63 protein-coding genes and 4 pseudogenes (1 of these 67 only partly in view) are annotated in these 54,948 nt (G+C 66.3%); 28 read left to right on the forward strand and 39 right to left on the reverse strand.

The genetic code is table 11. The annotated features are described in order from the left end of the window. Positions 1-232: pseudogene (locus tag ACSNOD_RS00440) on the forward strand (hypothetical protein); the annotation flags it as partial. A gap of 104 nt (positions 233-336) precedes the next feature. Beyond that, positions 337-1,101, forward strand: coding sequence for a DUF4239 domain-containing protein (locus ACSNOD_RS00445; RefSeq protein ID WP_436764649.1), 765 nt, complete (start codon positions 337-339; stop codon positions 1,099-1,101). Positions 1,102-1,449: 348 nt separating this feature from the next. Here ACSNOD_RS00445 and ACSNOD_RS00450 read toward each other — a convergent pair. Then, positions 1,450-1,989, reverse strand: a pseudogene (locus ACSNOD_RS00450) (lysophospholipid acyltransferase family protein); the annotation flags it as partial. After that, a complete protein-coding gene (locus tag ACSNOD_RS00455) occupies positions 1,986-2,861 on the reverse strand; it encodes a GNAT family N-acetyltransferase (protein WP_436764650.1) in 876 nt (291 codons plus the stop codon). The pseudogene ACSNOD_RS00450 and the gene ACSNOD_RS00455, both read right to left, overlap by 4 nt. Before the next feature lie 295 nt (positions 2,862-3,156). On the opposite strand from ACSNOD_RS00455, the gene ACSNOD_RS00460 reads away from it, so the two are divergent. The 3 genes from ACSNOD_RS00460 to ACSNOD_RS00470 all read left to right on the forward strand — a co-directional run bounded on the left by ACSNOD_RS00460 (position 3,157) and on the right by ACSNOD_RS00470 (position 4,818). Beyond that, the gene (locus tag ACSNOD_RS00460; RefSeq protein ID WP_436764651.1) at positions 3,157-3,372 is read left to right on the forward strand and encodes a dodecin; all 216 of its coding nucleotides are present in this window, start codon (positions 3,157-3,159) and stop codon (positions 3,370-3,372) included. Between the two features lie 144 nt (positions 3,373-3,516). Further along, positions 3,517-3,792: a hypothetical protein gene (locus tag ACSNOD_RS00465; protein ID WP_436764652.1), complete on the forward strand. Its 276-nt coding sequence runs from the start codon at positions 3,517-3,519 to the stop codon at positions 3,790-3,792. Between the two features lie 318 nt (positions 3,793-4,110). Next, complete coding sequence (locus ACSNOD_RS00470; RefSeq protein WP_436764653.1) at positions 4,111-4,818, forward strand: DUF4232 domain-containing protein; 708 nt, start codon at positions 4,111-4,113, stop codon at positions 4,816-4,818. A gap of 53 nt (positions 4,819-4,871) precedes the next feature. Here the strand turns inward: ACSNOD_RS00470 and ACSNOD_RS00475 are convergent, their stop codons facing one another. Together ACSNOD_RS00475 and ACSNOD_RS00480 are read right to left on the reverse strand one after the other, a co-directional pair. Beyond that, entirely contained in the window at positions 4,872-5,423 is a 552-nt protein-coding gene (locus ACSNOD_RS00475; RefSeq protein WP_436764654.1) for a hypothetical protein, read from the reverse strand. 222 nt (positions 5,424-5,645) lie between these two features. After that, complete coding sequence (locus ACSNOD_RS00480) at positions 5,646-6,962, reverse strand: NAD(P)/FAD-dependent oxidoreductase (protein ID WP_436764655.1); 1,317 nt, start codon at positions 6,960-6,962, stop codon at positions 5,646-5,648. Positions 6,963-7,190: 228 nt separating this feature from the next. On the opposite strand from ACSNOD_RS00480, the gene ACSNOD_RS00485 reads away from it, so the two are divergent. Next, positions 7,191-7,652, forward strand: a complete 462-nt coding sequence (locus ACSNOD_RS00485) for a universal stress protein (protein WP_436764656.1) — start codon at positions 7,191-7,193, stop codon at positions 7,650-7,652. Here the strand turns inward: ACSNOD_RS00485 and ACSNOD_RS00490 are convergent. The 5 genes from ACSNOD_RS00490 to ACSNOD_RS00510 form a co-directional block, all read right to left on the reverse strand. Next, positions 7,636-8,532 (reverse strand): (2Fe-2S)-binding protein, encoded by an 897-nt coding sequence (locus ACSNOD_RS00490; protein ID WP_436764657.1) that lies wholly within the window; start codon positions 8,530-8,532, stop codon positions 7,636-7,638. The two genes, ACSNOD_RS00485 and ACSNOD_RS00490, sit on opposite strands and share 17 nt — an antisense overlap. A 7-nt stretch (positions 8,533-8,539) precedes the next feature. Then, positions 8,540-9,526 carry a methylmalonyl Co-A mutase-associated GTPase MeaB gene (gene meaB, locus ACSNOD_RS00495; protein WP_436764658.1) on the reverse strand — a complete coding sequence of 329 codons (987 nt, stop codon included), beginning with the start codon at positions 9,524-9,526 and terminating at the stop codon, positions 8,540-8,542. A 13-nt stretch (positions 9,527-9,539) separates the two neighbouring features. Further along, a complete protein-coding gene (gene scpA, locus ACSNOD_RS00500) occupies positions 9,540-11,777 on the reverse strand; it encodes a methylmalonyl-CoA mutase (protein WP_436764659.1) in 2,238 nt (745 codons plus the stop codon). Next, positions 11,777-13,756, reverse strand: coding sequence for a methylmalonyl-CoA mutase family protein (locus ACSNOD_RS00505; RefSeq protein WP_436764660.1), 1,980 nt, complete (start codon positions 13,754-13,756; stop codon positions 11,777-11,779). Before ACSNOD_RS00505 ends, scpA begins: the two co-directional genes overlap by 1 nt. A gap of 146 nt (positions 13,757-13,902) precedes the next feature. Beyond that, complete coding sequence (locus ACSNOD_RS00510) at positions 13,903-14,790, reverse strand: Fpg/Nei family DNA glycosylase (protein ID WP_436764661.1); 888 nt, start codon at positions 14,788-14,790, stop codon at positions 13,903-13,905. A gap of 203 nt (positions 14,791-14,993) precedes the next feature. Here ACSNOD_RS00510 and ACSNOD_RS00515 point away from each other — a divergent pair, with 203 nt between their 5' ends. From ACSNOD_RS00515 to ACSNOD_RS00525, 3 genes and pseudogenes are all read left to right on the forward strand, one after another. Then, a complete protein-coding gene (locus ACSNOD_RS00515) occupies positions 14,994-16,334 on the forward strand; it encodes a CapA family protein (RefSeq protein WP_436764662.1) in 1,341 nt (446 codons plus the stop codon). A 97-nt stretch (positions 16,335-16,431) separates the two neighbouring features. Beyond that, positions 16,432-17,166: pseudogene (locus tag ACSNOD_RS00520) on the forward strand (amino acid permease); the annotation flags it as partial. Between the two features lie 22 nt (positions 17,167-17,188). Then, positions 17,189-18,853: a recombinase family protein gene (locus ACSNOD_RS00525; protein ID WP_436764663.1), complete on the forward strand. Its 1,665-nt coding sequence runs from the start codon at positions 17,189-17,191 to the stop codon at positions 18,851-18,853. 327 nt (positions 18,854-19,180) lie between these two features. On the opposite strand, the gene ACSNOD_RS00530 is transcribed toward ACSNOD_RS00525, so the two are convergent. The 6 genes from ACSNOD_RS00530 to ACSNOD_RS00555 all read right to left on the reverse strand — a co-directional run bounded on the left by ACSNOD_RS00530 (position 19,181) and on the right by ACSNOD_RS00555 (position 22,853). Then, positions 19,181-20,332, reverse strand: a complete 1,152-nt coding sequence (locus tag ACSNOD_RS00530) for a methyltransferase domain-containing protein (RefSeq protein ID WP_436764664.1) — start codon at positions 20,330-20,332, stop codon at positions 19,181-19,183. Beyond that, entirely contained in the window at positions 20,329-21,279 is a 951-nt protein-coding gene (tgmB, locus tag ACSNOD_RS00535; RefSeq protein ID WP_436764665.1) for an ATP-grasp ribosomal peptide maturase, read from the reverse strand. Before tgmB ends, ACSNOD_RS00530 begins: the two co-directional genes overlap by 4 nt. A gap of 1 nt (position 21,280) precedes the next feature. Further along, positions 21,281-21,514 carry a hypothetical protein gene (locus tag ACSNOD_RS00540; protein ID WP_436764666.1) on the reverse strand — a complete coding sequence of 78 codons (234 nt, stop codon included), beginning with the start codon at positions 21,512-21,514 and terminating at the stop codon, positions 21,281-21,283. A 331-nt stretch (positions 21,515-21,845) separates the two neighbouring features. Next, positions 21,846-22,013, reverse strand: a complete 168-nt coding sequence (locus ACSNOD_RS00545) for a hypothetical protein (protein ID WP_436764667.1) — start codon at positions 22,011-22,013, stop codon at positions 21,846-21,848. Continuing rightward, complete coding sequence (locus tag ACSNOD_RS00550; RefSeq protein ID WP_436764668.1) at positions 21,998-22,309, reverse strand: DUF7848 domain-containing protein; 312 nt, start codon at positions 22,307-22,309, stop codon at positions 21,998-22,000. The genes ACSNOD_RS00545 and ACSNOD_RS00550 overlap by 16 nt, the downstream gene beginning before the upstream one ends. 217 nt (positions 22,310-22,526) lie before the next feature. Continuing rightward, positions 22,527-22,853, reverse strand: coding sequence for a hypothetical protein (locus ACSNOD_RS00555; RefSeq protein WP_436764669.1), 327 nt, complete (start codon positions 22,851-22,853; stop codon positions 22,527-22,529). Positions 22,854-22,959: 106 nt separating this feature from the next. On the opposite strand from ACSNOD_RS00555, the gene ACSNOD_RS00560 reads away from it, so the two are divergent. Both ACSNOD_RS00560 and ACSNOD_RS00565 read left to right on the forward strand, forming a co-directional pair. Further along, positions 22,960-23,796 carry a helix-turn-helix domain-containing protein gene (locus ACSNOD_RS00560; RefSeq protein WP_436764670.1) on the forward strand — a complete coding sequence of 279 codons (837 nt, stop codon included), beginning with the start codon at positions 22,960-22,962 and terminating at the stop codon, positions 23,794-23,796. Then, a complete protein-coding gene (locus tag ACSNOD_RS00565) occupies positions 23,793-24,002 on the forward strand; it encodes a DUF397 domain-containing protein (RefSeq protein WP_436764671.1) in 210 nt (69 codons plus the stop codon). The genes ACSNOD_RS00560 and ACSNOD_RS00565 overlap by 4 nt, the downstream gene beginning before the upstream one ends. 135 nt (positions 24,003-24,137) lie before the next feature. Here the strand turns inward: ACSNOD_RS00565 and ACSNOD_RS00570 are convergent, their stop codons facing one another. The 22 genes and pseudogenes from ACSNOD_RS00570 to ACSNOD_RS00675 all read right to left on the reverse strand — a co-directional run bounded on the left by ACSNOD_RS00570 (position 24,138) and on the right by ACSNOD_RS00675 (position 37,318). Then, positions 24,138-24,569: a hypothetical protein gene (locus tag ACSNOD_RS00570; RefSeq protein ID WP_436764672.1), complete on the reverse strand. Its 432-nt coding sequence runs from the start codon at positions 24,567-24,569 to the stop codon at positions 24,138-24,140. 58 nt (positions 24,570-24,627) lie between these two features. Further along, a complete protein-coding gene (locus ACSNOD_RS00575; protein WP_436764673.1) occupies positions 24,628-25,053 on the reverse strand; it encodes a deoxycytidylate deaminase in 426 nt (141 codons plus the stop codon). Between the two features lie 112 nt (positions 25,054-25,165). After that, positions 25,166-25,348 (reverse strand): hypothetical protein, encoded by a 183-nt coding sequence (locus ACSNOD_RS00580; RefSeq protein ID WP_436764674.1) that lies wholly within the window; start codon positions 25,346-25,348, stop codon positions 25,166-25,168. After that, complete coding sequence (locus tag ACSNOD_RS00585) at positions 25,345-25,581, reverse strand: hypothetical protein (protein ID WP_436764675.1); 237 nt, start codon at positions 25,579-25,581, stop codon at positions 25,345-25,347. Before ACSNOD_RS00585 ends, ACSNOD_RS00580 begins: the two co-directional genes overlap by 4 nt. After that, positions 25,578-27,410, reverse strand: a complete 1,833-nt coding sequence (locus tag ACSNOD_RS00590; RefSeq protein WP_436764676.1) for a DNA polymerase — start codon at positions 27,408-27,410, stop codon at positions 25,578-25,580. The genes ACSNOD_RS00585 and ACSNOD_RS00590 overlap by 4 nt, the downstream gene beginning before the upstream one ends. 37 nt (positions 27,411-27,447) lie before the next feature. Next, a complete protein-coding gene (locus ACSNOD_RS00595) occupies positions 27,448-27,624 on the reverse strand; it encodes a hypothetical protein (RefSeq protein WP_436764677.1) in 177 nt (58 codons plus the stop codon). Between the two features lie 50 nt (positions 27,625-27,674). Next, on the reverse strand, positions 27,675-27,866 hold the full coding sequence (locus tag ACSNOD_RS00600) for a DUF7167 family protein (RefSeq protein ID WP_436764678.1): 192 nt from the start codon (positions 27,864-27,866) through the stop codon (positions 27,675-27,677). Between the two features lie 117 nt (positions 27,867-27,983). Beyond that, on the reverse strand, positions 27,984-28,421 hold the full coding sequence (locus ACSNOD_RS00605) for a hypothetical protein (RefSeq protein ID WP_436764679.1): 438 nt from the start codon (positions 28,419-28,421) through the stop codon (positions 27,984-27,986). A 133-nt stretch (positions 28,422-28,554) separates the two neighbouring features. Continuing rightward, positions 28,555-29,238, reverse strand: a complete 684-nt coding sequence (gene thyX / locus ACSNOD_RS00610) for an FAD-dependent thymidylate synthase (RefSeq protein WP_436764736.1) — start codon at positions 29,236-29,238, stop codon at positions 28,555-28,557. A gap of 101 nt (positions 29,239-29,339) precedes the next feature. Then, the gene (locus ACSNOD_RS00615) at positions 29,340-29,861 is read right to left on the reverse strand and encodes a hypothetical protein (RefSeq protein ID WP_436764680.1); all 522 of its coding nucleotides are present in this window, start codon (positions 29,859-29,861) and stop codon (positions 29,340-29,342) included. Positions 29,862-29,919: 58 nt separating this feature from the next. Continuing rightward, the gene (nrdJ, locus tag ACSNOD_RS00620; protein WP_436764681.1) at positions 29,920-31,923 is read right to left on the reverse strand and encodes a ribonucleoside-triphosphate reductase, adenosylcobalamin-dependent; all 2,004 of its coding nucleotides are present in this window, start codon (positions 31,921-31,923) and stop codon (positions 29,920-29,922) included. A gap of 9 nt (positions 31,924-31,932) precedes the next feature. Beyond that, a complete protein-coding gene (locus ACSNOD_RS00625) occupies positions 31,933-32,127 on the reverse strand; it encodes a hypothetical protein (protein ID WP_436764682.1) in 195 nt (64 codons plus the stop codon). Then, positions 32,124-32,690, reverse strand: coding sequence for a hypothetical protein (locus tag ACSNOD_RS00630; protein WP_436764683.1), 567 nt, complete (start codon positions 32,688-32,690; stop codon positions 32,124-32,126). Before ACSNOD_RS00630 ends, ACSNOD_RS00625 begins: the two co-directional genes overlap by 4 nt. Positions 32,691-32,697: 7 nt before the next feature. After that, positions 32,698-33,441, reverse strand: a complete 744-nt coding sequence (locus ACSNOD_RS00635) for a ribonuclease H-like domain-containing protein (protein WP_436764684.1) — start codon at positions 33,439-33,441, stop codon at positions 32,698-32,700. Further along, positions 33,438-33,677, reverse strand: a complete 240-nt coding sequence (locus ACSNOD_RS00640) for a DUF3310 domain-containing protein (protein ID WP_436764685.1) — start codon at positions 33,675-33,677, stop codon at positions 33,438-33,440. Before ACSNOD_RS00640 ends, ACSNOD_RS00635 begins: the two co-directional genes overlap by 4 nt. After that, entirely contained in the window at positions 33,674-34,360 is a 687-nt protein-coding gene (locus ACSNOD_RS00645) for a toprim domain-containing protein (RefSeq protein WP_436764740.1), read from the reverse strand. The genes ACSNOD_RS00640 and ACSNOD_RS00645 overlap by 4 nt, the downstream gene beginning before the upstream one ends. A gap of 31 nt (positions 34,361-34,391) precedes the next feature. After that, positions 34,392-34,577 (reverse strand): annotated as a pseudogene (locus tag ACSNOD_RS00650) (CHC2 zinc finger domain-containing protein); the annotation flags it as partial. Between the two features lies 1 nt (position 34,578). Continuing rightward, positions 34,579-34,827: a hypothetical protein gene (locus ACSNOD_RS00655; RefSeq protein ID WP_436764686.1), complete on the reverse strand. Its 249-nt coding sequence runs from the start codon at positions 34,825-34,827 to the stop codon at positions 34,579-34,581. Further along, positions 34,824-35,255 (reverse strand): endonuclease domain-containing protein, encoded by a 432-nt coding sequence (locus ACSNOD_RS00660; protein ID WP_436764687.1) that lies wholly within the window; start codon positions 35,253-35,255, stop codon positions 34,824-34,826. The genes ACSNOD_RS00655 and ACSNOD_RS00660 overlap by 4 nt, the downstream gene beginning before the upstream one ends. Before the next feature lie 66 nt (positions 35,256-35,321). Further along, on the reverse strand, positions 35,322-36,146 hold the full coding sequence (locus ACSNOD_RS00665) for an AAA family ATPase (protein WP_436764688.1): 825 nt from the start codon (positions 36,144-36,146) through the stop codon (positions 35,322-35,324). A 30-nt stretch (positions 36,147-36,176) separates the two neighbouring features. Beyond that, positions 36,177-36,983 carry a RecB family exonuclease gene (locus ACSNOD_RS00670; RefSeq protein WP_436764689.1) on the reverse strand — a complete coding sequence of 269 codons (807 nt, stop codon included), beginning with the start codon at positions 36,981-36,983 and terminating at the stop codon, positions 36,177-36,179. Continuing rightward, positions 36,980-37,318, reverse strand: a complete 339-nt coding sequence (locus tag ACSNOD_RS00675; RefSeq protein WP_436764690.1) for a hypothetical protein — start codon at positions 37,316-37,318, stop codon at positions 36,980-36,982. Before ACSNOD_RS00675 ends, ACSNOD_RS00670 begins: the two co-directional genes overlap by 4 nt. A gap of 350 nt (positions 37,319-37,668) precedes the next feature. On the opposite strand from ACSNOD_RS00675, the gene ACSNOD_RS00680 reads away from it, so the two are divergent. After that, positions 37,669-38,481 (forward strand): helix-turn-helix transcriptional regulator, encoded by an 813-nt coding sequence (locus tag ACSNOD_RS00680; RefSeq protein ID WP_436764691.1) that lies wholly within the window; start codon positions 37,669-37,671, stop codon positions 38,479-38,481. Further along, a complete protein-coding gene (locus tag ACSNOD_RS00685) occupies positions 38,481-38,885 on the forward strand; it encodes an acyl-CoA thioesterase (RefSeq protein ID WP_436764692.1) in 405 nt (134 codons plus the stop codon). The genes ACSNOD_RS00680 and ACSNOD_RS00685 overlap by 1 nt, the downstream gene beginning before the upstream one ends. Positions 38,886-39,007: 122 nt before the next feature. Here the strand turns inward: ACSNOD_RS00685 and ACSNOD_RS00690 are convergent, their stop codons facing one another. Beyond that, the gene (locus ACSNOD_RS00690) at positions 39,008-39,493 is read right to left on the reverse strand and encodes a hypothetical protein (protein WP_436764693.1); all 486 of its coding nucleotides are present in this window, start codon (positions 39,491-39,493) and stop codon (positions 39,008-39,010) included. A gap of 654 nt (positions 39,494-40,147) precedes the next feature. Here ACSNOD_RS00690 and ACSNOD_RS00695 point away from each other — a divergent pair. From ACSNOD_RS00695 to ACSNOD_RS00745, 11 genes are all read left to right on the forward strand, one after another. Beyond that, entirely contained in the window at positions 40,148-40,435 is a 288-nt protein-coding gene (locus tag ACSNOD_RS00695) for an HNH endonuclease (protein ID WP_436764737.1), read from the forward strand. Between the two features lie 199 nt (positions 40,436-40,634). Continuing rightward, entirely contained in the window at positions 40,635-40,817 is a 183-nt protein-coding gene (locus ACSNOD_RS00700; protein ID WP_436764694.1) for a hypothetical protein, read from the forward strand. Next, positions 40,817-41,257: a hypothetical protein gene (locus tag ACSNOD_RS00705; RefSeq protein WP_436764695.1), complete on the forward strand. Its 441-nt coding sequence runs from the start codon at positions 40,817-40,819 to the stop codon at positions 41,255-41,257. The genes ACSNOD_RS00700 and ACSNOD_RS00705 overlap by 1 nt, the downstream gene beginning before the upstream one ends. A gap of 12 nt (positions 41,258-41,269) precedes the next feature. Continuing rightward, a complete protein-coding gene (locus tag ACSNOD_RS00710) occupies positions 41,270-42,832 on the forward strand; it encodes a hypothetical protein (protein WP_436764696.1) in 1,563 nt (520 codons plus the stop codon). A 22-nt stretch (positions 42,833-42,854) separates the two neighbouring features. Then, positions 42,855-44,348 carry a phage portal protein gene (locus ACSNOD_RS00715; RefSeq protein ID WP_436764697.1) on the forward strand — a complete coding sequence of 498 codons (1,494 nt, stop codon included), beginning with the start codon at positions 42,855-42,857 and terminating at the stop codon, positions 44,346-44,348. A gap of 42 nt (positions 44,349-44,390) precedes the next feature. Further along, on the forward strand, positions 44,391-44,990 hold the full coding sequence (locus tag ACSNOD_RS00720; protein WP_436764698.1) for a hypothetical protein: 600 nt from the start codon (positions 44,391-44,393) through the stop codon (positions 44,988-44,990). Between the two features lie 323 nt (positions 44,991-45,313). Then, positions 45,314-46,183 (forward strand): hypothetical protein, encoded by an 870-nt coding sequence (locus ACSNOD_RS00725; protein ID WP_436764699.1) that lies wholly within the window; start codon positions 45,314-45,316, stop codon positions 46,181-46,183. A gap of 38 nt (positions 46,184-46,221) precedes the next feature. Then, on the forward strand, positions 46,222-46,596 hold the full coding sequence (locus tag ACSNOD_RS00730) for a hypothetical protein (RefSeq protein ID WP_436764700.1): 375 nt from the start codon (positions 46,222-46,224) through the stop codon (positions 46,594-46,596). Further along, a complete protein-coding gene (locus ACSNOD_RS00735) occupies positions 46,593-46,925 on the forward strand; it encodes a hypothetical protein (RefSeq protein ID WP_436764701.1) in 333 nt (110 codons plus the stop codon). The genes ACSNOD_RS00730 and ACSNOD_RS00735 overlap by 4 nt, the downstream gene beginning before the upstream one ends. Then, positions 46,925-47,254 carry a hypothetical protein gene (locus ACSNOD_RS00740; protein ID WP_436764702.1) on the forward strand — a complete coding sequence of 110 codons (330 nt, stop codon included), beginning with the start codon at positions 46,925-46,927 and terminating at the stop codon, positions 47,252-47,254. Before ACSNOD_RS00735 ends, ACSNOD_RS00740 begins: the two co-directional genes overlap by 1 nt. Continuing rightward, positions 47,251-47,634 (forward strand): hypothetical protein, encoded by a 384-nt coding sequence (locus tag ACSNOD_RS00745; RefSeq protein ID WP_436764703.1) that lies wholly within the window; start codon positions 47,251-47,253, stop codon positions 47,632-47,634. The genes ACSNOD_RS00740 and ACSNOD_RS00745 overlap by 4 nt, the downstream gene beginning before the upstream one ends. Here the strand turns inward: ACSNOD_RS00745 and ACSNOD_RS00750 are convergent. Next, entirely contained in the window at positions 47,621-47,932 is a 312-nt protein-coding gene (locus ACSNOD_RS00750) for a GNAT family N-acetyltransferase (RefSeq protein ID WP_436764738.1), read from the reverse strand. The two genes, ACSNOD_RS00745 and ACSNOD_RS00750, sit on opposite strands and share 14 nt — an antisense overlap. Before the next feature lie 79 nt (positions 47,933-48,011). Here ACSNOD_RS00750 and ACSNOD_RS00755 point away from each other — a divergent pair, with 79 nt between their 5' ends. From ACSNOD_RS00755 to ACSNOD_RS00770, 4 genes are all read left to right on the forward strand, one after another. Next, positions 48,012-48,938, forward strand: a complete 927-nt coding sequence (locus ACSNOD_RS00755) for a hypothetical protein (protein ID WP_436764704.1) — start codon at positions 48,012-48,014, stop codon at positions 48,936-48,938. Between the two features lie 75 nt (positions 48,939-49,013). Next, positions 49,014-49,298 carry a hypothetical protein gene (locus tag ACSNOD_RS00760; RefSeq protein WP_436764705.1) on the forward strand — a complete coding sequence of 95 codons (285 nt, stop codon included), beginning with the start codon at positions 49,014-49,016 and terminating at the stop codon, positions 49,296-49,298. 113 nt (positions 49,299-49,411) lie between these two features. Continuing rightward, positions 49,412-49,705: a hypothetical protein gene (locus ACSNOD_RS00765; protein ID WP_436764706.1), complete on the forward strand. Its 294-nt coding sequence runs from the start codon at positions 49,412-49,414 to the stop codon at positions 49,703-49,705. Between the two features lie 8 nt (positions 49,706-49,713). Then, on the forward strand, positions 49,714-54,948 hold the 5' portion of the coding sequence (locus ACSNOD_RS00770) for a transglycosylase SLT domain-containing protein (protein ID WP_436764707.1). Its footprint extends 570 nt past the window's final position; only the first 5,235 of its 5,805 coding nucleotides appear in the window; its start codon is at positions 49,714-49,716; the stop codon falls past the right edge of the window.

The following is a 54,948-nucleotide window of genomic DNA, read 5'->3' on the forward strand; positions in this document are numbered from 1 at the left end:
CGCCGCGCCCCGGCCGACACCCGTACCGCCCGTACCGCCATCGGCCACTCCCCCGGCAGACCCGCCGTCGCCCGGCCCGAAGCCCACGCGGACCGGCCTGTCGGTCCGCGCGTACCGCGGGCCCGAGGGACGCGAACGCCCCGACGGCCCCTCGCTCGTCATGCTCACCCTGCTGATCACCGCGCCGGCGGTGCTGGCCGCCGCCGCGCTCCGCCCCCGTTCGCGCCGCTGATCACACCGCGCGCGCCCCCGCGCCGCGGTTCACCGCCGCACCGCCCGAACGGGCCTGGAACCGCCCGGGAACCGCCACCCGAACCTCCTCCGGAAGGACCCGCCATGCCGCAGTGGTTGGTGCTGGCCATCGCGATGGCCTCCGCCTGCGCCGTCGTCCTCGCCGTCGTCCTGCTCAACCACCGCCGGGTCCCCGAGGACGACGACCCCTCCCAGACCCCCGATGTGCTCGAGTACATGACGATGATGATCGGCGTGGTGTACGCCATCGTCCTGGGCCTCGCGATCGCCGGTGTCTGGGAGGTCCGGGGCGGGGCGCAGGACGACGTCCGCCGCGAGGCCCAGGCACTGCACGAGGTGGCCGAGCGGGCCCAGGTCTACCCGGCGGAGGCCCGCGACCGCATCCGCCGGGACATCGACTCCTATGTGCGCCATGTGGTGACCGAGGAGTGGCCGCACATGAGCGACCACGGCGAACTCACCGACGAGGGGACGAAGCTGCTCGACCGGGTGCGCCGCGATGTGATGGGGCATGTGCCGCGCGACGACCACGAGGGGCAGTCGTACCAGCCGATGGTGGACCAGGTGGCGATCGCCGACGAGGCACGGCACGCCCGGGAGGGCAACGCCGGGTCCACGATGCCGGGGGTGGTGTGGTTCGGACTGGTCACCGGGGCCGTGGTGACCGTCGGGCTGATCCTCACGCTCCAGATCCGCAGAACGGCACGGGAGTTGCTGCTGGCCGGGCTGTTCAGCGCGCTGATCGCGTTTCTGCTCTTTCTCATCTGGGAGTTCGACACGCCGCTGGGCCACAGTACGGACGACGCGACGGCCCCGTTCCGGGCGCTCTTCCCCGACGCCCTCCGCTGACGCCTGTTCCGCTGTTCCGCCGGCGTCCTCTGCCCCCGGACCGTCCGCGCCCCGGCGTCGGCCGGGGGCAGGGTCGGGGGCAGGTCCCAGGACGGGTTCGAGCGCTCGCTCGGCGGCGCGGGCGAGTGACGCGCGATCGGGGTACGCGCCCGGCGGGACGGCCGGCAGCAGGGTGACGTCCGCGACGAGGCCGCGCGCGGCCACCACCCGGCGCAGCGAGGCGAGCAGCGTGTCCTCGCCGACGAAGGCCGGCACGGCGGTGGGGGCGCGGTCGGCGAACCGGTAGCGGATCGCGATCGGCTGGACGGGCACCCGCGCGTCCAGCGCCGCCTGGAAGACGGCGTTGCGGAAGCGGCCCCGGCCCCGGCCGCACCAGGTGGTGCCCTCGGGGAAGGCGACCACGGCCGATCCCCCGCGCAGCGCCTCCGCGACGGCGGCGACGGCCCCGGGCAGGGCTCGCGGCCGGTCGCGGTCGATGAAGAGGGTGCGGGCGCGGGCGGCGAGCCGGCCGAGCACGGGCCAGTCGGCGATCTCGCGCTTGGCGAGCATCCGCCCCGGCCGTACGGCGGCGATCAGCGGTATGTCCAGCCAGGAGACGTGGTTGGCGACCACGAGCACGCCGCCGCGTGGGCGCGCGCCGCCGGTGGTGTCGTGGACACGTATCCGCACCCCGAGGGCCCTGGTGAGCGCCGTGGCCCAGCGCGTGATCAGCCTCTCCCGCAGATCCGGGGCGCAGCGCCGCGCGGGCGGCGCCAGCGCGGCTCCGGCGGCCGCCGTGGCCAGGCCGGCGGCGAGCCGGGCCCACCGCAGCGGCGGGGCCACCCCGGGCACCGCGGCGGGCAGACAGCGGTGGGGCGTGCAGGGCGCGGCGGGCTGCCAGCCCGTCATCGGGCGGTGGGGGCGAGGGAGAGGAAGTGCCGCAGATAGCGCGGGTCGACGCGGTGCAGTGAGAGCAGCACATAGAGGTCGGCCACGCCGAACGCGGGGTCGTACGCGGGCTCCCCGCACACCCAGGCGCCCAGCCGCAGATAGCCGCGCAGCAGCGGGGGCAGGGCGTTGGCCGGTACGGGCGCGGCGTCGCCGCCGGTGCCGGGCGGGGGGCGCCAGGGCAGGCGCGGGGTGACCCGGTACTCCTCCGGGGCGAGGTGTTTGGCGGACACCGTGCGCCAGACGCCGGCGGCGAGCTCGCCGCCGTCCGCCAGGGGCACCGAGCAGCAGCCGGCCACCCAGGTGTGACCGCCGCGGACGAGGTAGCGGGCCAGCCCGGCCCACATCAGGGCTATGACGCCGCCGTCGCGGTGCTCGGGGTGGACGCAGGACCGGCCGACCTCCACGAGGTCGAGCCGGAGGGGCGTGTGCCGGCCGAGGTCGAACTCGTCGTCGGCGTAGCGCCGGCCGAGGGCGGCGGCGCGCTCGGGAGGCAGCAGCCGATAGGTGCCGACCACAGCCCCGCCGGCCCGCTCCCGGACCAGCAGGTGGTCGCAGTGGGCGTCGAAGGCGTCGATGTCGTGCCCCGGCTCCGGGGTGTCGAGCCGGGCGCCCAGCTCCGCGGCGAAGACGTCGTGCCGGAGCCGCTGGGCGGCGCGGATGTCGTCGCGGCCGCGGGCGAGGGAGACGGTGTAGCGGGGCGTCGGGGAGTCGCGGGGCTCGCGTGCGCCGGGGCCGGTACGGGTGCCGGCGGACGGGGTCGCGGCGGACGGGGTCGCGGTGGGTCGGACGACGGGAGGGACTGCGGCGGGAGGGCTGACGAACGCGGTCATGGCGAGGCTCCTGTGCTGACACCGGGCCGGCCGGGGCCGGCGACCGGTGGAGGGGTGGGCCGATCCGGCCGTTCCCCTCCTTCTTCGCGGAGCGGGCTGGACACCGTGTGACCGGTCCGGGGAGCGCGGGTGTGCGGCGGTTGAATGATCGGGGCGCGCGGTGTGGGCGCGTGCCCGGGGCCCGGGGCGCGGGGGCCCCGGGGGCACGCCAACGGCGGCGCTCGCCTCGCGGGCAGCGGCACGGTGAACCAGGGTGGTGCCGTCAGGGCCATCGCCGAGCCGCAGGAGGAGCCCCATGACGAACCACACCTACCGCGTGACCGAGATCGTCGGCTCCTCGCCGAACAGCGTGGACGAAGCCGTCCGCAACGGGATCGCGCGCGCCTCCCGAACTCTGCGGAACCTCGATTGGTTCGAGGTCGTGCAGATCAGGGGGCACCTCGTCGACGGCGAGATCGGCCACTACCAGGTAGGGCTGAAGATCGGTTTCCGGCTGGACGACGCCGACTGAGGGCCGGTCCCCGGTCGTGGCTCTGTTGCACCGCGGTCGCTCACACGGTGCGGGATTCGGCACGCTCGGACCAATACCACTCAATCTGATGGTTTGCCGATCAGCAAAGAGCAGGAGCAACGAGAGGTCCGCACGCTATGGCGTATGAAGCCCTCATTCAGGAACGGCGTTCGCGGCCGGGCGTTCCAGTGCGCTGCCGCTGTCACCCTTGCCGCCGCGGCGCTCTTGGCTCTCGGTGGTCCGGCAACGGCGGCACCCATCACGGGGCCGTCGGTCGAAGCCACCCATCCGCTCTTCGGGGAGACCACCATCAAGCTGCCTGACGTGGACGTCTCCCCGGCCAGCATTCTTCAGCCCACCGGCCCTGGTGGCCTTGTCTCCACCATGCTCACGACGTTCGACATCACCTTCGAGCGGTGATTCCTCGCACCGGCGGGTGAGGTGCGCATGCCCCCGGTGGTGGTCAAGTTCCGCCGGGTCACGGGGTTGTCCCAGTCGTTGGGCCGTGGCCCGCCGCGGACGACGGCAGGCGGAGGCGGCGAAAGGGACTGGTGCGGGCGGGGTTCGCCCTGTGGCGGTGGGGGTCACGCGCGGCTGTGCGTGTAACAGGAATGTATGAGGGGGCGGTCCGAGCGGGACGGTTCGCCAGGCCGGGTGCATCCTGGTGATCGGAAACGCCCGCTCATGCCGACTCGTACCGAGTGGCCGACGCCCCCAACCGACATCGAGGCAGAAACGATGCGCCTTCACCAGCTCACCTTCGCCGCCCTGGCCATCGCCGCGGGTCTCACGCTCACGGCCTGTCAGAGCGGCGACGACGGCAAGGGACACAGCGCTCCGTCGTCCGCGTCCTCCGCGCCTTCCTCGGGCGGTGGTCCGGGCTCCGACGGCTCGGACGCGGGCGGTTCGGATCGGAGCGGCGCGAAGGACTCCGCCGGGAAGACCCCCGCGGGAAAGGGCTCGGCGGGGAAGAGCTCCGACGGGCAGGGCGCGGCCGCCGGGACGGATTCCAAGGACAGCGGCAAGACCGCCAAGTGCCGCACGGACGAGCTGCGGATCACGGCGAAGAACGGCACCATCGACGGTGACCCCGAGGGCACCGTCGTGGTGGAGCTGACCAACCGGGGCGGCCGCGGCTGCGCGATCTCCGGGTACGCGGGCGTCGATCTGAAGACCAACGAGGGGTCGCTGTCCGCGAAGCGCACGGGTGAGCAGGCCCCCTCGACCGTCCTCAAGGCCGGGCAGTCGACAGCCTTCGGCATCACCTACCCGTTGAACGAGTCGGGTGGCTCCGGCGTCCGCGTCACGGGTCTTCTGGTGACCCCGCCGAACGAGACGAAGACGGTCTCCCTCCCCTGGCCGGGAGCCGCCACGTTGCCCGTCACGGACGGCTCCGGCTCCCCGGTGAAGGTCGGCCCGATCGGAAGCGCCGGTCAGGGCGGCTGATCCGTGGGCTCACGCGGTGCGACCGCCACCCGGTGCTTCAGGCGGTCACGTGCTCACACGCCGCAATTCGCGCCTTCGTTCTCCCAACTCTCGAACTGGCCGGGGTCCCAATTCTCGAACTGGCCGGGGTCCGCCTCGACGCTGGTGCTCGAGTCCCACCAGGTCATCGTGAAGGACGTGGTGCAGGTACTGGAGGCGGTCTGCCCGACGATCCATGTGCCGGCCCGCAGGGAGTCGTTCGGGCCGACCGATCCGCTGCCGGACGGTGCGCAGACCACCTCCTCGGCCGACACTTGGCACGTGCCGACCCGCGCACCGTCGCTGTTCCTCACGAAGTCCAGGGTGCCGGTCTGATTGAGGACGCGTGCGCCGTTTTCCGCGTCCAATCGCAAGCGCAGTGAGTTGTCGTACGCGCAGGGGCTGCTCTGCGCACACGTCATTCGCATCGATAGTTGAACCCTGGTACCCGGCGGGACGGAACCGGCGTTCGGCAGTTGCCAACCAGTGGCCGCGAATGCGGTTCCTTGGGACAGCGCCAGCAGGGCGGCGCCGGCCATGGCCACCACCGCCGACCCGCGTCCCGTCCCCCTCATGGAGCCACGCACGACATCCCCCTCCTCCGGGCGAACTCCCGCATCCGGGAGCATTACCAGCAAACCGCCATTCAGCACCTCGGAACAGATGCTGAGCCCACAATCCACCCGCACGAGTCAATGTGCGCAGATCGCCCCGTGCGCTCGACACCGGCGAGGGTGGGCGCCCATGCCCCCAGCGGGGACAGGGCGGCTTGCTCATGGCCCACGCCGCACTGCGGCGGGACCCCCCGTTCAGTCGTCCTTGGGGACGCGGGCGGACTCCGGGGACTGCGTGTCCAGGGGGACCGACCAGGACCTCACCAGGCCCAGTTGGACTCCCTGGCGGGGCAGGGCCGCCTCCAGGAGCCAGTCCGCGGCGACGCGGACGCGATTGCCGGGCATGGCCATGAGGTGGTAGCCGCGGGTGACCGCGCCCGCGGCGGGGCCGGCGAGCGGGAGGCCCAGGGGGTTCGCCGCGGCCTGGACGCCGCCGAGGTCCACCGTGAAGCCGAGGTCGCGGTGGCGGTAGGCGCGGCGGGAGCCGCGGCCGAACGACGCGGCCACATTGTGGGCGGCCGTCCTGCCCTGGCGCTGCGCGTGCTGGGCGGTCATCGGCGTCAGCTCGCCCGGCCGCTCCAGGTCGGGCACCGCCGCGGCGTCGCCGCAGGCGAAGATCTCGGGGTGGCCGGGGACGTTCAGATACTCGTCCACCACCAGCCGGCCGCGCTCGGTGGGCAGGCCGAGGGACGACACCAGCGGGTCGGGGCGCACCCCCACGCACCAGATCAGCGATCGCGTGGCCACGAAGTCGCCGTTGTCGAGCAGCACTCCGTCCCGGGTCGCCTCCTTGACGGAGGTCTCGGTGAGGATCTCCACCCCGCGGCCGCGCAGGACGCGGTCGGCCGTGTCGGAGAGGCGCCGGTCGAGCTCGGGCAGGACGCGCGGGGCGATGTCGACCAGCAGCCAGCGGGGTCGTACGCCCGCCTCGCGCAGATTGGCGCTCCGCCGGATCAGCGCGTCGGTGAGCAGCTTTCCGTGGGCGGCCACCTCGGTGCCGGTGTAGCCGGCGCCGACCACGACGAAGGTGCAGCGGGCGGCGCGCTCCTCGGGGTCGTGAGCCGTGTCGGCCAGTTCCATCTGACGAATGACGTGATCGCGGTGGTAGAGCGCTTCCGGCATGCCGCGGAAGCCATGGGCGTTCTCGGCGACGCCGGGTATCGGCAGCAGCTTGTTGACGCTGCCGACGGCCAGGACGAGGCGGTCGTAGCCGAGTTCGCCGCGGTTGCCCTCGGGGTCGGTGTACGAGAGCCGGCGGGCCGTGGGGTCGACGGTCTCGACGTCGCCGAGCACCAGGCGCACCCGGGGCAGGGTGCCGGTGAGGGAGACGGTGACCCGCCGCGGTTCGAGCACCCCGGCGGCCACTTCCGGCAGCAGGGGCAGATAGAGGAAGTAGTCGTGTGGGTTGACCAGCACGATCTCGGCGGCGCCTCGGGCGGTCCGGGACAGTGTTCGAGCGGCGTGGTAGCCGGCGAATCCGGCTCCGACAATGACGATACGGGCTCGGCTCACGTTCCCTCGCTCCTCGCTGAGAGTGTCGGCGGACGGCTGATCCTTCGTGATTCCCCCGTGGTGCCGCGCGGTTCCGCTTGATTCCCCCGTGGTTCCCCGTGCTTTTCCCGTCGTTCTCCCCCGTGGTGCCCCCTGGTGCACCGGTGAGTGCGGGTGCCCTGCGCCACCGGCGGCAAACCTCCACGGTGCGGCTCGGAGCCGAGGAGCGTGGAGCGCTACGCTCACCACGTGGTGGAGAAAGTGCCCGCGGCCTTCGAACGCGGTACGGACGGCCCGAAAGTCATCGTCGCCGGAGTCGACGGCTCCGACACCTCCTGGCGCGCGGTCGCCTACGCCGCCGGGCTGGCCCGGCGGCAGAACGCCCTGCTCGCGGTGGTCTATGTGCAGCCGGTGGTCGCGGCCGGCACCGCGCTGGGGGCGCCGGTGCCGGAGGCGACGGAGGAGGTGGCCCAGGAGCTGCTGGCCGAGATCCGGGCGGCGGCCGACAAGCTGCGCGGAGTGTTCGACGTGCGCTGGGAGTTCCACACGCTGCGCGGCGACCCGTACTCCGGCCTCGTCTCGGCGGCGGACGACCTCAAGGCCGACGCGGTGGTCGTCGGGGCCTCCGAGCGGGCGGGGCACCGGATCATCGGCTCGGTGGCGGTGCGGCTGGTGAAGGCGGGCCGCTGGCCGGTCACGGTCGTTCCGTGACCCGCGTACGCAGGACGCAGTCCCCGCACAGCCCGCCGCCCGGCACCCGGTAGTAGAGGCAGCAGCTGCGCCGTACGAAGCCGGGCCGGCCGCCGGATGCCGACACCGTGCCCGTCCCCCGCAGCAGCGGATCGGTGAACAGGGCCCGCGCCAGCGCGCCGGCCCGGTCGGCCGCCTCCCCCGCCGCGGCGGCTCCCGGAGTCCCGGCCGGAGCGCCGACCGACGCCCCGGCCGAAGCCCCGCCGGAAGCCCCGGCCGTACGGGCCCAGCCGTGCAGCACGCCCACCGTTCCGGCCAGCGCGGAGCCCGCGTTGCCCCACAGCACCCGCTCGGACACTCCGCTCGCCGCCCTGCTCGCCCGGACCAGCGGCACCAGGTGGCCGTGGAGCACGGTGGCCGCGAGCCGTGCCGCGGTGTCGCCGGGCACGGCCGTGGGGCGCGGGTCGGGGAGCCGGAGGTCGGCCGGCGCGGGGCGGTCCGGGTGCCACCACAGCCGGCCGGGGCCGAGGTCGGGCACGTGCCCGGTCAGCACGGCGGCGCCGAGGGCGACGGACCAGAGCCGGGCGGCCAGGCCCTGAAAGGCGATGGAGGCGGCGACACGGGGCTCCGCGGTGCCGAGCCGGGCGGCGACGTCGGCGATCCGGGCACGCCAGGGGGAGCCCGGGTCGGTGCGGTGCGCCTCGGTGAGCGGCAGGCCGCTCTCCCCGTGGACAAGGCCCTCCGGGCCCGTGGGGTCGAGGGCCGGGCCGGTCGCCACGGCGAAGAACGACCCCACGGCGGCGAGGGCACCCAGGCCCAGGGGCTCGTCCCCCGCCAGCACGTGGGGGTCGTCCCCCGGCCGGCGGGGCCCGTCCCCCGGCAAGCGAGGGTCGTCGCGCACGGTCACGTCACGGCTGCCGGAACGCGTCCAGGATGCGCTGCGCGGCGAGCGTCGCCGTCAGCGTGCCGGCCCGCACCTCGTCCTCCAGCGCCGGCGTGAGCCGCCGCACCTCCGGGTGGTCGCGCAGCTGTCCGAGCAGTTGGTCGTGGACCATCGACCAGGTCCAGTCGACCTGCTGGGCGCGCCGCTTCTCGTCGAGCGCCCCACGCGCCGTCAGGACCGAGCGGTGCCGCTCGATCCGCTCCCAGATCTCCTCCAGCCCGCGGCCCTCGCGGGCGCTGCAGGTGAGCACGGGCGGGTTCCAGGGGGCGTCCGGCGGCTGGAGGAGCCGCAGCGCGCCGGAGAGTTCGCGGGCGGCGGACCGGGCGTCGCGCTCGTGCGGGCCGTCGGCCTTGTTGATGGCGACGACGTCGGCCAGCTCCAGCACGCCCTTCTTGATGCCCTGGAGCTGGTCGCCGGTGCGGGCCAGGGAGAGCAGCAGGAAGGAGTCGACCATGTTGGCGACGGCGGTCTCGGACTGGCCCACGCCGACGGTCTCGACCAGCACCACGTCGTAGCCGGCCGCCTCCATCACCACCATCGTCTCGCGCGTGGCGCGGGCGACGCCGCCGAGCGTGCCGGCGCTGGGCGAGGGCCGGACGAAGGCGTTCGGGTCGACGGCGAGCCGCTCCATCCGGGTCTTGTCGCCCAGGATGGAGCCGCCGGTGCGGGTGGAGGAGGGGTCGACGGCGAGCACGGCCACCTTGTGGCCGAGCCCGGTGAGCAGGGTGCCGAGGGCGTCGATGAAGGTCGACTTGCCGACTCCCGGCACCCCGCTGATGCCGACCCGCCGGGCCCTGCCGGTGTGCGGCAGCAGCTCGATCAGCAGCCGCTGGGCGAGGTCCCGGTGGTCGGCCCGGGTGGACTCGACGAGCGTGATCGCCTGGGCGATCCGCGCCCGCGAGCCGTCGAGCACCCCTTTGGCGTAGTCGTCGATGTCGATGGTGCGGCGCATGGGCGGCAGCGGCTCACAGGTCGTGGCCGAGGGCCGTGGCGAGGGTCCTCAGCAGGTCGTGTGCGGCGTCGGGGATGACCGTGCCGGGCGGGAAGACGGCGGCGGCCCCCATGTCGAGCAGGGTCGCCACGTCCTGCGGCGGGATGACGCCGCCCACCACCACGGTGATGTCCTCCCGACCCTGCTCGGCGAGTTGCTCGCGGAGCGCCGGCACCAGCGTGAGGTGGCCGGCGGCGAGCGAGGAGACGCCGACGATGTGCACATCGGCCTCCACCGCCTGCCGGGCGACCTCCTCCGGGGTCTGGAACAGGGGGCCGACGTCGACGTCGAAGCCGAGGTCGGCGAAGGCCGTGGCAATCACCTTCTGGCCGCGGTCGTGGCCGTCCTGGCCCATCTTGGCGACCAGGATGCGCGGGCGCCGGCCCTCGGCCCGCTCGAACGCCTCCACCAGCGCGCGGGTGCGCTCCACCCCGGAGGACGGCCCCGCCTCTTCTCGGTACACACCGGAGATCGTACGGATCTGCCCGGAGTGGCGCCCGTACACCTTCTCGAGAGCGTCCGAGATCTCGCCCACGGTGGCCTTGGCGCGGGCGGCGTCGACGGCGAGGGCGAGCAGATTGCCCTCCAGCCCGTCGCCGCCCCCGCCGCCCGGGCCGGCCTCGGCGGCGCGGGTGAGGGCGTGCAGCGCGGCCCGGCAGGCGTCCTCGTCGCGCTCGGCGCGCAGCCGCCGCAGCTTCTCGATCTGCTGGGCGCGCACCGAGGAGTTGTCGACCTTGAGAACGTCGATCTTCTCGTCGCTGTCGACCCGGTACTTGTTGACGCCGATGACGGGCTGGCGGCCGGAGTCGATACGGGCCTGGGTGCGGGCCGCGGCCTCCTCGACGCGCAGCTTGGGGATGCCCGCGTCGATGGCCTGGGCCATGCCGCCGGCGGCCTCGACCTCCTCGATGTGCTGCCAGGCCCGGCGCGCCAGGTCGTAAGTGAGCTTCTCGACGTACGCGCTGCCGCCCCAGGGGTCGATGGTGCGGCAGGTGCCGGACTCCTGCTGGAGGAGCAGCTGGGTGTTGCGGGCGATGCGGGCGGAGAAGTCGGTGGGCAGGGCCAGCGCCTCGTCGAGGGCGTTGGTGTGCAGGGACTGGGTGTGCCCCTGGGTGGCGGCCATGGCCTCGACGCAGGTGCGCGTCACGTTGTTGAAGACGTCCTGGGCGGTCAGCGACCAGCCGGAGGTCTGCGAGTGGGTGCGCAGCGAGAGCGACTTGGCGTTCTTCGGGTCGAACTGCTTGACGAGCTTGGCCCAGAGCAGCCGGGCGGCCCGCAGCTTGGCGATCTCCATGAAGAAGTTCATGCCGATCGCCCAGAAGAACGACAGGCGGGGCGCGAAGGCGTCCACGTCCAGGCCGGCGCCGAGGCCGGCGCGCAGGTACTCGACGCCGTCGGCGAGGGTGTACGCGAGCTCCAGGTCGGCCGTGGCCCCGGCTTCCTGGATGTGGTAGCCGGAGATGGAGATGGAGTTGTAGCGGGGCATCCTCCGCGAGGTGTACGAGAAGATGTCGGAGATGATCCGCATGGAGGGCCGGGGCGGATAGATGTAGGTGTTGCGGACCATGAACTCCTTCAGAATGTCGTTCTGAATGGTTCCGGCCAGCTTCTCCGGCGGCACGCCCTGTTCCTCGGCGGCGACGATGTAGAGCGCGAGCACGGGCAGCACGGCGCCGTTCATCGTCATCGACACGCTCATCCGGTCCAGCGGGATGCCGTCGAAGAGCTGCCGCATGTCGTAGATGGAGTCGATGGCGACGCCCGCCATGCCCACGTCGCCGGTGACGCGGGGGTGGTCGCTGTCGTAGCCGCGGTGGGTGGGCAGGTCGAAGGCGACCGACAGGCCCTTCTGGCCGGCCGCGAGGTTGCGCCGGTAGAAGGCGTTGGACTCCTCGGCGGTGGAGAAGCCCGCGTACTGGCGGATGGTCCACGGCTGGTTGACGTACATGGTGGGGTACGGGCCGCGCAGATAGGGCGCGACGCCGGGGTAGGTGCCGAGGAAGTCCACCCCGGCCAGGTCCTCGGCGGTGTACAGCGGCTTGACGCCGATGCCCTCCGGGGTCTCCCACACCAGGTCGGCCGCGTCCTTGCCGGTGGCCTCCTGGAGGGCCGCCCGCCACTGGTCGGCGGTCACCTGCCCCGCGTCGGCCGGGCCGAGGTCGACCTCGGAGAAGTCCGGGATCGGGTTCCGCTGTCCCGTGCTGCCCCGCATCACGCCACTCCCATGTCGTCGAGGGCCGAGGTGAGGACCGCGACGGCGTCGCAGCCCGCGGCGACGAACTCGTCCACCCCGGCACGTAGATAGGCTTCCCGCCGCTCGCCGGGGCGACCCGCGAGATAGACCCGGCGGGCGCCGGCGGCCTTCAGCGCCGCCGCGACGGCCTCGGCCTGTTCGGCGTAGAGGGCGTCGCTGGAGCACAGGCAGGCCACGGTGGCGCCGCTGCGGGTGAAGGCCTCGCCCGCCGTGGCGGCGTCGACCGTCACCGGGTCGTGCACCGGTTCGATGCCGCCGGCCTGGAAGAGGTTGGCGGCGAAGGTGGCGCGGGCCGTGTGCGCGGCGGCCGGGCCGAGCGCCGCGAGGAAGGCCCGGGGGCGGGCACCGGTGGCCGCCAGATGGGCGTCGGAGCGGGCGCGCAGGGCCTCGTACGCCTCGTCCCGGCGGACCCGGGGCAGCGCGCGGCTCCGGCCCGGGGCCCCGGTCGCGGCGGAGGCCGGGGCGGCGGCGCCGTCGGCCGAGGAGGCCGAGGAGGCCGGGGCAGCAGGGGCGGCCGAAGCGGCAGGGCCCGTGGGGGCCGGCTCGCGCACCACGGGGGCCTCGGCGAGGTGCGGGAACTCGCTGACGCCGGTGATGGGTTCGCGGCGGTGGGCCAGGGCGTCGGAGCGCCGGGCCCAGGTCTGCGCCAGCGTGTCGTGGACGAGTCCGGAGCGCAGGGCTGCGGCCTGTCCGCCGGCCCGTTCGATCTCCTGGAACCAGGCCCACGCGGCGTGGGCCAGCTCGTCGGTGAGGCGTTCGAGGTAGTACGAGCCGCCGGCGGGGTCGATGACCCGGGCCAGGTGCGACTCCTCCAGCAGCACCGACTGGGTGTTGCGGGCGATGCGCCGGGCGAAGGCGTCGGGGAGGCCGATGGCGCTGTCGAACGGCAGGACGGTGATGGCGTCGGCGCCGCCCACGCCGGCGGCGAGACAGGCCACCGTGGTCCTGAGCATGTTCACCCAGGGGTCGCGGCGGGTCATCATGACGGTCGAGGTCGCCGCGTGCTGGCGCTGGGCGCGCGCCTCCGGGGCGGCGCCGGAGACCTCGGCGACCCGGGACCAGAGCCGGCGGGCGGCGCGCAGGGTGGCGATGGTGAGGAACTGGTCGGCGGTGGCCGCGTAGCGGAACTCCAGCTGGGCGCAGGCCGCGTCGACGCTCAGCCCGGCCGCGGTCAGCTCGCGCAGATAGGCGACGCCGGTGGCCAGGGAGCAGCCGAGCTCCTGGGCGGGCGAGGCGCCGGCCTCGTGGTAGGGCAGCGCGTCGACGGTCAGGGCGCGCAGCCCGGAGTGGTCGCGGTCGCAGCGGGCCGCGAGCCGGGCGGCTGCGGCGAGGTGGCCGGTGAGGCTCTCGTCGTCCCCGGTGCGGGCGAGGACGGCGAGCGGGTCGGCGCCGAGGTTGCCGAGCGCGGCCTGCGGGGGCACGTCGCGCCGCTCGTACAGCCGCAGCAGTTCCTCGGCGGCGGCGGCGAATTCGGCGCCCGCGTCGAGGACCACCGGGGCGAGGTCGAGGTAGACGCCGCGCAGGGCGTCGGGCAGGGCCGCGACGGGCAGCCCGGCCCCGCCGACGGAGAGCCAGAGGGAGGTGACGCCGTTCTCGAGGTCGGCGAGCGCGGCCTCGTTGGTCCGCGCGGCGTCGGGGTGGGCGTGGTGCTGGCGCACGTCCCAGCCGGACACGGTGGTGCCCTGGGGGCGTCCGGCGCGCAGATACGGGGGGAAGCCCGGGTATCCGGCGTCCGTGGCGCCGTCCTCGGCGGTGTACAGCGGACGGGCGGTGATGCCGTCCTGGAGTTCGGTGGCGAGAGCGTCCTCGGCCGCGGTGCCCGAGATCCCTTCCCTGCCCGCCTTGCGCAGCACGCCTTCCACGAGGTGCTGCCAGCGGTCACGGGTGGCGTCGGGGAACTCGGCGGCCAGGCGGAGCTCGTCGGGCTGGACCGTCATGGGGGAAGGTTAGGGGAGGCGGGCGCTTCCGCAGGAGGGCACACGGCTGTGACCTTGGCCTCTCTCCGGTCGGGGCCGTGCCGCCGCTTCCCGGTCGGGGCGCGCCCCCGCACCGCCGCCGGGGCCGCGCCCCCGCGCCGCCCGTGTCACTTCAGCAGGCGGGACAGGCGGCGGTCGGCGAGCGGCTTCCCGCCGGTCTGGCAGGTGGGGCAGTACTGGAGCGCGGAGTCGCTGAAGGACACCTCGCGAATGGTGTCGCCGCACACCCCGCACCGCTCCCCCGCCCGCCCGTGCACCCGCAGTCCCGCCTTCTTCTCCGCCTTGAGGTCGCCGGCCGCCAGCCCGCGGGAGCGCTCGACCGCCTCCCGGAGGGTGGCGCGCAGCGCCTCGTACAGGGCGGTCGTGTCCTCCTCGGTGAGGCTGTCGGCGAGGCGGAACGGCGACATGCGCGCGGCGTGCAGGATCTCGTCGGAGTAGGCGTTGCCGATGCCCGCGATCACGCTCTGGTCCCGGAGCAGTCCCTTGATCCGGTGCCGTTGGCCGTGCAGCAGCGCGCGGAACGCCTCGGGGGTGAAGTCCGGTGCGAGCGGGTCGGGGCCCAGCCGGGCGATGCCGGGGACGTCGGCCGGGTCGGTGACGCAGTACACGGCGAGCCGCTTCTGGGTGCCGGCCTCCGTCAGGTCGAAGCCGGCGCCGGCCCCGGGGTCGGCGCCCGGCGGCTCGGTGAGCGTCACCCGCAGGGCCAGCGGCCCCTTGCCGGGGCGCGGCGGCGCGCTCGGGGCCCGCCACTGCCAGCGCAGCCAGCCGGCCCGCGCCAGATGGGTCACGAGGTGGGGCCCGCCCTCGGTCGCGAGGTCCAGGAACTTGCCGTGGCGGGCCACGGCGGTGACGGTCCGGCCCTCGAGCGCGGTGGGCGGCGGGTCGTAGGTCTTGAGGACGCTGATCGAGACCGGGATCACCCGCTCGATCTCCCGGCCGACCAGGTGTTCCCGAAGGAACCCGGCGAGGGCCTCGACCTCCGGCAGCTCCGGCATGCGCCCAGTGTGCCGCAGCGGCTCGAAGCCGGCGCGGCGACGGCGCGCGGGTGATGCCCGGTCCCCACCCCCGCGCTTCCGTACGCGGAGCAAGTGGAGCATTCGTAGGGCAATATGCAGTAACTTTCCTTGACTGTCCCATATGTCATATAGACATCCTGGTCGTCCCGATGTGGCTGGGCACGGGCGAACAGGGAGCGGACATGCGCAAGGGCGTCCACGCGGCGGGCCGGGGTGCCCGCGCGGCACTGATCTGGCTGCTGGCGGGCGCCGCCGCGGCCTGCACGGCGGGGCCGGCCGGGGCGCCGGGCACCACGGGGTCACCGGCCACCTCGCCGGCCGCCGCCCCGGCCGGCCGGCGCGGCTTCACCCTGGTGGCCTCCGGGGACGTGCTCCCCCACGCCTCGGTGATCCGCCAGGCGCGGCGGGACGCGGCGGACGCGAGCGGGCCCGGTGAACCGGGTGGCCCCGACGGCCCGGGCGATGCCGCGGAACCGGACGGTTCCGGCGGCCCGGACGGCTCCGGCGGCCCCGGCGGCCCCGGCGGCCCGGACGGCTCCGGCGATCCGGGCGGGCGGGCCGGCGCCGGCTCGGGCGACCACGACTTCCGGCGCATGTTCGCCGGGGTACGACCCATCGTCTCCGGCGCCGACCTGGCGATCTGTCATATGGAGACGGTGTACGGGCCCGACGGCGGCCCCTTCACCGGCTACCCGGCCTTCCGCTCGCCGCCCCAGGTCGCCGAGGCGCTGCGGGCCACCGGCTACGACTCCTGCTCCACCGCCTCCAACCACACCCTGGACGCCGGGGCGGCCGGGGTGCGCCGCACCCTCGACGCCATGGACCGGGCCGGGCTGCGCCATGTCGGCTCCGCCCGCAGCGCCGAGGAGGCCCGCCGGCCGGCGCTGCTGCGCGCGGGGGGCGCCCGGGTGGCCCAGCTGGCCTACACCTATGACACCAACGGCATCCCGCTGCCGCCGGGCAAGCCCTGGTCGGTGAACCTCATCGACGAGCGGCGGATCGTCGCCGACGCCCGCGCCGCCCGCAGGGCCGGCGCCGATGTCGTGGTGGTCAGCATGCACTGGGGCACCGAATGGCAGGAGGAGCCGGACGAGCAGCAGCGGACGCTCGCCGACCGGCTCACCCGCTCCCACAGCCGCGGCCGGCCCGATATCGACCTGATCATCGGCACCCACAACCACGTCCCGCAGGCGTACGAGAAGGTCAACGGCACCTGGGTGGTGTACGGGCTCGGCGATCAGCTCGCCGGCCGGATGCGGGACCCGCGCGGCAGCGAGGGCACCATCGCCCGCTTCGCCTTCGAGCCGCCCGAGCGGCCGGGCCGGCGCTGGCGGGTCACCCGGGCGGAGTTCGTGCCCCAGCTCTGCGACGAGGAGGGCTTCCGGGTGCTCGACCTCAACGCCGCGCTCCGGCGCGAGCCCGACCGCGCCGACTGGGCGCGCCGCCGGGACCGCATCCGGGACGCGGTGCTCTCCCGGGGCGCCGCCGCCGACGGGCTCACCATGGCCACGGACGGGCCATGACCGGCCGCCGCGCGGAGCGGCGCCTTTCGCCCGGCCCGCCCCTCCGCCATCATGAGCCGCCGTCAGCCCTCGACGGACTCGACGGAGAGGACACAGCATGGCCGGGCTCCGGGTGGGACAGGGCGTACTGCGCCGCAAGCCGATCGAGCACATCGAGGAACCGGAGGGCGCCAGGACCGAGCAGCTGACCCGGACCCTCGGGCTCTGGCAGCTGACCGCGATCGGCGTCGGCGGCATCATCGGCGCCGGGATCTTCACCCTGGCGGGCACGGTGGCCAATGGCACCGCGGGCCCCGCGGTCCTGGTGTCGTTCCTCATCGCCGGGGTCGCCAGCGCCGCCGCCGCGCTGAGCTACGCCGAGTTCGCCGGCCTGATCCCCAAGGCCGGTTCGGCCTACACCTACGGCTACGCCGTGCTGGGCGAGCTGGCCGGCTGGTTCATCGGCTGGGACCTGCTGCTGGAGTACACGGCGATCGTGGCCGTGGTGGCCATCGGCATCTCCGGCTACTTCAACTTCCTGCTCGGCGAGATGGGGGCGGAGCTGCCCGCCTGGATGCTGGGCGCGCCGGGCACGGGCGAGGGCCACCGGGTCGATCTGTTCGCGGCGGTGCTCTGTCTGTTCGTGGCGTATCTGCTGACCCTCGGCATCAGGAACGCCGCGCGGTTCGAGACCGTGGTGGTGGTGCTGAAGGTCCTGGTGGTGCTGCTGGTCATCGGCGTCGGCGTGTTCCACATCCGGTCCGACCACTACACGCCGTTCTTCCCGTACGGGGTCGGGGGCGCGTTCACCGGGGCGGCCACGGTCTTTTTCGCCGTCTTCGGCAATGACGCAACCGGGTTAACCTGGAGTGGATATGCCGAGCACCGTCCTGACCAGCACGAACTTGATCGAAGAGCCCTCGCGTGAGGGCTGGAGCCCCGAGGAGCTGCAAGAGCTAGCCCAGTGGAAGCTGATGCAGCAGTCCCTACCGGCCGATGCCCCGAGGGGGCTCCTGTCCATCCGGCTGAGCATCTTCAAGGACGAGACGACTTCCCCCATCCGCCAGGAACTCGACCTGTGGGCCACTGCCCAGCAGAAGGGCGTAAGGGTTGTAGGCGTCGCGTCCGATATTAACGTCTCAGCCACGAAGGTTCCGCCGTGGCAGCGCAAGAGGCTCGGTTACTGGATTAACGATCTTGCCCCCGAGTTCGACGTAATCCTCTTCTGGAAGCTCGATCGATTCATCAGGCATATATACGACCTGCACCTGATGATCGAGTGGTCCAAAGAGTTCAACAAGAACCTGATATCCAAGGTTGAAGAACTCGACTTCTCCACCACTCTCGGTCAGATGATGGTGACCATGATTGCGGGTATGGCCCGCATCGAGGCAGAGAACCTTGGGATTCGCCTTACTTCTCTCTGGCAGTACACCAGGACCACCACTAAGTGGCTCATCGGCAAGCCCGTCTACGGGTACAGGACGGAAAAGTCTGACGACCCCGCCAACCCTCACAAGGTGTTGGTCATCAATCCAGACGAGGCGCGGATCATCAGGTATGTGTACGTCCGACGGGTGAAGCACCACCGCTCCTACAACTACATCTGCGACATCCTCAACCGAGCGGGAATTAGGACCGCCCGGGGAGCTAAATGGACTGTCGCCTCCCTGGTGCGGATCATGCGCAACCCGGCCCTTACCGGGGTGCGGGTCATCTCCTCTGGGAAGCGGGGAGGGAACAAGCCTCCGCAGATCGTGTACAGCGACAAGACCGGGGAGCCCATCAAGGTTGCCGAGGCCATCCTTGAGCCGGATGAGTTTCAGAAGCTCATTGAGGCCGACCTGACCATCACCAGGAAAAAGCCCAACCGGAACAACAAGGCAACCCATTACCTTGGCTCTATAAAGTGTGGCTACTGCAAGCGCAACATGACTGCGCACCGCGGCAAGAGGAAGCTCGCCAAGGGTGGGTACAGTGAACACAACAAGGTTCGCTGCATCAACACCCAGCTTCACAAATGTGACGTTCGACCGTCCGTGGATGCCAAGGAAGTCTATCGAGACCTTGAGACTTCCGTACTCAAGCAGATAGGCGACTACCCGGTGGTAGAGCGGGTCTACGTCCAGGGCCAGGACAATGCGAAGAAGCGCAAGGAACTGCAAGAGTCCATCGAGTTCTACATGAAGGCCCTGGAGCCTGGAGGCAAGTTCTCCGTTGGAGGCTTCCTTCAGAAGACAGCGGAAGAGACCCTTGTAAAGTTGAGCGAACAGCTTGCAGACGTGCCGGAGGAGTCGGCCCAGAACAGGTGGGAAACCAAGACGCTTGAGGGCACCTATCGCCAGCGCTGGATTCTCGGCGGTCGAGAGAAGATGGAAGAAGATCTTCTGCGCGGCGGCATAACCTTCGAGGTCTACACGGATCACTTCGTTCTTGCGATCCCCGAGGACGTGAAGCAGCAACTCATCATCAAGAAGAACTACTTCGACGAATCAAGACTCAAGGAGAAGGTGAAGGGCCAGGTGCCGGCCCTGACCTAGCCCACAAACACGGAAAGACCCCAGTCGCCGCGACTGGGGTCTTTCCGTATCAGTCTTCATCGGACGGATAGGTGACGTCGTCGATGACCGTTCGGGTTCCGTCCTTCCCTACAAGGACAGTGATCACACGCATACAGTGTCACATCCCAACTTCGCGCGGACGTAAAACCCCCTCACCGGAGGGGGTCTCCCTTACAGAGCAACCGTACCACGAGTGTCACATCCCAACTTGAGGGGGTGAACTAACCCCCGGCGGAGCCCCGGCCAGCACCTCGTGGGGGAACGAAAAGTGCTGGCCGGAGCGGCAAGGGGGCACCGGCGGGGCGGTCAGATGAAGAAAGACCACCCTCCGCCGGGAGCGGTGAGCGTGTTTCCGTCAGGGCTCAGCGTCACGGACATGTGGTGAAGGGGGAAGCGGTTTCGCTCCTCCCACTTCCGCCTGACCCGCTCAAGGTCATCCCAGAGGCGGCGCCGACCGCTCTGGTGAACCGTGCCGGTCTTGTCTCCCTCAGCCCGCGCCCATGATCCGTCGGCGGACAGGAGCCAGACGATCCGCCCGCCCTTGTCGTCAGCCGCCGCCCGCGTCTCCGTTCCCGGGGTGTCCAGCTCAAACAGCCACGTGAGGGCCCACTCCTGCCACAGGTGCGGAATCGGGCCATCTGTGGCCCGCACATCGTCCCCCTCGGCTTCTCGGGCGGCGGCAAACACGGTGTCGAGCCTAGGCGGGTAGTCAGCTCCCTGCCGCGTCTCCATGAACGTGGCCGAGTCGGGCTCGACGTTCCCCCGGGCAACGCCGTCTTCGCCCATCTCCGCAGTGACCAGAAGAGCGGTGTTGGCGATGGTCGTGACGAGCCTCCCACCCGGGCGGAGAGCCCGGAGCCATGTTTCCGGTACGGGCCGTACTCCAACCGTCGCCATGATGCCGTCGTAGTCTCCGCCCGGAATCGGGCCGGTGGCATCGATGGCCTCCACATGAGGGGTGCGGCCGAACTCGGCCAGACGCGAGCGCCCCGCTTTGACAAGGTAGGAGTCCACATCCACGCTCGTCACGTTCTCGTCACCGAGACGCCGCCCTGCGAGCGCGGCGGAGTACCCGGAGCCGAAGCCCACGTCCAGGTACGCCTGGCCCGGCTTGAGGTGTAGCCGGTGGAGCATCGACACGACGAGTCCAGGGAGCGTGGACGATGATGTCGGGCTTCCGGTCCCCCTCTCGTCCGGCTGGGCGTGATCGGCGTGCAACGGCCCTACGCGAGTGATCAAGGTCTTGTCGCTGAAGGCCGCCTTCAGGTGTGCCGGCGACCCCGACGTGGGCGCGATCAGTTCCCATTCCTCGGCCGGGCTGTTGGGGACGCGCTCCCACCATCGCGGGATCAACAGGTGTCGGGGGGTGTTGCTCACGGCGTCGTGCCACTCCGGAGCTTCGACGGTCACCTTGTCGGCCAGGGCTTTCGCGGCTTCGGTCCAGTCGGCATCGGTCATTCAGCTTCTCCCTGTAGTGCGTCGGCCATGGCCTCTACCAGTGGAACGTTCGCCTTTACGGCGATCCAGTGCCATTGGCCGTTCGGGTTGATCTCCAGGAACTTCCACTGCCCCTTGGGGGTGACAACGAAGTCGAGCGCGCCGAAGAAGAGCCCCAGCTCCTTCATGAGCCGCCGGACGCCGTTCTCGACCTCCAGGGGTATGGGCACGCGCTCGTAGGTGAGTGAGCGGTAGTCGGTGCGCCAGTCGAGTTTGGCGGCTTCGCTGCCGGCGTAGATGGCGACTGGGAACATGCGCCCGCCGATGACCGTGAGGCGGACTTCGAACGCCTTCTCAACGTTTTCCTGGAACAGATGCGCGGTTCCAGTAACCCCGTCGTCCAGCTCCTTCGCAGAGACGAGGGAGACGGGCAGGAACTTCCGCTCTCCGTTCGGGCCGAGTACGCCGCCGCCCAGCCCTTTGTAGATCACTACGTCTTTCCCCATGAATTCCCGGGCGTGATCGAGGTCGGAGGTGATGACGGTGCGGGGGGTGTCCAGTCCGGCGCGGGCGGCCACGGCAAGTTGCCGCGGCTTGTAGTTCGCGGCCGAGTCGTGGGCCGGGTGGTTGATCCACCGGACGGGCAAAGAGCTGAGTACACCGAGCACTCCGGATCGTGCTTCCGATACGGCGAGTGCTCGGGCGAGGCTGGGCCAGGCTTCCGGCGTCACGAACTCGTTCGGGCGGCGCCACCATACGGACTTGATGGTTTCCAGGCGGAGGGTGCGGGAACCGGCGACGAGGGAACCCGCCCAGCCGTCCCCCGTGAGGGAGACGGCCAGACGGGAAGTGGTGGGGAAGTCGGCCGTGTCGTACCGGACGACGTTCTCACCACGCTTCGCCAGTTCCTCAACCACAGCATCGGCCGTCAGGTCGTCCCGGCCCGTGAGGATGAGGATGGTTCGCATGTCAGTACAGGTCGGTTCCGCTGTCGGAGCCCGGCCCCTTGCCGTCGCCGTTGCTGGTCTCGGTCTGCGTCTCCGGCTTGTTCCCGGCCTCCGCGTGCCACGGGTTGCCCTGGGCCCCGACGTTGAGCTGAAGTGACTCGCTGAACGTGATCACCGGTGCCTCCGACGTGTTCGGGGGCGGCGAGGTCAGGTGCCGACATCCGAACGGGACGGCCGGCGCGGTAGCAGTGCTCATGCTTTGTACCTCCGTGTTGTCGGTTCAAGCGAGCTTGCGGTGTGCACCCGTCCGGCCGCCGACGGCCACAAGGGCGGACGGGCGTGGTTCCCGCCCCTAGCGGGGTGCAAGGCGATGGGCAAGGGGCGCATCACCCAGGGGGTCACCCGGTAAGGGCGGAGATTGGGGCCTTCCGACTGCCCCCCGTACAGCCGGAAGGGAGGGCCCGCCCCGGCGGAACGGACCTCAACCGTGTACCGGGGCGGGGGTCGGCCTGCCCCTCCGTCAAGGAGGGATAAGCGCCCTGGGGGGGATTAGGCGCCGACAGAGGGGCAGGGGTCTAGGAGGTTCGCTAGGCGTGTTTGCGCTTGACGTGTCGCGCCCGTGCGTTCCGAATCTTGACCAGGTCGGCAGTGCTTCCGCGCGCCTTTTGCTTGGCTTCGGCGTCGTCGAAGATCCCGCAAACCGTGCACGGCTCGTCGTCGTGCTCCTGGCGCCTTTTCGTCATGGTGGTGTCCACCCTTCGGGCAGGATCTCGGTACCGGCGGGCAGGCTTCCCGGGGGGTCCATGAGGAGCTCTTCGCGCTTGGTGCGCTCGTAGCGCAGGTGACGCGTCTCGGAGGTGTGCTTACGCATCCAGTCCGTGACCTCGCCCTCCGTGCTGAGCCATTCAGACTCGGCGCCGCAGTCTTGAGTCAGCATGAAGCCCACGGACGGGCAGGGGCCCGGAACGGAGGTCACGCACTTCACCCTTCGGTCCTCATCCCGGCACCGCCGCAGGGTGAAGTCCAGGAAGCGGAGTAAGGTCCGGGTCACCGGCTCTCCTCCTTGTGCCAGTTGGCGAGGTGGCGCTTGACCCGGGCCTGGGCCAAGATCAGGGCCGTTTCGTTACCCGACTCTGCCGCTTCTTTGAGGTCCCGGCCGTAATCGGCGCACCCACAGCAGAGGGGCCCCGGGGCGGGGTTGGGGTTCGTCGTCCACTGCCCATGGGTGACCGCAGAGAGGGACTGGAAAGAATAGGGGAAAGAGGACACTAGTCCACGCTCCGGGGGCTGAGACCGAGCGTCCGACGCTCCGCGCCGGTGGCCACACGGACGTGGTCCTTGTGCGCCTGCCACACGGCCGGCGTCCCACAGGTGTTCTTCAGGGTGTACCACTTTCCGTCGAAGGCGTGGGATACGCCGATGCGCTCCGTTTGCTCGTCCATCAAGAGGGCACCGACCCGGTAGCCGTCCCACAGGGTCGCCGGCGTGGGCCCGAGCTGCGTGTCTGCGAGCCACGCAGCGCCCACCATGGGGTTGTCGGCGACCGGGAGGCGCGGGGGCTCCCGCCCTTCGGGGGGAACGTGCATGACGGACACGATCACTCCTCTCCGTAGCGCTCTCACCACCGGGTGGTTCAGGGTGGCTTACACCTGGGCACTCTTCAACCTGTAGGTTTGGAACGAAAGGTTGGGTGAACGAGCCTTGAACCGTAAGGAGTTGGACCCCGACTCCTCGCCGAACGCGGCCTACGGGGCGCGTTTGCGCAGCTTGCGCGACTCGCGCGGCTGGACTCAGGAGGACCTGGCCACCCTCATGGAATATTCCAGCGTGCATATTTCGGCGGTTGAAACTGGTCGGAAGTCTCCAACTCTCCGCTTCTCGCGTAGCGCAGACGAAGCCTTTGGCCTCACAGACACGACGGATTCGTTCGAGCGCCAGTACCGCAAGATCAACCTCGGTGCCCTGCTGGAGGGGTTCCCCGAGTACGTCAAGTACGAAGGCCGGGCCGTCGAGATCCGGCTGTACGAGATCGGGATCATCCCGGGCCTGCTGCAAACTCCGGACTACGCACGGGTGTTGGCGGACAGCGCAGTGCGCCGCGGCGCCATCACGCCCGAACAAGCGGATGAACGAGTCTCGTTCCTCGCGAAGCGCCAGGCGGCCCTGGTGAGACCTCACCCACCCATGGTGTTTGTGACCATGGATGAGAGCTGCATCCGTCGTACTGTCGGTGGGGCAGTCGTCATGGACACCCAGTTGGCGCGTCTGGTTGAGTTCGCACAGTTGCCGAACACGCTGCTACAGGTGGCGCCGTACGACATAGGCGAGCGTCGAACTTTTGACCTGCCCGTCAATCTCTTGACCTTGCCAGACCGGTCCGTCATCTGCTACGCCGAGTCTCAGGCCCACGGGAACTTGGACCGAGAGCCCACGTCCGTAGTGCCCATGCTGACGGCCTACCATCAGCTACAGGCCGAGTCGTTGTCCCAGGCCGCGTCTGTGGCCATGATCGAACAGGTACGAAAGGGCACGTTGTGACGACCGAATCTCCCCGCTGGTTTAAGTCCTCCTACAGCAACAACGGCGGCAACTGCATTGAAATTGCCACCAACCTTGTGGTCGCGCACGGTGTCATCCCTGTCCGTGACAGCAAGGACCCCAACGGCCCGGAGCTGCGCTTCACGCCTGACGCCTGGCGCTCGTTCGTGGCCACCGTCAAGCACTCACCAGATATGGGCGTGTAACCTCTGGTCGGCCTTGCCCGTCTTGTGGGATCGAGGCCGAAGGCCCCCGTCTGCTGCGAGCAGACCGGGGCCCGACGTTTGTTGGACACGGCGAAGGCCCCCTCCCCGCTGGGAGGGGGCCTTCGAGCAGCAAGATCACTTCTTCTTGTTGGCGTCCTCGTACTTCTTCAGGAAGTCAGGTGAGGCATACAGTCGAGCGTGCTTGTCCAGCGCCTCGCCCTTGAGCTTCCTCTCATACGCCTCGTTGACCCAGGAGGGGATGCGGCCCTGGGCGGACAGGGGCAGGGACGGGTTCGTGAGCGTCGCGGCCCAGGCCCTCACGTCCGCGGCCAGAGGGTCGGACGACATCCCGCTCTTCTTCCCGGAGACCGGCCTAGCCGTGAGCGAGGGAACGGCGGGGCGCGCAACGTCGATCTCGTACTCCTCAAGGGCATCGAGGAGGGCCTGCCGGCTCTTGCTGTACGCCTCTTCCAGCTCGGTGAGGCGCTTCACCTTTTCGAGGTCATCGACCTCGCCCTCGTAGGTGTCTCCCTCGACAGTGAGCCTGACAACCTGCACGATTTCCACGAGCGCTCCAAGGGACGGGACGGGCCGCAGTCTAAAATGTCACAACCCAACTGGCGGCCTAGCTTACCGACCGAAGGTGAAGCTCCACAACCGTGCCGTGATCCAAGTGCACGATGCGATGAACCCCAGCAGACCTGATGAGCTTCGAGCAGTCCTTACAGGCCGATCGGGTTATGTAGATCGTGGAGCCTTGGCATGACGCCCAGTCGGCATAGAGAAGTGCATTCGCCTCGGCATGTGTTTCAACACAGTCCTCGTATGAGGAGCCGGAGGGAACTTCCGAGAGGCAACGCGCGCATTCTCCAGCGCCACACGACGGGCCGCCTGGATACGATCCGTTGTATCCCGTAGACACGATTCGCCGGTCAGAACCGACCACCAGAGCTCCAACACGGCATCGGAGACAGTCACCTCGCGCAGCAACCGCCGTAGCGATTCCGAGGAAGTAAGTATCCCAGTCTGGGCGCGCATCAAGATCCTTCACTTAGGGTCCTGGAAGAACGTCACAAGGTCCGCTGGGCTCGCCAATTCGGCGAGACTTTTTCCACGATTGCAGGTGGTGCAGGTCGGAGAGACGAAAATCAGATGCAGGCCGGTCACTCGGATTCCTTTCGCTTCTTCTGGTCGTGGTCGGCCGAGTCGATCAGCATTTGGAGGGTGGCCTCGTTGCCCAGGCAGCAGGTGCATCCACCGTCGGCAACGGTTTCCCCCGAGGGGCCGTGGATGAGCGCGGTGTATCCGCACTCGTCGCCCTCAACGTAGTAGTCCGCGTAGCTCACTCGCCGGCCTCCACGACCTCCACGCCGGCGGGAATCATGATGATCTGCCACACGTCCGCGGCCATGCCTTCGGCCAGGTCCTTCGGGATACCCCACTCCTTGGCCTCCTTCATGACCAGGCCGCAGAGGCGGGCAGCCTTGAAGGCCGTGCTCGCAACGTGCTCCAGAGCCTTGTTCTCCATCTCCTTGGCGAAGTCGCCGATTAGCTCCTCGAAGCCGTCCATTTCACTCATGCCGCCAACTCCATTTTCTTGTGGGTGACCCCGCAGAGGTCACAGAACTGGCCTTCGGCCATGTACCCGCAACCCCAGCTCTTTCCGTAAACCGACACATCCGTGTCGATGAGTACGCCGCTCAAGACTTCCTTCATGATCTGAGCGGCCTTTTCCGTAGCCCTGAGAGCGTGCTCCTCCGGGAACTGGAAGATCACTTCATCGTGCACCGGCAAAAGCATATGAGGCCCGTATCCTGCGCTCATGAGTCGGAGGATTGCCCGACCAGTCACATCTCTCGAAGCGCTTTGCACGGCATAGTTCAAGGCGGCGTATGGGCGCCTCTTGTCCACGTACAGGCGTCGACCCGTGTTCGTGGTGATATAGCCTTTCCGACGCGCTTCGCGCTGTAGCCCTTCGGAATACTGCTCGACGCCAGGGAAGACCTTGAAGAATCCCTTGATGGCTCGCTCAGCGACATCCCGAGTGACGCCCGCCTGGCTCATCAGGGCGGCCGGCCCGCCTCCGTAGACCGTGAGGAAGTTGGTCATCTTCCCCGTCTTTCGGTCCACCTCGGCTGCGTCCGCGGTGATCTGATGCAAGTCGGCTTCCTCTCGGAAAGCCTTCTTCATCGCCTTGTCTCCTGACAAAGCAGCGAGAACCCGAAGCTCCTGGGCCTTGTAGTCCACTGCGCAGATGACCATGCCCGGATCGGCAATGAAGCCGCGCCGGACCAACGAGTCCCCGGAGGGGAACGTCTGGGCCGGGATCGCCCCGGAGATCGACATCCGGGCCGTCCGCGCGCCCATCGATCGGATATCGGCGTGGAGCCGGTCTTCCGCATCACGGTTGTTCAGGGCGTTGTCAAACCACGTGCTCTTGGCCTTGGCCGCCTTCTTGCCCCGGTAGATCGCCTCGCAGAGCGGGTCGTCCATGTGGGCCTTGAGAAGGTGGTCGTCCACCTTGGGTTGGCCGGTCGGCGTGGTCTCGGTGGGTATGACGCCCCGGCTGATGACTGCCGCTCCGACCTGCTTCGGGCTGTTGATGTTCTCCAGCCCGAGCTTCGCCGCGATGTCCTTGTAGTGGTGCTCCGTGGAGGCCAGCTCGGCTGCACGCTCCTCGATGTACGGCACGTCGGCCTTGATGCCGCGACGCACCATGTAGGCGCAGGCGGCGGCCAGATCGTGCTCGTACTGGATGAGTTTGCGGGCTGTGACCGGAACCCTGGGCTTGAGGAGCTGCACCAAGCGGAAGGCGAGGATCGGGTCCATGCCCGCGTAGAGGTTGAAGCCCTCATGCTCCAGCGGGATCAACGGCCACACGTCAGCCTTCTTGACACCCAGCTCCTTGGCGATGACGGTCATGCTCGCCTTCACCTCATCGGCCACCGTCGCGGAGACGTAGTGGCGGGTCAGCTCTTCGAGCGAGTGACCTACGCCGGCGTCCTTCCGGCCTCGGCTGTCCACGAGGTGGGCGACTATGCGGGAGTCGATCAGCCGGGGAAAGACCGTCTCGGCCGGCACCCCCCAGACGCGATCCATGCAGAGGATGTCGTAGGTCCCGTTCTGCATGACCAACTTCTCAACCCAGCCAACCGCCTTGATGGCGTCTTCCTGGAAGAGGCCACCCCTCTCGGTGGGGAGGACGAAGCTCTCGTGTGCGTTGCCGAACTGGGCAAGGCGGATACGGAACCCGTCCTCCCACCAGGAGAGGCCGTCGGTCTCGGTGTCAAATCCCAGGGCTTGATGATTGTTCACCACAAAGCGGCGGAACTCGGGGAGATCGTCTTCAGTCTCAACTACGTTGATGCGGACTTCGGAGCCGTTGATGGCGTAGTTGATGACCTTCATTCACTTCCTCCGTGTGTCACATCCCCACTTCGTGGGCTCAAAAAGGGGGTTCCGTGGGCTGCGTAGCCTCGCGCTCTGCGACAAGAGCGTTGAACTTGTCTTCCAGCTCCCTGTACTCCTGGACCGCGATCTCCAGCTCCGCTTCTAGAGCACCGATGTACTCATTGAGTTGGCCGTTCGCCTTCTGCCAGTGACCTGAACGCTGATTGGCCATCTCGATCTCCAGGCGGAGAATCCGGATCTGCTTCGACTTTCTCCCGAGCATCAATCAATGACCTCACCGTAAGTCTCGATGTGATTCCACAGCAGCGTGCGTACCTCCTCATCGATGTAAGCCTCACGCTCTCGGGGACTCATCGCGTCCCATTCGTCGCGAGCAACTTCGATGTAGTCCTCGTAAGTCGCCCCGATGAATCCGGTATCGACAACCAGACGGATAGTTACGAACTCGCTCATCAGTAGATTCCTTCCAGGACCAAGGGGAACTCGGGCTCGGGGGTGTTTGGGCCGATACGGCGCTCGACCGTCATGTTGTTGTGGTCATAGACCCAGAGAGGGATTTCGTCCCAGCTATCAAACACCAGCGACCCCCAGAGCAGCGTTGACCTCGTTCAGGCGCTGCTCGGCGCCCAGGCCCTCTTCCCAGGCCATCTCGCGAGCGGCGTCAGCCTTGATGCCTTCCAAGTGACGCCTGCGCTCGGAGAGGTGCTTGACGAGCTGCACGTACCGCCGGCCGCCGCTGGCCGGCTTCTCGTGCTCGGCCTTGGCGAGCTTGGCCTGAAGCTCGCGGACGAGCTTCTGCTCGTCGGTGAATCGCTGGACCCAGTACTTCTTGGCGCCTTCGGCTTCACGAGCCTTGAGGGCCATGTCACCGAGGTCCTTGCGCAGGGACTCGATGAGTGCCTTGTTCTCTTCCTTCACCTCGATCGTGACCTTATTCAGCGGGACGTTCTTAAGGTCCATCTGGGAGTTATAGGGCTCATCCAGGCAGGTGTTGGCCGTCCACGTCATTCGTTCACTCCTGGGGTTTCACAGGCCGGGCAGGGCGCAGGTTTTTCGGGCGTTTCGTTGGCGGGGTAGTCGATGACGAACGCCATCCCGCACGGGCATTGATAGAAGGCGAGGAGGCTGAGCAGCTCGCCCACTACGGGGCGACTCGTCCGTGCTTTACGAACATCTCGTGAGTGATCGGCATGAGGCGCTTGAACTCCGCTTCCATCTGGTCGGCAACCATTTGGATCTCGACCTGGGGGAAGGACTTGTACCTCGCGGTGTCACTCTTGGTGCGGAGCGAGAGGAAGTGCATCAGCGACCGTGGATTGCAGGTGACGTAGAAGGTGCTGAACGTGCCGACCGGCAGTACGGAGCGGGCGACTTCGCGGGCGATGCCGGCGGCGAGCATGGACTGGTATGACTCCCACGCCGTGACGTAGGCGGTGCGGGCGGCCTCGGAGGCCACGAACCACTGCTGGAAGGTGCCCTGCTCAAAGTCGTACTGGCCGGCCTTGCCGACCTGGACCAGGGGGCGGTCCCCGGCCGGGATGTAGAAGACGGGCTCCAGCTCGCGGTAGCGGCCGGATTCCTCGTTGTAGCTCATGCCGGCCCGGTGCCTCATGACCTCACGGACAACGAAGATGGGAGCCGAGATCCGGAAGGTGAAGGTGCCGTGCTCGAACGGGCTGCCATGCCGGTCCCGCATCAGGAAGTTGATGAGGCCGCGGTCCTTGCCCTGGTCGTAGTCCTGCACCTTGTTCCCGATGGTGCTGACCCGAGCGGCCATGCAGATCACCTTGTCCGTGGCGAGCTGCTGTACCAGCTCCACGTCCATGCTGCTCTTGAACTTCACGGTTGCCTTTCATTGGGGCTGGGGGCCAGGCCGGTCACCCGGCCCCCAGCGTCACATCCCAACTTGGAGAGAGAATGAAATAATTAGATCTTCAGTTCGAACTTGCCAGACTTCTTGCTGAGGAAGGCGGGCGGGCACTTGTCCTCGCCCTTGCGCTCGTCGGCGTTGCAGAAGTACGCCTCCCAGCCGTTCTTGGCGACATGGGTGCGGCCGTGCTCACAGTCGGTCACGCCCTGATGTTCGCCACCTGCGGAGTTCTGCACCTTGCCGCCGGAGAAGGTGTTCTTACCTGTCGGCTTGACCTTCGTACCCTTGTCCTTGAAGTTCAGTTCGGTGTTGAAGGACTGGATCTTCGCCATGCGCTTCATGAGGGACGCGAGGGTGCTGGCCTCCTCGTCAAGCATGGCGTCCATGTCGGAAATCGTGGCGGCGCGAAGGACGAGAAGAGAAGCGTCGTACCCTTCCCCGCCCTTGAAGCTGAGGGTTACGCCTTCCTGAGTGTGGGCGGTGGAAGTGGTCACGGGCGACTCCTTGAGGGTTTCAGTCATGTTGTTCTCGGGGCTCGGTGCGTCCCAGGGGGAGTTTCCGAAGGGGTTCTCACTCATGCCTTGATCCTTTCAGATTGAGGGTCACATCTCAACTTGCGGTGCTGTGAGTAGAGTCTCAGATGGGGCAGGCGCCAGAGGCGCAGATTTCGTCGTATCCCGTATCCGCGATCACTTCGCCGATCTCAAACATGCGCTCCTCGTACTCCTCCTGCGAGATCCGCTCGTATGGTGACTGTGGCCGGCTCATCTCCGGGAATATCGTGGTCCCCTTCAGCTCCGGCATGAAGCCGTGCAAGATACGGGCTACGTCATCTTCGGTGTACTCCGTCGGATCGACGGAGGCCGTGTAAGACACCGCCTGGTCCGCCCAAAGTTCCTGATACATCCGCTGCACGGAGAGCATCTGCTCAAGCGTCAGCTCCCCCGCATGCTCGAACGCCTCGGCGTACTCGGGGTAGTCCGGCAGGAGCGGGTCAACAGTGGGGACCTCCACTACCACTGTGTTGGCGGAATACACGCACGGTTCAGTGCGATAGCCCTTCTTCTCGTACTCCTCGATCTGCGCCTTCTCTGAAGGCTCGATGGACGAGAACCGAATTCGGCGGAGGAAGAAGTCCCCGAAGGGGGCGTGAACCCCCTCGCCCGAGGCGCCGGCGAGCTTGGACGTGGTACCGGTTGGTGCGATCACCCGCTTCTTAATCGGCACTGGAATCCGCAGCTCGTTGGCGTACTCGATAGCGGCCTGGTCCACCGTCTGTGCGAAGAACCTCAGGTCCGAGCGAACCCGCGGATTGTAGGGAGCCTTGCTGTACTTGATGCCCTGCTTGAACAGGTAGTCCGCGAAACCGAGATGCCCAACGCCGATTCGCCGGTACTTGCTGATCGCCTCCTGTGACTTGGGGTCCGCCACCTTCGCAAACGTCGCTCGAATCAGGTAGCGGGTCGCGTAGCGGTGGGCGTCATAGAGGCCCTGGCTGTCGGTCTCGCCGTAGCGAACGAACGCACCGAGGTTCACGGACCCCAGGTTGCACGGCTCCCAGGGGGTCAGCGTCGCCTCACCACACGGATTGGTGGTGTAGGTGCCGTCCACCTCTCCTTCGGCTGTGAGGCTGCTGTTCCAGAAGCCGGGCTCGCCGTTCTTCAGGGCGCCCTCGGCAAGGGCCTCCATGACCTTCACCGCGTGCTCCTGGCCGTCCTCGACCGCCTTGAGGAACCGGTCGTCCACTTCCACGCTGATGTTGGTCGTCCACATGGCGAGCTGGTCACCCTTGCACTTCAGGAAGTCCCAGATGAGGGAGTCATCCCAGGCCATGATGCTCATGCGCGCGGAGCGTCGTACTCCCCCTGCCACGATGGCCATCGCTATCTGGTGATCGATGGCCATGGCGTCCATACCGTTCATCGGCCACCCGGACGCATCGGTGAGGATCTTGCCGACCTCGACCATCATCCGTGCGAACGGCTCCGGCCCGGAAGCCGTGCCGCCGAAGGATCGGAGCGGGGCGCCCTTGCCGCGGACCCGGGACACGTCATAGACGCGGTTCTCGTGCTTGGTCTTGGGGTTGTGTGCCGTGTCGATCAGGTCGCCCAGGGCCTCTGCCCAGCCCTCGCGAGAGTCCTCTACGGAGTAGGCGCCGGCCCACTCGTAGTCGTACTCGGTGCTGATGACGCCGGCCTCGACCAGATCGCGGCAGTCAGGGTGCGCCGGGTCGCAAACGATGTGCACGGTGACGCGGTTCTCGATGGCGGGGAACTGGTGGAAGTACCGCGACGAGTAGTTCGCGCCGACGCCGCCGCCTTCGGCCAGGCGGAGGAGTGTAAACCGGAAGTGCTCGGCAGGGTCGCCGGCCACCCAGCCGGAGGCCCAGCAGTTGTTGAGCGCGAAGTCGTTGACGCCGGACGACTTGATGTGCCGCCCTGCGGGCAGGAACTTGAAGCTCTGGATCAGCTCGACCAGGGCCTCTCGCTCGCCCTCCTCATGGTAGCGCTCGGGCACCAGGGCGAGGTTGCCGTCCACAACTCGCTGCACGGTTTCGGGCCAGGACTCCATGGAGCCGTCCGGCTTCTTGCGGGAATACGTGCGCTTGAAGACGGTCTCGGCGGTTTCAGTCTTGAACAAGGGCTCTCCTTAGTGGTTGGTGTGGGGCTGCGTGGCGGCGAGGATCATCCGGTGAACGGCACTGATGTCCTGGCGATCGATGTTGACCTCGAAGGATTCGGCCGGGGAATGAATCCCGAGATAGACCGGACTGAGAGTCCCGTCGTCGTAGATGACCTGGATCTCTACGTCACCGCGCTGGTACTTGAGAGTGGTCTCCATCATGCGTGGACCGCCTTCCTGCGGATCGAGCGGTTCATCTCGTACGAGAGGGCTATGACGGCCCGCTGGCACGCCTTCTTGTCGGCCTCACTGCCGATCGGCAGCCCGAAGACGTAGTGGGACATGAGGAGCCGCTGATATCGGTCGTTGAGCTTCTTGAGGCCGGCCTCTGCCTCCATCCGCGCAGTGTGAAGGTTGTCGGTGATCTCGCAGTGGTTCAGCGTGTCCTTCTTGCCGATCATGTTGGAGAACTCGTCCGTGGTGTAGATCAGGAGCTTGAGCGCATTCCTGGCCTCGTCCGCGGTGTAGAAGTATTCACCGTCCATAAGGTCGCGGTAGACACGCTCCTTGGCCGCGTAGCGCTGGCCGGCCGTGTAGAAAATCTTGCGCATCATGCGCTCGTTGCCGGCAACGGGAGCGATGTTTTTCCGCTCCCTGATCGCGTGTTCCAACATGGCCTGCTTCACGTCGTCTACCTCAACGATGTGCCAGCGCTCGGCAATCACGTAGGCGACCTTGCCCGCCAGGTCTGAAAGATGCGCCCAGTCGATCTCGTTGTCCTGCATGGCTTCCTTACTTGATGGCGGTGATCTCGGATGCGTCGAGACGCTTGTTGCCTCGGCTCCACTTGCCGCATCCTTCGCACCGGTAGCGCTGGAAGACGGACACGGAGGTGTAGGCCCGGCCTTCCTTCTTCAGGTCCTCCGAGCCGCAGTTAGGGCAATGGTTCTCGTCGCCCTGGCCGTCGTAGAGCTTGTGGTTCGGGTGGGTGGGAATCCAGGGCAACAGGTAGTCGTAGAGATCTTCGGTGACTCGTACGTCCTGGCAGTTGTACTTCCGCATCAGCCGCCATGCCTTTTCGTCACCGGAGAGGCAATCCACCCAGAGCTGATGACCGGTGTGCGAGGTCTTCCTCCCGATCCCCAACTTCTGAACTACGTAGTCGAGCTTGTTGCTGGGGAACCGGAACTGCTTCTTGACGACCTTGAGAAGGTCCACCTGAGCGAAGGGGGCCGGCGGCGCGAGGCCGGCCTCAAGGAACTCGCGGTTCAGGTGCGGGATGTCGAAGCGCTGGCCGTTGAAGTGGACCACGGCATCCGCCTCTTCGAGGAGGTCATGTGCGGCCTGGATCATTTCCGCCTTGCCGTGTTCGTGACCGCTGTAGAACATGACGTTCTTCGAGTCGTACCACTTGGCCGCGAAACAGATAACCTCACCAGATTCGAGAAGCTGGTTCACGCCCACGTTCTGATTCCAGAGGCCCCAGACGTGCGCGAGGTTCGGGGAGGTCTCCAGGTCAATGGTCAGAATTTTCATGCACTCTCCACTCGAATGTTGGCAATGAACCGCTCGGCGTACCAGATGAGCTTCTTCAGGTCCTCGGAGCCGCCGTCCTGGTGCTTGTGCTGGCAGCGCATCAGGTACTTGGTCATGTTTCCGAGCAGGTATCCCTGGAACGCTTCATGACTCATGGACGCCTGGATGATGTCGATGACCTCGTACTTGCCCTGCGTGTAGTGCGCTGGGGAGTTGACGTTGTCCTGGGAACTCATTCCAACCCGCACTTCTCTCGAAGGGCCTTGGGCCCGTGCTTGTTGACGAACTGGTTCACGTCCGCCTTCTTGCCGAACTCGATGGGGACGATGTTGGGGAGGCGTTCAGCCAGCATGTGTACAAATTTTTCCCCCGGCTCGTCGCCGTCGGTGAAGGCGAAGACGGCCTCGTATCCGAGGAAGGCCGGGTCGAAGTGGTCCCGCCACCCGCTGACGCCAGGGACGCCCACGGTGGGGATGTCGGCCAGCTCGGCGCTCGCGGCATCGAACTCGCCCTCGCTGAGCCCGATGTACCGGGACGGCCTGATGAGGGCTCGCGTGTTGTAGAGCAGGGGCTTGGAGCCGGGAAGGCTCTGGTACTTCCCGTGACCCTCGTGCAGCTCCTCGTTCCGCCAGGAGCCGTCCGGGTGCTTGAGGCACGTCTCGCTGATGCAGCGGAACCGGATGGTCGCTACGGCGAACTCGCCGCCAGCCGGCCTGATGTACGGGATGGCCAGGCGGCCCAGGTGCTTTTCATGCCCCGTAGCGGGGGCTGCGACGTACCCGAATCCCAGAGGGGTGGCAAGACTGCCCAAACCGCGGTGGTTGATGTACTGCTCGGCCGGGCTTCCCTGATAGCTCTTGCTGTAGCTCTGGGCTATCTCCACCATCGAAACGGCCTGCGGCGAACTCTTGAGCAGCACGGAACCCGATGCCTTCCTTCCTCATGATCACGTCGTAGCTGTCTTCGCTGATGTCGCAGGCGAAGCAGTGCCAGCGGTTCTTGAATGAACTAACCGACGCCGACGGGTTCTCTTCAGGGTGCTCGGGGCAGTGGATCTTCTGCCAGCCTTCCCGGTCCTTCAGGTCAACTTCGGGGTAGTAGTGCCGGAAGACATCCGCGATACCCGGCTTCTGCATGTCACATCCCAACCTTGACGGCGCGCTCAAGGCGGAGCTGCTTGATGGTCTCGACCTCCCGCTTGACCATCTCTGCAAGGGTCCCGATGGGCATGACCTGACGGAGGGCGCCCTTGCGGCACTTGTAGACGACCGTGGCCTCTTCGTGAATTCCGAGGGCGGCCTCCGCCTCCAGGAGCCGCGCGAGCTTGGCCAGGCCGGTCTTGCGGGTCAGGGTGACGTGGAGCCGGCCGCCGTCGTACGAGATCACTTCTTGCCGTCCTCTCGGTGGTACCGCTTGCCGATGAAGCGGATTGCTGGGGGGTCTTCTAGATAGTCGGCCGCGTTGCGGGCGATCTGGGGGTTGTCGCGCAGGCCGCGGGCGAGGAGCTGCCGGTTACACCTGGCGCAGCACAGGCCGCGCACGAGCCCCGTGGTGTGGTCATGGTCTACGTCGAGCCGCTTCGCCCTTGACTGCTTGCAGATGGCGCAGACGCCCCCTTGGGCGGCCAGGAGCTTGGCGTAGTCCCCGGCCTCAAGGCCGTAGACGGTTTGGACTCGGGCCTCATGCGAGGCGGCGCTGCGCTTCTTTTTGTGGCATGTCGCGCAGATCCTCGCCCTGGTCGAGGTGAAGAACCGCTCTGCTCGATTCTTCCCGCAGCGCACACAGGGGCGATATCCATGTTTGGGCTTTTTCACGCCCTCTTCCTCGGTAGGTCCACTCTGTCACATCCCAACTCGCGGGGCAAATTGAAAGGCTGTGAGTCAGAACACTTCATCGTCCAGGTCCGCGATTTGAAGGTTGGACGTATTTACCTCGAACGAGGCGTAGGTCTCCCCCGAAGGGTCGGTGAACCCCTCGCGGTTCTTCACCGGTGAGATATGCAGGGTCCTGCCCTGCATTCCGTCTACCTCGGCGTGGATGGTGAGCACGACGGAGGGCACACGCCCGATCTTGCCCTTCACGCCGTCGAGCGGGATGGGTTTGATGCCGGAGCTGTACTCGCCTACGACGTGATGCATCGCCATCACGTGAGCCCTGGTTTCCCGGGCCATCTCGTTGAAGTAGTCGCAGAGTCCTTCGAGGCCGAAGGTGTACTCCTCGGCAGTCGAGGAGCCTCCACCGTCCACGTTGGTGATGTTGTCGATTATCACCAAGTGGGGGTAGCAGCCGAACACTTCGCGGTAGCACTCAAGGTGCAGCTCGATGTCCTTCGGCGTGGGCCTGGCGCTGTAGTTGAACCGCAGCCACCAACGCTTACTCAGGGCCTCCTCGTACTTGGCGAACGAGCCGTCATCCGCCACGAGGGCCTTCTTAACCTCACGGGCGTTGTCGCCGGTGATCATGGCCGTAGCCCTGGAGAGCTGCGTGGCGGCCGTGGAGTCGGCGCTGAAGTACAGAGTTGGGACGTTGGACCAGGTAGCCAGGAAGAGGGCGGTGAGACTCTTGCCGGTGCCGCCCCCGGCGCACACGACGCTGAAGTCTCCTCGCCGGAACTCGACTTCGAGCTTCTGGAGCCCACGGTAGGGGGACGGGATGGGCTCGCCGGCCGCTCCTCGAACGAGGACAGACTGATTGAGGCTGAACAAGAAACTTCCCCCTCCTCGGGGTGTCACATCTCAACTTCGGGATTGAAAAGAACAGCCATGAGGCACATCACAAAAGCGGCAGCCGAATCCCGGCTTCGCCGGGAAGTCTCCGGACTTCACGCCCTGGTCCATGGTGACGATGCGCTCGGTGATTTCATCCTCGCTGGCATCGGCCATCTTGACCGGCCGGGACACCTTGCCCGTCTTGGCGAGGTACCAGTCGCCGTTGGTGACCTCCTCGTCGGGGTGGAGCTGGTTGAGCGCCATCCCGTACACCCAGAGCTGGAACTTGCTCTTCGTGGAGCCGGTCTTGAGGTCCCGCACACGAAGGGTGTCGTCCCGGTTCACGAGTACCTGGTCGATGTAGCCACGAACCTTCACGCCGCCGAAGTCAGCCATGAAGGACAACTCGACGGCCGGCTTGCCGTCGGGGTGCCAGAGCACCGGAGCCTGATCCTGGACGTACTCCACGTAGCGCCGCGTCTGCTCGGCGCCCTTGGCGAAGCGGTCCTCCAGGTCCTCGGCGGCCGTACCGCGATTCGCCCGCATCCACTGGTCGATGTCGTTGAGCTTGCCCAGGTCGCGGTTGACGCCCTTGCTGTACTCGTTCTGAAAGACGTTGACGGCCTCGTCGGCGGTCAGCTCCCGTCCGGACTTCTCGAACGCTTCGGCCGCGCTGTGGAAGGCCGTGCCGTGGGTGCTCCAGGCGGCCGGCCGGGGCTCGATGCGCTCGACCCGCTTGAGCCAACTCTTGTACGGGCACTCCTCGAACTCGGTGATCTGCGAGACGGAGCGCGGCATCTCTACCCAACGCTGGTAGTTGGCCTCGATGGTCATACGTACCCTTCAAAAATCTCGAACTGGATGAAACAGGTGGAGCCCTTCATACGCGGGTGCGGCCGGTTGAACTGCTCGTGAAAGATGATCTCGGCATCCTCAAGGAGGCAGCCGATACGTTCTTGCAGCTCCATCATCACCTCCCCTTCACACTCCCCCATTGAGTCCGCAAGTGTGACGCAGATGACTTGTCCGAGGCCGTGAGCCGTCATGGTTACGACTCCGGAAGCTGCGGTGTACTCACGGCTCTTACATGTGGCATCTGCCTTCGACATCGCCTTCAGGATCTCGTCCGCACGCTCGCTGATCTTGAGGTCTTTGAAGGTCTGAAACACTCTTAGACGGCCTCTCGCTTGGCGGGTTCATGCGGACTGAGTCGCACCGGAGCACCCGTATAGCCACCTTAAGGTACCCCCCAGCATAAGTGTCACATCCCAACGGTGGTACTAATCACACGCACCCCCCAGCCCGCTGGATGATCAGTGATACCAGAAGTCGACCGGTAAGCGCTTACCGGTAAGTAGTTACCGGTCGGTGTGTGCATAGAGTGTGGGGACCGTTACAGGGGCGTGGCCCCCGAATCGCGTCCCCCCTGTGCTTAGCTGGGGCCCGACAGCAGATTCGTACACACGTTCGCATCAAGGGAGAAGGGTCGATGTGCGCTGCCCGAAGGCGTTGCTACGACATGGATGATCTGATCGCCGCGTCCAACCTCACGAGGTACCTCAAGGCGTGGCGTGCGGCGCGAGGCGCCGCGTTGGGATTGGGAAGGGCCTTGCCACAGAAGGACGTCGTGCAGGCCAGCGGGATGTCGGAGAAGTGGTATCGAACGTTCGAGGCCGGCCTGCCGGTCAAGCACGACGCTGCCGTTCTCCAGCGCATCGCCGACTGCCTTGGACTTGCCCCCGACGAGCGGATGACGCTCTTCCTGATGACGATGGGCGTCCCCTCGCCTCAAGGAGTCACGTTGAACCTTGACGATCCCGAGCTGCTCCCGGTCTCCTGGATTCTTGATCAACAGGGCACGCGCCCGGCCTACGTGTCCGACGAGGACTGGAACGTCGTCGCCTTCAACCAAGCCATGGGTAACTGGTTTCCGTGGGTTGCTGAGCCGGACGCGAACCTGATGCGTTGGACTCTGCTCCACCCGGATGCTCGGGTCCAGCTTGAAAGCTGGGAAAAGCACTGCCGCGTCTACCTCGGCATGATCCGCATGGAGATAGCTCGCCGCGGAACCGACACTGACATTGCACGCATCCTGCTCGCTGCACTAGAAGACCCACTGATCAGTGGGTTCTGGGAGGAAGAGACCACGGTCGTCTCCAACCGAGACGGACACCACTTCCGCGTACGCGTTCCGTACAACGACAACAAGCCGACCGACGTGATCAGCCAGGTTTGTACGCCCGCTAAGTTCCCCAGCCTGCGACTGGTTTTCCTTACCTGGGGGGAGGGCATAGACGCCCTCGAAATTCTCGGAACGACCGGAGGACAGTAGTGCCCCGCTACAACCACCCGTGCCCACTGCGTTGGGCTGATATGGACGCCAACGGCCACGTGAACAATGCCGTGTACTCCAACTACCTTGAGGACACCAGGTTTCGGATGTTCTCAGACCTCGTTCCGACTGACCCGACAGAACGGCTAGCGTGCAACTTCGTTGTGCGGGAACAGACGTTGAAATACCTACGTCCGCTCACCTACCGCGAGGAGCCGGTCACCATCGAGGCATGGGTGGAGGATGTGAAGGGTGCCTCTTTTACAATCCGGTGCGAGATCAAGGACGGCGAAGACGTCTACGTGGAGTCCCGCACGCTCATCGCCGGCTTCGATTCAATCGCGAACAGGGTTCGCCGCTTCCAGGAAAGCGAGCGAGAGGTTATCGCATCGTTCGCGGAGTAGATGCGCATGGACACTCAGAGGCGAGGCCCAGAGGCCGGCGCCTCCGAGGATGAAAATCATGAAGGCCCTTGGCTCAGCCAGGGGCCTTTGTGTTTTTGAGGCTCTGTCGCTTACACAGGCAGTCACGCGTCCGACAGGGTGATGGCGTCAAGAACCTTCCCCTCCGGCAGCGCCCTGTCCGCCGGCCAACGGAAGATGAGATCACCATCCCTCTCCTCCCTCTCCACGAGCTTGAAGCCGTCCTTGGTTCGGGGGTCGTAGTCGATGACCGTGTTCTCGCGAAGCAGTCGAGCCCGCAGACGCTTGGCGGCCAGGCGGTGACTGTCCTTGGCCGTCTCGTCCCCCATGGCTACCCGCAGGTAGGCCATGACAGCCTTGCCCAGGTACGTGTTGTGGTGGCTACCGGCGCCCTCCGTGCGCTTGACGGTCCAAGGGATGCCCTTCTCGATCACCTCCCTGGACACGGCCTGGGTGTAGTACCCGCCGAGGGTGAGGGCCTTGTTCACGGCCTGGCCCTTCACGTCGTACATGGCGCCGATCTCGTCGTCCGTGAGGTCTTGCTCCTTCAGGCGGACCAGCGCGTTGAAGTCCGGAAGCCTCTTCTGCACGACGATTCCCTCTCGTTGTTTGCTTAGCCCAACCAACTGCCAGCCCCTGACCCTAGCACTTGATCTTGTGCACCACGCCCCAACCGGTTGCAGTCACATCCCAAAGTGAGACATACCTCACAACCATTGTACCCGTAGTGGTCAAGATGAAGAGATGTGTGTCACATCCCTACGCGCCTCCGTCCCCCAGCCATCCCGGAGACACCGACATTTATAGTGAGAAGAAGAAACAGAGAGAGAAGAAGTTAGTTAACCCTTAAAGAATAGCAGGTCAAGGTAGACCTTCCTTCTCTTGAAAGGTTCCTTCCCGTCAGACCTCCCGTTGAGTCCTTCCGGTAGAGGTCCAGGAAGGCATTGGCCCCGGCTGCCAGATCAGAACCCAGCCGGGGCCACTCACTCAACCGGCCAAGGCTGATCACCTTCGGCTGGCCAAGGTCGGGTAGCTCCCGACTGGAATCGCGGTGTAGGCGCGCACTCCTCCCTGTCCGGGAGGCAGGTCAGGGTTCGAGTCCCTGTCGATTCACCGATCCCGATGCAGCAGCGCATCACACACAGACAACTGAACCGGATGGTCCGGCCTCGTCGGGATTCAACTTCATAGGGGGTGGGCTGATGCCTCGCGCTAAGAGTGTCTGCTACGTCAACGGCTGCACGATGATCACCGTGCGCTCGGGGCGATGCGAGGAGCATGCTCCTCCGGCCCGCAAGGGCTGGGACAGGAAGTCGGCCCGAAACAGCTCCCGGCCTGGAGACTGGTCCTCACGCAGGGCACGGGTCCTCGCCCGCGACCGGTTCACCTGTCAGAGGTGCGGCGTCAGGGAGAACCTTCAGGTCGATCACATTGTCCCCGTGAGCCGCGGCGGCTCCTGGGAGCTGGACAACCTCTGGGTGCTGTGCGGCAAATGCCACGCCCTCAAGACGTACTACGAGGACCGCTCATAAAGCAGAGGCCCCCGTGAGGACCGGGGGCCTCTGAGCAGGTCCCCGATCAGCCCGGAGACCTGCTCAACAGAGGTCCCCGTATGGGCCGGGGGCCTCGTGCCAGCTTACCGACAAGCCGCCTGCCGGACAGCTCTTTCACCGAGCCCCCAGCCCGGTCTCTTCGGAGGCCAGGTTAGTTCATGCATGGAGTGATGATGCGATGACCCTCAATGCCTGGGGCCCCCGGGCCGACGAGTACGACCAGGAGCTGGCCCACCTTCGAGCCCGGCGCCCCTCGAAGGCCGCGCTCAAGCGCGAGTGGCACCGTTCCGCGGCCGTCGAGCTGGAGGAGCTGGGCGAGCTGTACGACGTGTCCCCCGAGCTGCTGAAGGGGGCGATCTGATGGCGACGCGACGCGGGCCGGCACCGAACCCGAACGCGGTCCGGCGCAACAAGGATCACGCCCTCGGCGAGAGGAAGCTCTCCGGCCAGGCCGGGGAGGGCAGGGAGCTGCCGAAGGCCCTGGGAATCTCGACGGCTGGGGCCAAACGCTTCTGGCGGACCTGGGCCTCCTCCCCTCAGTCAGAGGACTGGATGGAGACCGACTGGGCCGAGCTGGAGATCGTCACCAAGCTCGTGGACGCCTTCTACCTGGGCGACATGAAGTACGCCGGCGAGATCCGTCAGCGGGTCGGTAAGTGGGGCGCCACGACGGAGGACAGGGCGAGGCTTCGCATGTCGTTCGACAAGTCGGTTGAGGTCGAGAAGGCCCAGGAAGGGCCCCAGAAGCTCTCGGATGAAGACATGGATAAGGAGCTGTTCAAGCTGCTTTCAAAGGGTTAGAGGTGATGTGCCGTGGCTCAAACGGGCAACCTGCCCAAGGGAGTTCCGGCGCCGAACGAGACCCTTGGATACCAGATCATCCGTTGGGCTCATAAGTACATCGTCCAGCCTGACGGCGACTCCGCGGGCGAGCCGTGGAAGTTCACGCCGGAGCAGTTGAGGTTCGTTCTCTGGTTCTATGCCATCAATCCGGATGGGACCTGGAAGTACGCGGCCGGCACCCTGCGCCGGGCAAAGGGCTGGGGCAAGACGCCGCTTCTCGCGGCGCTGGCGATCGTGGAGTTCATCGGGCCCTGCCGCTTCTCCCACTGGGATGAGACCGGGATGCCGGTGGCAAAGCGTGTGCCGCTCCCGGTGGTTCAGCTCGGAGCTACCGCGCTCGATCAGACGCAGCAGACGCTCGACATGATCCGAGGAATGCTCTCGGAGTCTCCGGCCGAGAAGGAATACGGCCTGGAGATCAGCAAGTCCATGGTCCAGTTCAAGTCCGGCAAGCCTGGCTCGATCGCTCCGAAGGCCACTGCCGGCCGAACAAATGAAGGAAACCGGCCATCGTTTTGCGTGATGGACGAGGTGCATCATTGGGTGGGAAGCACGGGAGGTCCCGACTTCTACCAGACCTTGAAGCGGAATATTGAAAAGACAACTAAGGCCGGTTCAAGGTGGGTTACGACTACCAACGCGTTCAACCCGAACGAGGACTCTGTAGCGCAGATCATCTACGAGTCCGACATGGTTGCGCAAGGCTACTGGCTCTATGACTGCCTGGAAGGCTCGATCGAGGTCGAGGACATCCGGGATGAGGAGAAGGTCAGGGCCGCGCTCATCGAGGCGTACGGCGACGCCCACTGGGCGGACATCGATGGTCTAACAAAAACGATTCTCTACGACCGGACGACGCCGGACAGTACCTATTGTCGATTCTTCTTCAATCAGATCGCCGAGTCCAGCGACGGCTGGATGAGCAAGGCCGAGTGGGACGCCCGCCAGAGCGTCAACGACATCAAACCAGGCGAGCAGATAGCCATTGGCTTTGATGGGAGTGTCCGAGGAGACGGCACAGGCTTGGTAGGCATTCGCCTGCACGACGCCAAGCTGTTCACGCTCGGAAAGTGGCTCAGGCCCGATCACGCCCCAGACGACTGGGAAGTTGACGTGCTGTCCGTGGAAGCCGCAGTGAAACGGGCTTTTGAGACCTACCGAGTTGAGTGGATGTACGCGGACCCTCCTTGGTGGCAAGAGAACATCGGCCGGTGGGCGGTCGAATGGGGCGACGACTACGTATTTGAGTACTGGACCAACAAGCCCACCAGGATGGTTCAGGCCGTCGAGCGATTCCGCACGGCCGTCATGGTCGGAGACCTCTCCCATGTTGGCGAGACCGAGCTAACTCGGCATGTCCTGAACGCGGTTGTCCGCGAAGTTCCTCAAGGCGATCTCATTACGAAGGACTCGCCACGATCCAAACGAAAGATTGACCTCGCGGTGGCTGCCGTACTTGCACTTGAAGCACGCGCTGACGCGATTGCTGATGGTCGTCTCCAGATCAAGCGGAGGCGGGTAGTCGGTTTCTGAGCCCCGCTCGAAAGGGGCTCAGATGGCTACTGCCGCGCTCGACACTCCGGGTAACCAAGGGACTCTCTCCCCTCCGTCCACGCCACAGATGTGGATGGACTACCTTGCGTCGAAGCTCGCTTCCCGATCCGGCCGCTTCAAGCGGTTTGGCGAGTACTACGACGGCAAACACCAAAAGATGTTGTTCGCCCAGTCCAAGTACCGGACGGAGTTCGCTCACATCTTTGAGCGCTGGAACGACAACTTCTGCGGGTTGATCATCGACAGCGTCAACGAGCGCATGTTCATCGACGGCTTCCGCCTCTCAGAGGAGCCAACCGAGGACAAGATTGCTCGCGAGATATGGCAGCGGAACCGACTGGACTCCGAGTCCAACGCGGCTCATCTGGACGCGATGATCCAGGGCGCCGCCTACGCGGTGGTGTGGGCCGACGACGCTGGCAAGGCTGTCATCTCCATCGAGTCCGCGGAGCACATGGTCGTCCAGTACAAGCCTGGCTCTCGACACGAGATCGAGGCGGCAGCGAAGTTCTACGTGGACGACTGGGGGCGACAGTTCTGCACCCTGTGGTGGGGCGACAAGGTCTACACCGGGGACTGGAAGATCGGCGGCTACTCGATCGACCGCACAGAGCCGAACCCCCTGGGCCGGCCCCCGGTGGTGCCGATCCAGAACCGGGCCCGTCTGGTGGGCGAGCCGATGTCGGACCTGGCGACGGTCATCCCCATCCAGGATGCGATCAACAAGACGGTCGCTGACTCTCTCGTGGCAAGTGAATATGCGGCATGGCCACAAAGGTATGTCACGGGCCTGGAGATTCAGGAGGACGAGAACGGTAACCCCATCGAGCCGTTCAAGGTGGCGGTGGACAAGCTCCTCCAGGCCGAAGACCCCGCCGCGTCGTTCGGTCAGTTCGCCGCTGCTGACCTCAGCAACTACGTGGACCTGGTAGACATGCTCGTTCAGCACATGGCGAGCATCAGCCGCATCCCGTTCCACTACATGCTTAAGGGCGGCCAGCCGCCGAGCGGTGACGCGATCACCTCCGCCGAGGCCGGCCTGGTCTCGAAGACGCGAGAAAGGATGCTGCACTTCGGTGAGGCGTGGGAGGCCATCATTCGTCTTGCTATCGAGGTCGAGAAGGGCAGCCCACAGGAGGAGTACGAGGCCGCGGAGGTCATCTGGCGTGACCCCGAGAACCGCACCGAGGCCCAGCACATCGACGCCCTTCTCAAGCTCCAGCAGCTCTCCGTCCCGAAGCAGCAGCTCTGGCAGGACGCGGGCTACACGCCCTCGCAGATCGCCCGCTTCGATCAGCTCCTTGAGGAGGAGGCTCGCACCGAAATGGAGCGTGCCGACAAGTACCAGACCCAGGCCCAGCAGCAGGAACTTGCCATCGCCCAACAGGGCGCTGACGACCAGTCGGCTATGTCTCAGGCCAAGCTCAAGAAGGATGCCCAGAAGCCCCCGCAAGGCAACTCGGGCAACGCGAACCGTCAGCGGTTCGAGAGGTAGCTCCCGAAACGGGAGCTTTTTATTTACCCACAAGGTTGGGATGTGACATCCCTGCTTGATCCGAAATGGATGATCCGCATGGACGAGAACCAGAACGATCAGGTTTCCACCGAGACCGTCGCGGCCGGTGAGGGTCGGCCGGACGTGGCTGCACTTCAGGCGGAGATCGACAAGTGGAAGTCCCTTTCCCGCAAGAACGAGGACCGCTTCAAGCAGGCGTCCACGGAGCTTGAGGGATTCCGGCAGTCCCAGATGACTGACGTCGAGAAGGCCATTGAGGCCGCCAAGGTGGAGGCGCGAGCGGCGGCCCTTTCCGAGGTTGGAGCCAAGCTCGTCAACGCCGAGCTGCGTGCCGCTTCCTCTGCGGCCGGGGCGGCTCTTCCTGGCGCCGAGTATCTGAACCTCAGCTCGTTCATGGGCGAGGACGGTAACCCGGACTCCGCCCGTATCGAGGCGTTCGTCTCGTCCCTCCCTAAGTCGGATTCTGGCGCGTCTTACGCGCAGAACATCGGCTTGGGTCGTCAGGGGGGCCCGGCCGCCGGCCAGCTGACTCGCGAGGACCTTTCCCGCATGTCTCCGAGGGAGATCAATGAAGCCCGCGCAGCGGGTAAGTGCGACGCCCTCATGCGGGGAGAGATTTAATCTCTTTTTTTGCCATGAGGTTGGGATGTGATGCCAGCCTCTCCATCTACAGGCCCTTCGGGGCCTTTTTTTATGCCCAAAAGAGGTAACTTATGGCTGGTAACGACTTCACCACTCAGGCAGCCTCCGGTCTTCTGACTGGCGGCCCCTCGGGCGGTGACCCGGTTATCAAGGGTCACGGCGTTTTCGTCCCTGTGCTTTGGACTGCTCAGCTTCTTCAGGACCTTGAGGACAATCTCATCCTCGGTTCCGCGGAGATCACGAACCGGAATTATGAGGGCGAGTTCCGGCGCGAGGGTGACCGCATTCGCATCCCGCACTTCATGGACACCGTGACGGACAAGGGTCTGGTGAAGGCATACGGGGAGATCGGTGAGAAGGACCACGCGGCTCTTGAGTACATCCCCATGACCGTCGCCAAGGGTTCGAGCTTCCACATCGAGATCGACGCCCTTCACCAGCTCCAGACCAAGGGCGGCATCGACCTGATGTCTGAGCTGGTCCGCCAGCGGGGCCGCCAGGCCGCCGTCTCCATCGACCGGATGCTGGCCAAGACACTGCTCGCCGCCATGGCAGGCAAGGACCTGAACGGGTCGGAGGACGTAGACGCCGCGCCGTCGGGCCTGCCGGCCCTGCACGGCAAGGTGGACTCGATTGAGGATGCCGAGTTCGACCCGGCCGCCGAGATCGGTGTCTACGACTACGTCGTCGCCATGCTGGAGAACCTTGACCTCAAGAACGCCCCGGACTCCCGATACCTGTTCATCTCGCCGCGTCTGCGTTCGCTGCTCCTGCGCGACTCCAAGTTCATCGACGCCTCCCACTGGGGCTCCAACGCGGTCATGCCGTCCGGCGTCATCGGCTCCATCCTGGGCGTCCAGGTCCGAGTCTCCAACACCCTGGGCAACAAGGCCCCTGCCAAGAACACCCTCGTGAAGGGTCGGCGCCATGACGCACTGAACAGCGTGGACATGTTCATGGGCTCCACCGCTGCCACCAGCCTCGTCATCCCGTTCGCCCAGATGGAGGCGTACAAGCCTGAGAAGTCCTTCACGGACGCGATCAAGAGCCGGGTCATTTACGACGCCAAGGTCATCCGACCGGAGCAGATGGTAGTGGCGACCGGCGTGGAGGCCGCGATCAAGGCCCACAACCAGAAGGTCACCAGCAGCCCTGTGACCCCCTCGAAGTAGCCTGACCCTTTTTTGTGCCCGAAGTTGGGATGTGAGATATGAGCATCACCGCTCTCGACATTGAAGTTCGGCTCGGGCGCCAGATCGAGGACGACGAGCGGCCGAGGGTGGAGGCGTTCATCGCGGACGCCTCCGCCCTCGTGGCGGACTATTGCGGATCGGGATACCGCGAGGACTCGCCCGGCATCCGGGCCGTCATCTGCGCCGAGGTCATCCGCTGGCTGGCCGTGTCTCCGGGGATCGTGTCGGAAAAGGTTGGCGACGTGGCAGTCGAGTTCGGCTCCACGGCCACCACGCAATCCCTCTCCCCTGCCGCCAGGACCTCACTCAAGCGCTACCGGCGCAAGCTGGCCTCACTTCCCCTCCAGGTCGACACACCGGCCTGGGAGGGGATCGCGGTGGAGGGCCGATGAGGGACCTCTTCACCGCCCCGGTCCGTATCCTCCGAGCCGAGATCACCAAGGACGGGCCCTACACCAAGAAGCGCGACTGGGAGAACCCAAGGACCATCTTTGAGGGCCGGGCCTGCGTACAGCCCGACAGGGCCTTTGAGGTCCGCTCCCCGGAGCGCGAGACGGCCCAGGAACGACTTCTCGTCTACCTGCCGGCCGGAACGGACGTGGACTCCGCGGACCGCGTTGAGTACCACGGACTGACCTACGAAGTGGACGGTGATCCGCTGGAGTGGCGGCACCTCTCCCTTCGGCACGTACGCATTCGAGCTTGGAGAGTGGAGCACTGATGGCCGCTCGATTCAGGCTCGACCTCAACGAGCGTGCCCTTGAGCGCGCGATGTCCTCGGCCGAGACAGCGAAGCTTCTGTCCAAGAAGGCTTCCGAGATCACTGCTACGGCCCGACGCGACGCCCCGAAGAACCGGAAGGGCTCGTGGAACATGTACGCCCGCTCCCTGTCCATCACGGCCTGGGAGGAAAACGGCGTCGTTCACTCGGCAGTTCAGGCCGACCGTCACGCGCTCCTGGTCGAGTACGGCTGGCGGGACAAGGGTGGTCGCCGCCACCCCGGCAACCACACCTTGAAGAACGCACTGATGAAGGCGAGGGAGCAGTGAGGATCGATCCCGTCTCTGTCGTCTTCGCCTTTCTGTCGGCCCGTGAGGACCTGGCCGGCCTCATGACCGGGGACCTGGTGGGCCGGGAGCCCGACGAAACCACGGTCTACCTGGAGCACGCCGGCGGCTTCCGAGCTGTCCGGACCCGTATGGACCGCGCCGACATCATGTACCGGGTCTACGCGAAGGACCGCTCGACGGCGGCCGAGCTGGCGTACGTCGTGCGCGAGGCCCTGCTTGAGGAGCTGCCCGGCCGGGCCGTCGGCGAGGCCCTGGTTCTGGACGTGGCCGACGGGATCTCCCCCCGTTACTTCCCCGACACGATCTCGCGGGAGCACACGTACCAGGGGGAGGTCACCCTTTTTCTCACCGAGGCGTAAACCTCCGAATCATGATTCCTGGTTGCGGTTCGCCTTCTTCGATGTGTTCGACGAAGCCGTGCCGCTCGTACCACTGAACTAATTCTTCGAAGGTCAATCCTCCCGGGCTGGGATCGACCGAAAGCATTAGGTCCATCCCTTCAGCTTCGGCCTCTGCGCAAACCAGGTTAAGGATTTCGGTACCGAGTCCTTTTCCTCGTTCGGCAGGCCGTACAACGAGTTCGGTTATGAGTGCTGGTTCCCCGCTCCCTCGCCGCAAGGGAATCAAAATGCTCGCCGTGGCAAGCCCACCATGCATTACGTAGTAACTCCTCACGCGCTCACCTTACCAGCCCCCCCATGGGGGCTTTTTTTATGCCCAGATTCAGGAGACCCCTATGGCTGATCCGACCGGCAACTCCGGTAACGCGAAGAAGATTCGCTTCGCCCCGCAGGGTGAGATTTACGTGGCCGACGCGGACAAGGTCTCCGCGCTCCCCCGCGACTGCACCCCGATGGCATCGAACTCGGAGTTCAAGGCCCTCGGTTACGTAGACGAGGGCGGTGTCACCATCACCCCGTCCATCGAGACCGATCCAGTAAACGTGTGGCAGTCCGCGGTGCCGGTTCTCTACAACGTGAAGAGCGCTTCCTTTCAGATCAAGGCCACCCTCATGGAGACGAACGAGCTGACCACTCAGCTCTTCTTCGGCGCCAAGTGGGTGCCGGCCACGGAGGGGGATGGCGTCACGCCGATCGCTGGCACGTGGCGGCTGGACCTCAAGTCCACCCCCGAACTGAACGAAATTGCTATCGTCGTGGACTGGTCTCAGACCGTTGACGGTAAGGCCGTTCGATACCGATGTGTCATCGGTCGTGCCATGATTTCTGATCGCGGCGCAATCCAGCTTCAGCGTGCCGAGAATGGCAAGTTTGAACTCACCATTGATGCACTTGATCACTCCGGCTCCCTTGGCTACGTCCTCACCGACGACAAGGTGAAGGATGATGCTCCGGTCATCCGGACCGAGGTCACTCTTCAGCCGGCCGAGGTCGAGCAGGGCGGCCACTTTGACGTGGTTGGCGTCGGCTTCAAGGAAGGCGACAGCGTTACCGTCACGGTCAGCCCGAACGGCGACAAGTTCACTTCCGCGGCCCGACAGGCCGACGCGCTTGGCAAGGTCCAGATCCCTGTCACGGTCGCTGCTGACACTCCGATCGACAGTACTTACGAGGTCAAGGTCCAGGCAGGTAAGCAGCACCCGATCACCGCGAAGGACAGCCTCACCGTTAAGACCAAGGCTCAGGCTCCTCTCTCGAAGTAGCCGCTTCCCCGTGGCGGGGAGGGATAAATCCCCGCCCTCTCTCATCTACCCCATCCCGATTTTCTGGAGTCCCCCATGGCTGCTACTAAGAACACCACCGCTAAGGCTGCTGAGGCGAAGTCCAAGGCTACCGAGTTCGAGTTCAAGGGCGCGACGTTCGTGATCCCGGCCCCGATGGATCTCTCTGACGATGTGCTCGACGTCATCGAGGAGGGAGGCGGTGAGCGTGCTATTGCTCGCGCGATCGTCGGCCAGGAGCAGTGGGCCACGTACAAGGCCCTCCGGTGCACCATCGGCGAGTTCAACGAGTTCCTGGATCTGGTCAGCGAAGCTGCCGGCTTCGGTGAGTCGGGAAACTGATCCAGACCGCTCGCATCCTTCAGGACCACAGCGACCCGCTAGAGGCAGACCTCTTGTCTCACTTCGGGGTTGACCTACTGGACCTGTGGTGCGGGCGGATGTCTTTGAGGCGCGTGCACGTCCTCATTCAAGGTCTCTTCAAGAAGCCGGGTGAATCTCTCCTTCTCCTCGACCTGGACGAGGCGACCTCTTGGACCGAGACCAATCACATTCTTGCCCGGATCAGCGATGGCTTGGAGTTGTCAAACTATCTCTTCATCAAGGCCAACTCCACGGAGGACGACGGCCTTGAACCTCCGAAGCCACTTCCCCGGCCGGGTCGCGTTGCTGAGGAGCCGAAACCCCAACTCGCCCTCGCCTCCGGTGAAGAGGTGGCTGATTTTTTCACCCACTTCAGTAATTTCTAGGAGGCTGCATGGCTACACGAGGAAGGGCGCCTGTAAAGGTCGGGTCCGGCTATCTCGAAATCTTCCCGGAACTGTCTAAGACAGGTCTGGCGAAGATGCGCCAGGAGCTTACCCGCCAGATGGAACGAATGGGCGCTCAGGCCGCGCGTTCGTTCTCGGCGGCCGTGGGACGTGGTTTCACCGGTATCGCCTCGCAGGCCAGTAAGGCCGCGAAGCAGGCCGGAAAGGTCACGGAGAAGGAGGCCGTTGACACCTCGAACAAGCTCCGGCAGATCGAGCGCTCCCTCACCCGCTTCCACGGTGAGGAGGCCGGCAAGCAGTTCCGCACCTATCGGAACCTGGCCAAGCAGCGCGAGCAGCTTGAGGAGGGCACCTCCAGGGCGACCCGGAAGGCCATCCAGGACACGGTTCGAGTGAACCGACAGGCCACGCAAGAGGCCCTTCGCGAGGCCCGGCAGCAGGAGCAGGAGAAGGCACGGCTCCAGCGGGAGGGCCTGGCGGAGACGCGTCGCCGCGTCCAGGCCGAGAGGACCGAGGAACGCGCCCTGGCGGCCGAGGTGCGTCAGGTCAAGCGGCAGGTAGCCGCGGAAGCTCGTCAGGCCGCTGCCGAACAGAAGGCCGCGGAAAGCGAGCTGGCTGCCGCTAGGCGCCGACACCTGGCCGAGGAGCGCGCCGCCCACATGACCCGTCAGGGCTTCCTCCGGGACGAGCTGCGGGGGCTCCAGCAGCAGCGCTCGGAGTTCGCCTCCGCCATCGCCGCCAACCGGCGTCAGATCGCCACGTGGGACCGAGACCACCGGACCGCGACGCGGTCGGCCGGCGACCAGTGGAAGGCCCTCGGGCAGGCGACCGAGACGTACGGTCAGAACCTTGAGCAGGTCGGCCGGAGCATCACGCAGAACCTCGTCACCCCGCTGGCTGTCGCGGCCGGTTACGTGACCAAGATCGGCGCGACTTCCGCCGATATGCAGTTCTACTCCTCGGAGGGCCTGAACCGGGCCGGCTTCAACCAGAAGGAAGTCGCCAAGGGACTCCAGTCCATCCAGGACTTCGCGGTTCACACCCCGTTCTCCCTGGAGGACATGACTGACAAGTTCTCGCAGGTCGCCCGCAACTTCGAGTCCTACGGCGACTCGACCTCGAACTCCCTCAAGAAGTCCGAGCTTCTGATCAAGGGCATCGCGGACTACGCGGCCTCCTTCGGTGTCACCAGCCCGGAGAAGGTCAAGGGCGGCATGATGGCCGCGGACATGATGATGGACCAGGGGAAGCTTTCCACTCGGTACCTTCGTCAGTTCGTCCGCGGTACTGGTATCCCGATGAACGAAATCGGCAAGATTGCCGGTTACAAGGGTGGCCCTGATTTCCTCAAGGAAGTTCAGGACCCCCAAGGCGGCGTGAACTCTCGCGAGTTCTTCGACAAGTTCATCAAGACTTACCAGACCGCTCCAGGGGTCAAGGGATCTGCGGAAGCACTCGGCACCGGTTCCATCGGTGGCCATTTCACCGCCGTCAAGGAACAAGCGCAGTTGAATCTGGGCAAGCTGTTCGGCCAGTTCAACAAGGACACCGGGAAGTTCGAGTGGACCGAGCTGGGGCAGAACACCCACAAACTAGCTGACCGTCTCGGCAAGCTGGTCGAGGACCCGGACTTCCAAAAGCTCTCTGGGAGTCTTTCCGGCAACCTGGTCCGGGCTCTCAATCTGTTGATCACTGCGCTTGAGAAGGTTCAGGGATTCTTCAACGACCACCCCGCTATCAAGGGCATCGTGGCTCAGGTCGTGAAGCTCGCGGCCATCCTCGGCCCGCTCGCCCTGGCGGCTGGGCTGGTGACGAAAACCTTCGGCAAGATCGTGAAGTCGTTCTCGCCGTTGGTGAAGGCCGGCGCCGGCCTCGCGAAGGGCGCCCGTGGAGCCGTCCGGACAGGCAACCAGTTCCTCTCGGGTGTCGTGGCCGGCAGGGGCAACTTCCGTGAGACCTACCGGCAGCGTCGCGCCGACTACCACGACGGCGACGACCGCTCCCTGGCTCGACGGGGCCTGGATCGAATGCGCGGGCGGGATAGCCGCTCGACACAGCTCACCGTGCAGACCAGCGAGGCCGAGGCAGCGCTTCGCCAGGTGGATCAGAAGATCCAGGAGATCCAGAACCGCATCCACAACCTGAACCAGGAGCGTCTGACGCAGATCGCGTCGGAGCTGGGTGGCGAAGGCGGAACTTCGGTGCGCGGCCGGGCCAGCAGCGCTGACCGCGAGATCGACCAGACTCGCCTGTCTGTAGGTGAACTCAACCAGGCGAAGGTAGGCGAGCTGGGCCAGAGTCTTTTTGCGCTCAAGGAGAAGGCACAGGCCGCTGAGAGCGGCATCAAGCAGGTCCACCAGGCCGTGAACGCCCTCAACGACGGCAAGCTGGGGATGGTGCGTCAGCAGGTCCAGTACCTTGCGGATAAGTCCGACACCGCGAAGCGGGGCGTCCACGCCGTGTCGAGTGAGGTGCAGGACCTCAACGGCCGTTCGCTGAGCAGCATCCGGGACAAGTTCACCTCGACTTTGACTCCGGCCGTCAAGGGTTCCTACTCGCAGGCCAAGGACCTGAACGACAAGATCAAGGACATCAACGGCCGGGCCCTCGGTCAGATCACTACGAAGGTCCGCACCCTTCGTGACGCGCTCGAAGGGGCCGAAGGCAAGGCCGGCGGTCTCGGCGGCAAGCTGTCCGAGGTCAACGCGCTGACCGGGTTCGGCGGGGCCGGCAACGGCAAGCACCGTAAGCCCGGCCCGAGCAAGCACGCCCTTGGTGGCATCGTCCCCGGTTACGCGCCGGGCGTAGACAACTACCACGCCCTTCTGTCTCCGGGTGAAGCAATTCTCCGCCCCGAGGTCGCTAACGCCCTGGGCTCCGACACCATCAAAAGTTGGAACGCTGCTGCGGCCCGAGGCCGGATTTCTCGCCATGCGAAGGGCAAGGCCGGTAAGGGGTCTTCAAAGTCTGGTACATGGCCTCTCTCCATTCTGGAGGAGCTGTACGACATCGTGAACGTTGGGCCCGGAATCGGGTCGTTCACGGCCGGTATCGGCATGGCTGGTGCCGGTGAATCCATTGGCGGCAATACCGGCACCAATGTACGCCGCTGGGGTACTCAGGCCGGTGGCGATGGTGCCGGCCGACTCGTGAACAACCGGTTCGGCAAGATGAAGGATTTCGTTCTCCATCGGGTGCCGGACTTCCTGACCAAGGCCCCGACTGGCATCGGCAATCTGATCGGAATTGCCGCGGGCGGTATCGCCCCCACTGCCGGGCAGCTCTTCTGGGACGACATCTGGAAGGGTGAAGGGAACGTGCTCCAGCGCGGAGCGCGCTTCATGACCGATCTGGTGAAGTCGATCCCGCAGATCCTCAAGGATCTCGTGACGAACCTCTGGGACTCCGGAGCCGAGATCCTGGGCGCTTTGAAGGATGCGATCAGCGATCCAGTCGGTTTCTTCGAGGGCGCACTGTCCTCTGTGAAGTCGATGTTCCAGGGAATGGTCGATCAGGTCCGTGAGATGGTCCGTCTACTTGACGCGATCTGGTCAAATCCCTCCGAATATGCCGAAGAGGTCTTCGACCAATTTATCGTACGCGTGCGGGACTTGATGCCCAACACCAAGGGTCTCTTCGCCTTCGCGGACGGCGGGATCGTTCCCGGCTACTCGCCGGGCAACGACCGCGTTCACGCGATGCTGTCGCCCGGCGAAGCCGTACTCCGCCCGGAGGCGGCTCGATTCCTCGGACACTCGATGATCCGACAGCTCAACTCCGGCGCGAAGAAGGGCTCTCTTTCTGTGAGCCCAACGTTGGGATGTGACGCTCCCGTACCCGATGCGGAAGCGTACGAGGAGGCGGCGGCAAAGATCCGGGCTGCGCTCGATTCCCTGAGCAAGGCCGTACAGGCTCACCGCGCGTCGGCCACAGCTGACTGGGACCAGGTGGCGGCCAAGGTCCGCGCGGCCGTGGACAGCGGGATCAAGCCCGCTCAGCAGCACTGGATTCAGCACATGCAGGGCCCGCTCACTGAGGCCGAACGGGCTCTGGAGAGCACCAGCCGCGCCGTGTGGTCGGGCGTTCAGTCCGATGTCGGCTCGGCGGTCTCCCAGGTGTCCAGCTCGCTGACTCGGCTGCGGTCGAACCTGGACGACACCAAGCGCTTCTTCGAGTCGGCCTCGGGCCGAATCCAGGACGTGTGGCGCTCTGCCATGTCCTACGTGGACTCGTCCACCAGGAGCACTGTGAGCGGTCCCTACAACCGCGGCACAGTCCCCATGCTGTCGGCCATGGCGAACCTCGCCGGCACGGGGGCTCCCCTGTCTCCGGTGCACTTCGCTACCGGTGGCATCGTGCCGGGTTACCAGCCCGGCGTCGATACGGTCCCGGCGATGCTCTCCAAGGGCGAAGGCATTCTTCGTCCGGAGGTTGTTCGCGCGCTCGGCGCGGACACGATCCTGCGCTGGAATGACCAGGCCCGTAAGGGTGGTCACGTCTACGCCAACGGCGGCGTCGTCGGCCAGAGGAGCTGGTCCGGGCAGGCCGGCGGGGACTGGGTCACCAAGCACAAGGATGACGACTACGAGGGCTATACCGCTGCTTTCCAGGCGGGCTGGAAGGCTGTCGTCAAGCCGATGCTCGACACGGTTTCCCGATCCTTCGGTGTCTCCGGGGACCTCAGCTCGCGAGGGTTCGAGAAGGGCCAGCCGTGGGCCGAGAAGTGGACCAGGTGGGTCGATGACCACACCTCTGGCGGCGGCCAGGTCGTCAAGGTCGCACTGGATGAGTACCGCAACGAGGCCCCGATGGTGGGTGGCGCCAAGTACAACCTTGGCACCGGCGAATCCTGGTGCGCGGACTTCGTCTCGTACGTCGTGGACAAGGCAGGGGCGAACGCGTCCTACGGAGGCTCGCCGAAGGGGGCGCCGCAGAACCGGTGGCCGGCCGTCGCGACGTGGAACGCCGCTATGCGGCACATCCCGGTCTCCCAGTCGCAACCCGGAGACCTGCTGACGTATCAGGGTAACGGTCACATCAACATCAAAACCGGTGCCGATGACACCGTCGGCGGTAACGAGTCCAACTCACTGAAGAGGGCCTGCGGTTACTGGCGAAACGCCACGGCGGCCCTTCGGCCGACCGGTGGGGACAGCTTGACCGACGGTCCTGTCCTCAACGCCTGGCCGGGCAGCATCCCGAAGTTCTCGGGGACGCTCGGC

The organism is Streptomyces sp. URMC 123 (assembly GCF_051386515.1).
Lineage (GTDB): Bacteria > Actinomycetota > Actinomycetes > Streptomycetales > Streptomycetaceae > Streptomyces.

Coding starts and splice junctions, on each gene's coding strand:
- ACSNOD_RS00445 (WP_436764649.1), top strand. CDS start 337: ATGCCGCAGTGGTTGGTGCTGGCCATCGCGATGGCCTCCGCCTGCGCC.
- ACSNOD_RS00455 (WP_436764650.1), bottom strand. CDS start 2,861: ATGACCGCGTTCGTCAGCCCTCCCGCCGCAGTCCCTCCCGTCGTCCGA.
- ACSNOD_RS00460 (WP_436764651.1), top strand. CDS start 3,157: ATGACGAACCACACCTACCGCGTGACCGAGATCGTCGGCTCCTCGCCG.
- ACSNOD_RS00465 (WP_436764652.1), top strand. CDS start 3,517: ATGAAGCCCTCATTCAGGAACGGCGTTCGCGGCCGGGCGTTCCAGTGC.
- ACSNOD_RS00470 (WP_436764653.1), top strand. CDS start 4,111: ATGCGCCTTCACCAGCTCACCTTCGCCGCCCTGGCCATCGCCGCGGGT.
- meaB (WP_436764658.1), bottom strand. CDS start 9,526: ATGCGCCGCACCATCGACATCGACGACTACGCCAAAGGGGTGCTCGAC.
- scpA (WP_436764659.1), bottom strand. CDS start 11,777: ATGCGGGGCAGCACGGGACAGCGGAACCCGATCCCGGACTTCTCCGAG.
- ACSNOD_RS00505 (WP_436764660.1), bottom strand. CDS start 13,756: ATGACGGTCCAGCCCGACGAGCTCCGCCTGGCCGCCGAGTTCCCCGAC.
- ACSNOD_RS00510 (WP_436764661.1), bottom strand. CDS start 14,790: ATGCCGGAGCTGCCGGAGGTCGAGGCCCTCGCCGGGTTCCTTCGGGAA.
- ACSNOD_RS00515 (WP_436764662.1), top strand. CDS start 14,994: ATGCGCAAGGGCGTCCACGCGGCGGGCCGGGGTGCCCGCGCGGCACTG.
- ACSNOD_RS00525 (WP_436764663.1), top strand. CDS start 17,189: ATGCCGAGCACCGTCCTGACCAGCACGAACTTGATCGAAGAGCCCTCG.
- ACSNOD_RS00530 (WP_436764664.1), bottom strand. CDS start 20,332: ATGACCGATGCCGACTGGACCGAAGCCGCGAAAGCCCTGGCCGACAAG.
- tgmB (WP_436764665.1), bottom strand. CDS start 21,279: ATGCGAACCATCCTCATCCTCACGGGCCGGGACGACCTGACGGCCGAT.
- ACSNOD_RS00540 (WP_436764666.1), bottom strand. CDS start 21,514: ATGAGCACTGCTACCGCGCCGGCCGTCCCGTTCGGATGTCGGCACCTG.
- ACSNOD_RS00585 (WP_436764675.1), bottom strand. CDS start 25,581: ATGAGTGAAATGGACGGCTTCGAGGAGCTAATCGGCGACTTCGCCAAG.
- ACSNOD_RS00590 (WP_436764676.1), bottom strand. CDS start 27,410: ATGAAGGTCATCAACTACGCCATCAACGGCTCCGAAGTCCGCATCAAC.
- ACSNOD_RS00595 (WP_436764677.1), bottom strand. CDS start 27,624: ATGGCCAATCAGCGTTCAGGTCACTGGCAGAAGGCGAACGGCCAACTC.
- ACSNOD_RS00600 (WP_436764678.1), bottom strand. CDS start 27,866: ATGAGCGAGTTCGTAACTATCCGTCTGGTTGTCGATACCGGATTCATC.
- ACSNOD_RS00605 (WP_436764679.1), bottom strand. CDS start 28,421: ATGACGTGGACGGCCAACACCTGCCTGGATGAGCCCTATAACTCCCAG.
- thyX (WP_436764736.1), bottom strand. CDS start 29,238: ATGGACGTGGAGCTGGTACAGCAGCTCGCCACGGACAAGGTGATCTGC.
- ACSNOD_RS00615 (WP_436764680.1), bottom strand. CDS start 29,861: ATGAGTGAGAACCCCTTCGGAAACTCCCCCTGGGACGCACCGAGCCCC.
- ACSNOD_RS00625 (WP_436764682.1), bottom strand. CDS start 32,127: ATGATGGAGACCACTCTCAAGTACCAGCGCGGTGACGTAGAGATCCAG.
- ACSNOD_RS00630 (WP_436764683.1), bottom strand. CDS start 32,690: ATGCAGGACAACGAGATCGACTGGGCGCATCTTTCAGACCTGGCGGGC.
- ACSNOD_RS00635 (WP_436764684.1), bottom strand. CDS start 33,441: ATGAAAATTCTGACCATTGACCTGGAGACCTCCCCGAACCTCGCGCAC.
- ACSNOD_RS00640 (WP_436764685.1), bottom strand. CDS start 33,677: ATGAGTTCCCAGGACAACGTCAACTCCCCAGCGCACTACACGCAGGGC.
- ACSNOD_RS00670 (WP_436764689.1), bottom strand. CDS start 36,983: ATGACCATCGAGGCCAACTACCAGCGTTGGGTAGAGATGCCGCGCTCC.
- ACSNOD_RS00680 (WP_436764691.1), top strand. CDS start 37,669: ATGGATGATCTGATCGCCGCGTCCAACCTCACGAGGTACCTCAAGGCG.
- ACSNOD_RS00695 (WP_436764737.1), top strand. CDS start 40,148: ATGATCACCGTGCGCTCGGGGCGATGCGAGGAGCATGCTCCTCCGGCC.
- ACSNOD_RS00700 (WP_436764694.1), top strand. CDS start 40,635: ATGACCCTCAATGCCTGGGGCCCCCGGGCCGACGAGTACGACCAGGAG.
- ACSNOD_RS00705 (WP_436764695.1), top strand. CDS start 40,817: ATGGCGACGCGACGCGGGCCGGCACCGAACCCGAACGCGGTCCGGCGC.
- ACSNOD_RS00715 (WP_436764697.1), top strand. CDS start 42,855: ATGGCTACTGCCGCGCTCGACACTCCGGGTAACCAAGGGACTCTCTCC.
- ACSNOD_RS00725 (WP_436764699.1), top strand. CDS start 45,314: ATGGACACCGTGACGGACAAGGGTCTGGTGAAGGCATACGGGGAGATC.
- ACSNOD_RS00730 (WP_436764700.1), top strand. CDS start 46,222: ATGAGCATCACCGCTCTCGACATTGAAGTTCGGCTCGGGCGCCAGATC.
- ACSNOD_RS00735 (WP_436764701.1), top strand. CDS start 46,593: ATGAGGGACCTCTTCACCGCCCCGGTCCGTATCCTCCGAGCCGAGATC.
- ACSNOD_RS00740 (WP_436764702.1), top strand. CDS start 46,925: ATGGCCGCTCGATTCAGGCTCGACCTCAACGAGCGTGCCCTTGAGCGC.
- ACSNOD_RS00750 (WP_436764738.1), bottom strand. CDS start 47,932: ATGCATGGTGGGCTTGCCACGGCGAGCATTTTGATTCCCTTGCGGCGA.
- ACSNOD_RS00755 (WP_436764704.1), top strand. CDS start 48,012: ATGGCTGATCCGACCGGCAACTCCGGTAACGCGAAGAAGATTCGCTTC.
- ACSNOD_RS00760 (WP_436764705.1), top strand. CDS start 49,014: ATGGCTGCTACTAAGAACACCACCGCTAAGGCTGCTGAGGCGAAGTCC.